54 protein-coding genes, 1 tRNA gene, 1 pseudogene and 2 riboswitches (1 of these 58 cut by a window edge) are annotated in these 54,196 nt (G+C 68.7%); of the genes and pseudogenes, 15 read left to right on the top strand and 41 right to left on the bottom strand.

Annotation, left to right across the window (positions count from 1 at the left end; genetic code table 11):
- The 5 genes from gltB to ACFOM8_RS11665 all read right to left on the bottom strand — a co-directional run.
- On the bottom strand, positions 1-76 hold the start of the coding sequence (gltB, locus tag ACFOM8_RS11685; protein ID WP_377761519.1) for a glutamate synthase large subunit. The gene continues 4,460 nt to the left of window position 1, outside the view; the window shows 76 of its 4,536 coding nt (coding positions 1-76); it begins with the start codon at positions 74-76; its stop codon lies off the left edge, out of view.
- A 2-nt stretch (positions 77-78) separates the two neighbouring features.
- On the bottom strand, positions 79-777 hold the full coding sequence (locus tag ACFOM8_RS11680) for a hypothetical protein (RefSeq protein WP_377761518.1): 699 nt from the start codon (positions 775-777) through the stop codon (positions 79-81).
- 10 nt (positions 778-787) lie between these two features.
- Positions 788-2,284 carry an NAD(P)-dependent oxidoreductase gene (locus ACFOM8_RS11675; protein WP_377761517.1) on the bottom strand — a complete coding sequence of 499 codons (1,497 nt, stop codon included), beginning with the start codon at positions 2,282-2,284 and terminating at the stop codon, positions 788-790.
- Positions 2,285-2,437: 153 nt separating this feature from the next.
- Positions 2,438-3,241 (bottom strand): undecaprenyl-diphosphate phosphatase, encoded by an 804-nt coding sequence (locus tag ACFOM8_RS11670; protein ID WP_377761516.1) that lies wholly within the window; start codon positions 3,239-3,241, stop codon positions 2,438-2,440.
- Positions 3,241-4,227, bottom strand: coding sequence for a complex I NDUFA9 subunit family protein (locus tag ACFOM8_RS11665; protein WP_377761515.1), 987 nt, complete (start codon positions 4,225-4,227; stop codon positions 3,241-3,243). Before ACFOM8_RS11665 ends, ACFOM8_RS11670 begins: the two co-directional genes overlap by 1 nt.
- A 185-nt stretch (positions 4,228-4,412) precedes the next feature.
- Between ACFOM8_RS11665 and ACFOM8_RS11660 the strand changes: the two genes are divergently transcribed.
- Both ACFOM8_RS11660 and ACFOM8_RS11655 read left to right on the top strand, forming a co-directional pair.
- Positions 4,413-4,497 (top strand) — tRNA-Leu (locus tag ACFOM8_RS11660).
- Position 4,498: 1 nt separating this feature from the next.
- On the top strand, positions 4,499-5,014 hold the full coding sequence (locus ACFOM8_RS11655) for a hypothetical protein (protein ID WP_377761514.1): 516 nt from the start codon (positions 4,499-4,501) through the stop codon (positions 5,012-5,014).
- Between the two features lie 23 nt (positions 5,015-5,037).
- On the opposite strand, the gene ACFOM8_RS11650 is transcribed toward ACFOM8_RS11655, so the two are convergent.
- From ACFOM8_RS11650 to ACFOM8_RS11595, 12 genes are all read right to left on the bottom strand, one after another.
- Positions 5,038-5,946 (bottom strand): HAD-IIA family hydrolase, encoded by a 909-nt coding sequence (locus ACFOM8_RS11650; RefSeq protein WP_377761513.1) that lies wholly within the window; start codon positions 5,944-5,946, stop codon positions 5,038-5,040.
- Entirely contained in the window at positions 5,933-7,450 is a 1,518-nt protein-coding gene (locus ACFOM8_RS11645; protein WP_377761512.1) for a xylulokinase, read from the bottom strand. Before ACFOM8_RS11645 ends, ACFOM8_RS11650 begins: the two co-directional genes overlap by 14 nt.
- Positions 7,450-8,916 (bottom strand): iron-containing alcohol dehydrogenase, encoded by a 1,467-nt coding sequence (locus ACFOM8_RS11640; RefSeq protein ID WP_377761511.1) that lies wholly within the window; start codon positions 8,914-8,916, stop codon positions 7,450-7,452. The genes ACFOM8_RS11645 and ACFOM8_RS11640 overlap by 1 nt, the downstream gene beginning before the upstream one ends.
- A gap of 23 nt (positions 8,917-8,939) precedes the next feature.
- Complete coding sequence (locus ACFOM8_RS11635; RefSeq protein WP_377761510.1) at positions 8,940-9,917, bottom strand: ABC transporter permease; 978 nt, start codon at positions 9,915-9,917, stop codon at positions 8,940-8,942.
- 12 nt (positions 9,918-9,929) lie between these two features.
- Complete coding sequence (locus tag ACFOM8_RS11630; protein ID WP_377761509.1) at positions 9,930-11,459, bottom strand: sugar ABC transporter ATP-binding protein; 1,530 nt, start codon at positions 11,457-11,459, stop codon at positions 9,930-9,932.
- 56 nt (positions 11,460-11,515) lie between these two features.
- On the bottom strand, positions 11,516-12,496 hold the full coding sequence (locus ACFOM8_RS11625) for a substrate-binding domain-containing protein (protein ID WP_377761508.1): 981 nt from the start codon (positions 12,494-12,496) through the stop codon (positions 11,516-11,518).
- A 66-nt stretch (positions 12,497-12,562) separates the two neighbouring features.
- On the bottom strand, positions 12,563-13,231 hold the full coding sequence (locus ACFOM8_RS11620) for a 2-oxo acid dehydrogenase subunit E2 (protein ID WP_377761507.1): 669 nt from the start codon (positions 13,229-13,231) through the stop codon (positions 12,563-12,565).
- Between the two features lie 10 nt (positions 13,232-13,241).
- Positions 13,242-14,105 carry a class II fructose-bisphosphate aldolase gene (locus ACFOM8_RS11615; protein ID WP_377761506.1) on the bottom strand — a complete coding sequence of 288 codons (864 nt, stop codon included), beginning with the start codon at positions 14,103-14,105 and terminating at the stop codon, positions 13,242-13,244.
- Positions 14,106-14,131: 26 nt separating this feature from the next.
- Positions 14,132-15,787 carry a glycerol-3-phosphate dehydrogenase/oxidase gene (locus tag ACFOM8_RS11610; protein ID WP_377761505.1) on the bottom strand — a complete coding sequence of 552 codons (1,656 nt, stop codon included), beginning with the start codon at positions 15,785-15,787 and terminating at the stop codon, positions 14,132-14,134.
- Between the two features lie 65 nt (positions 15,788-15,852).
- A complete protein-coding gene (locus tag ACFOM8_RS11605) occupies positions 15,853-16,092 on the bottom strand; it encodes a biotin/lipoyl-containing protein (RefSeq protein ID WP_377761504.1) in 240 nt (79 codons plus the stop codon).
- Entirely contained in the window at positions 16,092-17,111 is a 1,020-nt protein-coding gene (locus tag ACFOM8_RS11600) for an alpha-ketoacid dehydrogenase subunit beta (protein WP_377761699.1), read from the bottom strand. Before ACFOM8_RS11600 ends, ACFOM8_RS11605 begins: the two co-directional genes overlap by 1 nt.
- A 5-nt stretch (positions 17,112-17,116) precedes the next feature.
- Positions 17,117-18,121: a thiamine pyrophosphate-dependent dehydrogenase E1 component subunit alpha gene (locus ACFOM8_RS11595; protein ID WP_377761503.1), complete on the bottom strand. Its 1,005-nt coding sequence runs from the start codon at positions 18,119-18,121 to the stop codon at positions 17,117-17,119.
- 261 nt (positions 18,122-18,382) lie between these two features.
- On the opposite strand from ACFOM8_RS11595, the gene ACFOM8_RS11590 reads away from it, so the two are divergent.
- From ACFOM8_RS11590 to lipA, 3 genes are all read left to right on the top strand, one after another.
- The gene (locus tag ACFOM8_RS11590) at positions 18,383-19,348 is read left to right on the top strand and encodes a sugar-binding transcriptional regulator (protein ID WP_377761502.1); all 966 of its coding nucleotides are present in this window, start codon (positions 18,383-18,385) and stop codon (positions 19,346-19,348) included.
- Between the two features lie 112 nt (positions 19,349-19,460).
- The gene (locus tag ACFOM8_RS11585) at positions 19,461-20,957 is read left to right on the top strand and encodes an FGGY family carbohydrate kinase (protein WP_377761501.1); all 1,497 of its coding nucleotides are present in this window, start codon (positions 19,461-19,463) and stop codon (positions 20,955-20,957) included.
- Positions 20,942-21,880 carry a lipoyl synthase gene (lipA, locus tag ACFOM8_RS11580; protein WP_377761500.1) on the top strand — a complete coding sequence of 313 codons (939 nt, stop codon included), beginning with the start codon at positions 20,942-20,944 and terminating at the stop codon, positions 21,878-21,880. Before ACFOM8_RS11585 ends, lipA begins: the two co-directional genes overlap by 16 nt.
- A gap of 63 nt (positions 21,881-21,943) precedes the next feature.
- Here lipA and ACFOM8_RS11575 read toward each other — a convergent pair whose 3' ends face one another.
- From ACFOM8_RS11575 to pepD, 6 genes are all read right to left on the bottom strand, one after another.
- Positions 21,944-22,951 carry an ABC transporter permease gene (locus tag ACFOM8_RS11575; protein ID WP_377761499.1) on the bottom strand — a complete coding sequence of 336 codons (1,008 nt, stop codon included), beginning with the start codon at positions 22,949-22,951 and terminating at the stop codon, positions 21,944-21,946.
- Entirely contained in the window at positions 22,948-24,471 is a 1,524-nt protein-coding gene (locus ACFOM8_RS11570) for a sugar ABC transporter ATP-binding protein (protein WP_377761498.1), read from the bottom strand. Before ACFOM8_RS11570 ends, ACFOM8_RS11575 begins: the two co-directional genes overlap by 4 nt.
- The gene (locus tag ACFOM8_RS11565) at positions 24,468-25,418 is read right to left on the bottom strand and encodes an ABC transporter permease (RefSeq protein WP_377761497.1); all 951 of its coding nucleotides are present in this window, start codon (positions 25,416-25,418) and stop codon (positions 24,468-24,470) included. The genes ACFOM8_RS11570 and ACFOM8_RS11565 overlap by 4 nt, the downstream gene beginning before the upstream one ends.
- A 158-nt stretch (positions 25,419-25,576) precedes the next feature.
- Positions 25,577-26,725, bottom strand: coding sequence for a sugar ABC transporter substrate-binding protein (locus ACFOM8_RS11560; protein ID WP_377761496.1), 1,149 nt, complete (start codon positions 26,723-26,725; stop codon positions 25,577-25,579).
- A gap of 64 nt (positions 26,726-26,789) precedes the next feature.
- Positions 26,790-28,028, bottom strand: a complete 1,239-nt coding sequence (locus tag ACFOM8_RS11555) for an epoxide hydrolase family protein (protein ID WP_377761495.1) — start codon at positions 28,026-28,028, stop codon at positions 26,790-26,792.
- A 55-nt stretch (positions 28,029-28,083) separates the two neighbouring features.
- Positions 28,084-29,592: a beta-Ala-His dipeptidase gene (pepD, locus tag ACFOM8_RS11550; protein ID WP_377761494.1), complete on the bottom strand. Its 1,509-nt coding sequence runs from the start codon at positions 29,590-29,592 to the stop codon at positions 28,084-28,086.
- A gap of 1,037 nt (positions 29,593-30,629) precedes the next feature.
- A riboswitch (cobalamin riboswitch) is annotated at positions 30,630-30,832 on the top strand.
- Between the two features lie 36 nt (positions 30,833-30,868).
- Between pepD and ACFOM8_RS11545 the strand changes: the two genes are divergently transcribed.
- The 3 genes from ACFOM8_RS11545 (at position 30,869) to ACFOM8_RS11535 (ending at position 32,314) form a co-directional block, all read left to right on the top strand.
- Positions 30,869-31,039, top strand: coding sequence for a CbtB domain-containing protein (locus tag ACFOM8_RS11545; RefSeq protein WP_377761493.1), 171 nt, complete (start codon positions 30,869-30,871; stop codon positions 31,037-31,039).
- A gap of 4 nt (positions 31,040-31,043) precedes the next feature.
- Positions 31,044-31,745, top strand: coding sequence for a CbtA family protein (locus ACFOM8_RS11540; RefSeq protein ID WP_377761492.1), 702 nt, complete (start codon positions 31,044-31,046; stop codon positions 31,743-31,745).
- Between the two features lie 74 nt (positions 31,746-31,819).
- Complete coding sequence (locus ACFOM8_RS11535; protein ID WP_377761491.1) at positions 31,820-32,314, top strand: hypothetical protein; 495 nt, start codon at positions 31,820-31,822, stop codon at positions 32,312-32,314.
- On the opposite strand, the gene ACFOM8_RS11530 is transcribed toward ACFOM8_RS11535, so the two are convergent.
- Genes ACFOM8_RS11530 through cbiE form a run of 6 tightly spaced genes read right to left on the bottom strand, consistent with a single transcriptional unit; the run spans position 32,311 to position 37,056 of the window.
- The gene (locus ACFOM8_RS11530; RefSeq protein WP_377761490.1) at positions 32,311-32,646 is read right to left on the bottom strand and encodes a DUF1636 family protein; all 336 of its coding nucleotides are present in this window, start codon (positions 32,644-32,646) and stop codon (positions 32,311-32,313) included. The genes ACFOM8_RS11535 and ACFOM8_RS11530 overlap by 4 nt on opposite strands.
- Positions 32,643-33,386 carry a precorrin-6A synthase (deacetylating) gene (gene cobF, locus ACFOM8_RS11525; protein ID WP_377761489.1) on the bottom strand — a complete coding sequence of 248 codons (744 nt, stop codon included), beginning with the start codon at positions 33,384-33,386 and terminating at the stop codon, positions 32,643-32,645. Before cobF ends, ACFOM8_RS11530 begins: the two co-directional genes overlap by 4 nt.
- The gene (locus tag ACFOM8_RS11520) at positions 33,383-34,708 is read right to left on the bottom strand and encodes a cobyrinate a,c-diamide synthase (RefSeq protein WP_377761488.1); all 1,326 of its coding nucleotides are present in this window, start codon (positions 34,706-34,708) and stop codon (positions 33,383-33,385) included. The genes cobF and ACFOM8_RS11520 overlap by 4 nt, the downstream gene beginning before the upstream one ends.
- Positions 34,701-35,495 carry a precorrin-4 C(11)-methyltransferase gene (gene cobM, locus ACFOM8_RS11515; RefSeq protein WP_377761487.1) on the bottom strand — a complete coding sequence of 265 codons (795 nt, stop codon included), beginning with the start codon at positions 35,493-35,495 and terminating at the stop codon, positions 34,701-34,703. The genes ACFOM8_RS11520 and cobM overlap by 8 nt, the downstream gene beginning before the upstream one ends.
- Positions 35,492-35,860, bottom strand: a complete 369-nt coding sequence (locus ACFOM8_RS11510; RefSeq protein ID WP_377761697.1) for a cobalamin biosynthesis protein — start codon at positions 35,858-35,860, stop codon at positions 35,492-35,494. Before ACFOM8_RS11510 ends, cobM begins: the two co-directional genes overlap by 4 nt.
- Entirely contained in the window at positions 35,857-37,056 is a 1,200-nt protein-coding gene (gene cbiE, locus ACFOM8_RS11505) for a precorrin-6y C5,15-methyltransferase (decarboxylating) subunit CbiE (RefSeq protein WP_377761486.1), read from the bottom strand. Before cbiE ends, ACFOM8_RS11510 begins: the two co-directional genes overlap by 4 nt.
- Between cbiE and ACFOM8_RS11500 the strand changes: the two genes are divergently transcribed.
- Positions 37,055-37,810 (top strand): cobalt-precorrin-6A reductase, encoded by a 756-nt coding sequence (locus tag ACFOM8_RS11500; RefSeq protein WP_377761485.1) that lies wholly within the window; start codon positions 37,055-37,057, stop codon positions 37,808-37,810. The two genes, cbiE and ACFOM8_RS11500, sit on opposite strands and share 2 nt — an antisense overlap.
- Here the strand turns inward: ACFOM8_RS11500 and cobJ are convergent.
- The 7 genes from cobJ to ACFOM8_RS11465 are packed head-to-tail and all read right to left on the bottom strand — an operon-like array spanning position 37,783 to position 45,779.
- The gene (gene cobJ, locus ACFOM8_RS11495; protein WP_377761484.1) at positions 37,783-38,535 is read right to left on the bottom strand and encodes a precorrin-3B C(17)-methyltransferase; all 753 of its coding nucleotides are present in this window, start codon (positions 38,533-38,535) and stop codon (positions 37,783-37,785) included. The genes ACFOM8_RS11500 and cobJ overlap by 28 nt on opposite strands.
- On the bottom strand, positions 38,532-39,260 hold the full coding sequence (locus ACFOM8_RS11490; RefSeq protein ID WP_377761483.1) for a precorrin-2 C(20)-methyltransferase: 729 nt from the start codon (positions 39,258-39,260) through the stop codon (positions 38,532-38,534). The genes cobJ and ACFOM8_RS11490 overlap by 4 nt, the downstream gene beginning before the upstream one ends.
- On the bottom strand, positions 39,257-39,886 hold the full coding sequence (locus ACFOM8_RS11485; RefSeq protein WP_377761482.1) for a precorrin-8X methylmutase: 630 nt from the start codon (positions 39,884-39,886) through the stop codon (positions 39,257-39,259). The genes ACFOM8_RS11490 and ACFOM8_RS11485 overlap by 4 nt, the downstream gene beginning before the upstream one ends.
- Positions 39,887-39,889: 3 nt before the next feature.
- Positions 39,890-41,047, bottom strand: coding sequence for a precorrin-3B synthase (gene cobG, locus ACFOM8_RS11480; RefSeq protein WP_377761481.1), 1,158 nt, complete (start codon positions 41,045-41,047; stop codon positions 39,890-39,892).
- Positions 41,044-44,325 (bottom strand): cobaltochelatase subunit CobN, encoded by a 3,282-nt coding sequence (gene cobN, locus ACFOM8_RS11475; protein WP_377761480.1) that lies wholly within the window; start codon positions 44,323-44,325, stop codon positions 41,044-41,046. The genes cobG and cobN overlap by 4 nt, the downstream gene beginning before the upstream one ends.
- A 12-nt stretch (positions 44,326-44,337) precedes the next feature.
- Positions 44,338-45,393 carry a cobalamin biosynthesis protein CobW gene (cobW, locus tag ACFOM8_RS11470; protein WP_377761479.1) on the bottom strand — a complete coding sequence of 352 codons (1,056 nt, stop codon included), beginning with the start codon at positions 45,391-45,393 and terminating at the stop codon, positions 44,338-44,340.
- A 2-nt stretch (positions 45,394-45,395) separates the two neighbouring features.
- Positions 45,396-45,779: a DUF1636 family protein gene (locus ACFOM8_RS11465; RefSeq protein ID WP_377761478.1), complete on the bottom strand. Its 384-nt coding sequence runs from the start codon at positions 45,777-45,779 to the stop codon at positions 45,396-45,398.
- Positions 45,780-45,871: 92 nt separating this feature from the next.
- Positions 45,872-46,092: riboswitch (cobalamin riboswitch) on the bottom strand.
- Between the two features lie 506 nt (positions 46,093-46,598).
- Here ACFOM8_RS11465 and cobO point away from each other — a divergent pair.
- The gene (gene cobO, locus ACFOM8_RS11460) at positions 46,599-47,228 is read left to right on the top strand and encodes a cob(I)yrinic acid a,c-diamide adenosyltransferase (RefSeq protein ID WP_377761477.1); all 630 of its coding nucleotides are present in this window, start codon (positions 46,599-46,601) and stop codon (positions 47,226-47,228) included.
- 60 nt (positions 47,229-47,288) lie between these two features.
- A complete protein-coding gene (locus ACFOM8_RS23115; RefSeq protein WP_449301493.1) occupies positions 47,289-47,507 on the top strand; it encodes a nucleotide-binding protein in 219 nt (72 codons plus the stop codon).
- A 121-nt stretch (positions 47,508-47,628) separates the two neighbouring features.
- Here the strand turns inward: ACFOM8_RS23115 and ACFOM8_RS23110 are convergent, their stop codons facing one another.
- On the bottom strand, positions 47,629-47,793 hold the full coding sequence (locus ACFOM8_RS23110) for a hypothetical protein (RefSeq protein WP_449301492.1): 165 nt from the start codon (positions 47,791-47,793) through the stop codon (positions 47,629-47,631).
- A gap of 118 nt (positions 47,794-47,911) precedes the next feature.
- On the opposite strand from ACFOM8_RS23110, the pseudogene ACFOM8_RS23105 reads away from it, so the two are divergent.
- Positions 47,912-48,037, top strand: a pseudogene (locus ACFOM8_RS23105) (hypothetical protein); the annotation flags it as partial.
- 159 nt (positions 48,038-48,196) lie between these two features.
- On the opposite strand, the gene cobD reads toward ACFOM8_RS23105, so the two are convergent.
- From cobD to ACFOM8_RS11435, 4 genes are read right to left on the bottom strand one after another with little or no spacing between them, the layout of a single operon-like run.
- Positions 48,197-49,171, bottom strand: coding sequence for a threonine-phosphate decarboxylase CobD (gene cobD / locus ACFOM8_RS11450; RefSeq protein ID WP_377761476.1), 975 nt, complete (start codon positions 49,169-49,171; stop codon positions 48,197-48,199).
- Between the two features lie 8 nt (positions 49,172-49,179).
- Complete coding sequence (gene cbiB / locus ACFOM8_RS11445) at positions 49,180-50,115, bottom strand: adenosylcobinamide-phosphate synthase CbiB (RefSeq protein WP_377761695.1); 936 nt, start codon at positions 50,113-50,115, stop codon at positions 49,180-49,182.
- Entirely contained in the window at positions 50,112-50,900 is a 789-nt protein-coding gene (locus ACFOM8_RS11440; protein ID WP_377761475.1) for a propanediol utilization protein, read from the bottom strand. Before ACFOM8_RS11440 ends, cbiB begins: the two co-directional genes overlap by 4 nt.
- Positions 50,900-51,481, bottom strand: a complete 582-nt coding sequence (locus tag ACFOM8_RS11435; protein ID WP_377761474.1) for a histidine phosphatase family protein — start codon at positions 51,479-51,481, stop codon at positions 50,900-50,902. The genes ACFOM8_RS11440 and ACFOM8_RS11435 overlap by 1 nt, the downstream gene beginning before the upstream one ends.
- Positions 51,482-51,524: 43 nt before the next feature.
- Here ACFOM8_RS11435 and cobU point away from each other — a divergent pair, with 43 nt between their 5' ends.
- The 3 genes from cobU to ACFOM8_RS11420 are packed head-to-tail and all read left to right on the top strand — an operon-like array spanning position 51,525 to position 53,784.
- A complete protein-coding gene (cobU, locus tag ACFOM8_RS11430; protein ID WP_377761473.1) occupies positions 51,525-52,034 on the top strand; it encodes a bifunctional adenosylcobinamide kinase/adenosylcobinamide-phosphate guanylyltransferase in 510 nt (169 codons plus the stop codon).
- Positions 52,034-53,044: a nicotinate-nucleotide--dimethylbenzimidazole phosphoribosyltransferase gene (cobT, locus tag ACFOM8_RS11425; protein WP_377761472.1), complete on the top strand. Its 1,011-nt coding sequence runs from the start codon at positions 52,034-52,036 to the stop codon at positions 53,042-53,044. The genes cobU and cobT overlap by 1 nt, the downstream gene beginning before the upstream one ends.
- Positions 53,041-53,784 (top strand): adenosylcobinamide-GDP ribazoletransferase, encoded by a 744-nt coding sequence (locus ACFOM8_RS11420; protein ID WP_377761471.1) that lies wholly within the window; start codon positions 53,041-53,043, stop codon positions 53,782-53,784. Before cobT ends, ACFOM8_RS11420 begins: the two co-directional genes overlap by 4 nt.
- The last annotated feature ends 412 nt before the right edge of the window (positions 53,785-54,196 follow it).

The following is a 54,196-nucleotide window of genomic DNA, read 5'->3' as shown; positions in this document are numbered from 1 at the left end:
CTTCCTCGCGGTACAGGCTGTGCTTGCCCATCCAGTCGCGAAGGGCCTGTTGTTCCTGTTGCCAATCCTTGCTCATCGCTAGGCCCTTTCGTGCAGAAGCTGCGTCAGCAACTGATCGCAGTCGAATTGCGGTTCGGTGTCCCCGAAGCCTGCCTCGCCCGGAAAGGCGAAGGTGACGGGGCTGTCGTTGGTTTCCTGGCGCTGGCCGGTCCAGTCGGACTGCTGCTCGATCCCGCCATAGAAGCGGTTGGTCTTGCGGCTGATGAACTGCTGGCCGCTGCGTTCGATCAGCAGCTCGCCGTCGGCGCCGTAGGTCTTCAGCTGAAAGCGCGTGACCTCCAGGGGCTCGCCGTCGATCTCGACCGTCTCGCCGGTCAGGATGTCCTGGCCGACATGGCGCAGGCGCTCGCCGGTGTTGGATTCGGTCCAGAAATCGAAGCTGTCCTCGCCCGTTTCCAGCAGGGTGCGGAAGCTCGCGTGGTCCTTGGACCGTTCCACCAGGAAATCGGCCAGACCCGTGTTCGGATCGCTGCTTTCCAGCCAACGGGTTTCCGCGTCGATGCGCGACAGATGGCGCAGGCCTTCCTTGCCGAAGATCGCGCTGCGCTGATCGCCCGCCGGATCGGCCTTGCAGACGTAATACTGGCTGACCGAGCAGCCGCGGTTCTGCACCGTCGATTGCAGCTGGCAGCCCTGCGGCGGGGTAAAGGTCGCGGCATGGCCCGGCGCCGCCAGCATCAGGACCATGCCGGATGTCGCGATGATCCGTCCCATCATCGGCCCGCCCCTATTCCGCGGCCACGCGCGCCTCGCCGGTCAGGTAACCGGCGATGGACTCGGCGGCCTCGCGCCCGTCGCGGATCGCCCAGACGACCAGCGACGCGCCGCGCACGATGTCGCCCACGGCGAAAACGCCGGGCAGGCTGGTCTGGTGGGTCTGGAAATTGGCCTTGATGGTGCCCCAGCGGGTGACCTCCAGCCCGTCCACGCCCCACAGCCTCGGCAGATCCTCGGGTTCGAAGCCCAGGGCCTTGATCACCAGGTCGGCGGGTTCGTCGTAATCGGCCCCCTCGATCAGTTCGGGCGACTGGCGCCCGGTCACGTCCGGGGCGCCAAGGCGCATCCGCTGGATGCCGACCGAGGCGATCTGCGTCACGGTCCGCACCGGCCCGTCCACGTCGGCTTCCTGGCTGGCGGCGAAATCGCCGGTGACATGGCCGATGAACTTGCCCGGCGCGGACATCCAGACGAATTCCACGCCTTCCTCCTCGGCGTTCTGGACCTCGCGCTGCGAGCCCGGCATGTTGGCGCGGTCGCGGCGATAAAGGCACTTGACCGACAGCGCGCCCTGGCGGATCGCCGTGCGCACGCAGTCCATGGCGGTGTCGCCGCCGCCGATGACAACCACGCGCTTGCCGCGGGCGTCCAGCTCGCCATCGGCGAAATCGGGCACCTCGTCGCCGAAATCGACCTTGTTCGAGGCGGTCAGATAGTCGATGGCCCGCACCACCCCGCCCGCATCGGCATTGTCGATGTCCAGGTCGCGGGTCTTGTAGACGCCGGTCGCGATCAGCACCGCGTCATGCTTGCCCCGGATCGCATCGAAGCTGATGTCCTGGCCCACGTTGCAGTTCAGCACGAATTCGACGCCGCTGTCGGCCAGCCAGCGGTTGCGGCGCAGAACCACGTCCTTTTCCAGCTTGAAGCCGGGAATGCCATAGGTCATCAGCCCGCCCGCCCGGTCGTAACGGTCGTAAACGGTGACCTGGAAGCCGCGCGCGCGCAGCATGTGGGCCGCGGACAGCCCGCCGGGGCCCGCGCCGATGATGCCGATCGATTCGGCGCGTTCCTGCCGGGGCTTGACAGAGGTGATCCAGCCTTCCTCCCAGGCAACGTCGTTGATGTATTTCTCGATCGCGCCGATGGTGACGGTGCCGTGGCCCGACTGCTCGATCACGCAGTTGCCTTCGCATAGACGGTCCTGCGGGCAGATGCGGCCGCAAATCTCGGGCAGGGTGCTGGTGGCCTGGCTGACCTGCCAAGCCTCGTAAAGGCGCCCCTCGGCGGTCAGGCGCAGCCAGTCGGGAATGTTGTTGTGCAGCGGGCAATGGCTTTGGCAATACGGCACGCCGCACTGGCTGCACCGGCTGGCCTGTTCGGCGGCCTTGGCCTTGGCGTATTCGCGGTAGATCTCGTGAAAGTCCTCGCTGCGTTCAGCGGCCGAGCGTTTCTCGGGCATCTCGCGCGGGGTCGAGACGAACTTGAGCATCTTCTGCGTGGCCATGGCTGCGCAACCTTCCAATGACAGGAGCTTCCGTTCGAGCCAATAAACCAAGGGGGAAAAGATGAAAAGTCAGTCATGCTGACCTAAAGCCGATATTTTCCGGCCTTGGGCCAGATTTCCGCCTTGGACATGTCGTTATTAGGTCACGCTTGCTTACCTACCGGCCAGAAGCGCCGCCAGCACAAGGCTTCCCACAATGATCCGCCACCAGCCGAACAGCGCATAGCCGTGCTTCGAGACATAGCCCAGCAGCCAGCGCACCACGATCAGGGCGCTGACAAAGGCCGTGGCAAAGCCGATGGCGATGGTGCCGATGGCGCCTGCGTCCAGGATGTCACGGTTCTTGAACAGGTCGAAAACGAATGCCCCCAGCATCGTGGGCATGGCCAGAAAGAACGAGAATTCGGCAGCCGACCGCTTGTCTGCCCCTAAAAGCAGCCCGCCCACGATGGTGGCGCCCGACCGCGACACGCCCGGCACCATCGCAAGGCACTGGATCAGTCCGATCTTGAAGGCCATGGACAGCGGGAAATCCTCGGCCCGCGTGTAGACCGGAGACCGGGCCAGCCGGTCCACCCACAGCAGCACCGCCCCGCCAAGGATCAGCATCACCGCGATCAGCATGGGGGTTTCGAACAGCACCGTCTTGATGAAGCCATGGGCCAGCACGCCCACCACCACCGCGGGCGCGAAGGCCAGCAGCACCCCCCAGACAAAGCGCCGCGCGGCCCTGTCATGGGGTGCGGCCGCCAGGATCTGGACGATCCGCGCCGCATAGACCCCCAGCACCGCCAGCACCGCGCCCAGCTGAATCAGCACCTCGAAGCTGCGGCCCGGCGAGTCGAAGCCCAGGAAATGCCCCGCCAGCAGGACATGCCCGGTCGAGGACACGGGAATGAACTCGGTCAGTCCTTCGAGAACCCCGAGGACGGCCGCGACAAGGGTATTCGGCTCCATCAATCGGCGCGCAGGTTCTTGGCCGACTGCTTGATCGCGTCATATTGCCCCGAAGGGCGGAAGCGCCACAGATACCGGTCGATCACCGCGTCCGCCGCGATCGGCTGGATGCCCAGATCGGCGAAACCCCGGGCGCCGGGCGATACCACGTTGTCGCGGCGCAGAAGCGCCAGCTGGTCGCGGGTCAGGATCGAGTTGGTGAACAGCCCGCCGGTGATGAACTGCAAAAGCCCCAGCACCCGCGCGCCGAGGCCCGCGAGCCAGAAGGGCATGTTGACGACGGCGCGGCGGCGCATGGTGGCCTTCAGCACCTGGCCGATGATGTCCCTCACCGTCAGCACGTCCGGCCCGCCCAGCTCATAGATGCCGGGGGCGGCCTCGCCCGTGGCGCCCTTGACGGCGGCCATGGCCACGTCGTCGACAAAGACCGGCTGCATCCGCACCTTGCAGCCCACCACCGGCAGCACGGGCCCAAGCCGCGTCAGGGCGGCAAAGCGGTTGTAGAACTTGTCGTCCGGCCCGAACATGACGGACGGGCGCAGGATCACCGCATCGGGGCGGTGGCGCAGCACCGCAGCCTCGCCACGCGCCTTGCTGGCGACATAAGGGCTGTCGGAGTCGGGATCGACGCCGATCCCCGAAACATGGACCAGCCGCGCCACGCCCATTTCCGCGGACAGGCGGGCGATGTTCTCGGCCCCGTCCTCGAAAACGGCCTTGAAGGTGCTCTTGCCCTTGGGGGTAAGGATGTTGACGCAGTTGACCACCGCATCGGCGTCCGCCATCGCCGCGCGCACCGACAGGTCGTCGCGGATGTTGCACAGGACCGGCTGGACCTGGCCCACCGATCCGTAGGTGCGGGTGAACAGCGCCTCGTCCGGGCGGCGCACGGCCACGCGGACGCGCCAGCCCTGCTTGGCCATCAGCCGAGCCACCTGCCGGCCCAGAAAGCCCGATCCGCCGAAAATCGTGACCAGTTTCGCCATGGGCGTCTCGCCTCCTTCATGCCGATGCCTTTCGCTCCTTATCCAAGCGCGGGCGGCGCGACAAGGCGGACGGGCAGGGATTGCAGGGCCGGATGGATGCCCCGGAGATTTTTCGCGAGATTTTTCGCCGGACCCCCATTGACGCCCCCCGCGACTGCCTTTAGAGACCCGCCTCACACCAGTTGGCCCAGATGGCGGAATTGGTAGACGCGCACGGTTCAGGTCCGTGTGCCGCAAGGCGTGGAGGTTCGAGTCCTCTTCTGGGCACCAAATGGAAAACCCCAAGAATCGCAAGATTCTTGGGGTTTTCCATTGGGTGGACTCGATTGGGTGGACTCGGGGGACGGTTGTCCCGGCGCGCTTTCCGCCACCGCGTTCGGCCTTCTGGCAGCGCAGGCTGTCAGGCGAACAGCCGGGCTTCGGCGCGATCGCCTTGCAAGCCGTATCGCCGGCACGGCGGCGCAGTTCGAAATCCCCGGTCAGTTTACAGCGCCGTATGGCTGCCGGGTTGCCTGTGCTGGAACTTGATCAGCGCAGGCAAAAGAGAGCGCATCTGGCCCAAGGCGCCGGAACGGATACGTGGAACCGTCGTCATTCTGGACACACTTGCAACGCACCGGAATGCCGAGGGAGCCGAAATTCCACCGAGCAGGCGTTCTCCGAACTCGAAGCGCATTTCCGCCAGATTGGCGCGCGAACCTTTGCCGAACTGTTCGACACGCCCCGAGAGATCGGCGGGATGGCCGCCCCCAGGAAGGGCTGGAACCGCCTTCGGGCAGCCGGATAGGCCGAAGGCTGTTTCCGAAAGCCTTAGATCGAGGGGAGGATCAGGTCGGGGAGGATGCCGCTTTGCGCGATCAGCGGTGCGGGGTCGCGACCTGCCAGAATGCCGTGCCGGGTCACCAGGATCGTGTCGCAGCCCGCCTCCATCCCGCCCAGGATGTCGGTGTGCAGCGTGTCCCCCACCATCGCGATGCGGCCGCCCAGACAAGCAAGGCCGGCGTCGAAGGCTTCGCGGAAGGGCTTGCCGAAGAAACGGGGCGCGATGCCGGTGCGGTCTTGCAGGTCATGCGCCCAGAAGCCCGGCTCGAGGCTCAGCCCGTTCTCGCGCGGGGCGGCCAGGTCGGGGTTGGCGATGATGACGGGCCGGGGCCGCGCGCGGAGGCTGGCGACCAGCCGGTCCTGCAACCCGGCGTTCCAGCGGATCGAGGACAGAAAGACGAACCCGCCGGGCGCGTCCCAGTCGGCGGCCGCCAGCAGATCGGCCAGGGGAACGGGCGCATCCTCGAACCCGTCGCCCGCTGCCGCAATGGCGGCCCACCCCCGTCCCGAAAGATGCGCAAAGGCGACATCGCGGCTGGAGACGACCTCGCCCACGCGCACGTCCAGCCCCATCCGCCGATACTTGGCCAGCGCCGGACCCACCCCATGGCTTGCCGCGTTGGTCAGGATGCAGAACCGCTTGCCCATCGCGCGCAGATCCCGCAGGCACTCCGCCGCGCCGGGGATCGCCGTCTCGCCGACGTTCAGGACGCCGAAGCTGTCGAAGAGAAACCCGTCATAGTCCCGCGCCACGTCCAGAAGCCGCGATGCCGTCCGCATCCGGCCCCGCCGGCCGACCGGGGGCAGCCGGTCCCGGATGGATTCGTAGCGGGCCCAGGCCTGGTCCAGCGACAGCGAGGCGTAGCGGTCGGCGGCAACGAGGTCAGGCGGGTTCATGCTGGAATTCCTTGAGACGGCCGAACTGCTGGCGCAGGGCGGGATAAAGGCTGCGATAGATATCGAACAGGTCGGAATAGCGGGCGCTTTCGCGCGGGTCGGGGTGATAGATGCGGCCCGTGGCGCTCATGGCCGTGGCGGCCTCGGCGGGGTCGGCATAAAGCCCCGCCCCCGCCGCGGCCAGCATCCCCGCGCCAAGGCAGGTCGCCTCGGCCTCGCGCGCGATCTCGATGGGGCGTTCCAGGACATCGGCGATGATCTGGCACCACAACGCGCTGCGCGTGCCCCCGCCCATCAGCAGGAACCGCGCGGTCCGCGCGCCGATCGCATCCTCGGCGCCGATGGTGGACAGGCGCTGTTCCAGCGCCAGCCCCTCGAGGGTGGCGCGGAACAGATGCGCCTTGCCGTGCCTGGGGCTGAGACCGAACAGCACGCCGCGCGCATTGCTGTCCCAATAGGGCGTCAGGACGCCGGTCAGATAGGGCAGCGCCAGAAGCCCCTCGGACCCGGCTGGCAGATCGGCGGCGGCGGTCTCGAGGATCCGCTCGGGGATCAGGTCCAGGCCGAAGGGGCGGGCGCCGATGTCCGAAAAGCGTTCGGTGAACCAGGTGATGTTGTAGGTGCCGCCGCCGAAAAAGGTTTCCAGCAGATAGGTGCCGGGGATGCCGCCGGTCATGGTGCGGAAACAGCGGTCGGTGCGGTAATCGGCGCTGAAGGTGCCCGACACGATCCCGGTCCCCAGGTTGAGATAAGCCTCGCCCGGGCGGGTGATGCCCGCGCCCAGGCCCGCCGCCTGCCCGTCGCCCAGGCCCGCCACGACCGGCAGGCCCGGCGCCAGGCCCAGCAGCGCCGCGATGCCGGACGTCAGCCGGCCCAGGATCGTGCCGGGCGCCTGGACCTCGGGGAAATGCGCGCGGTCCAGGCCCAGATCGCCGATCAGTCCGTCGTCCAGCGCGAAGCGGCGCATGTCCAGCACCCCGAGCGGATCCACGCTGCCCCAGGAGGTCGCCCATTCCCCGGTCAGGCGGTGAACCAGGTAGGAATGCACGTCGACGACCTTGGCCGTGGCCTCCAGCGTCCGGGGTTCGTGCCGCTGCAACCATTTCAGCTTGAACCAGCTGGTCGCGGTGTTGGGGGGCTTGCCCGTGGCGGCGTGGGTCGCGTCGCTGCCGAAGCGGTCGACCTCGGCCGTGGCGCGGGTGTCCAGCCACAGCATCGCCGGGCGCAGAGCGTTGCCTGCGCGGTCGAGGCAGGCAAAGGTCTCGCGCTGATGGGTGATCGCCAGGGCCGCCAGCCGCGAGGTGTCGATCTGCCCGCAGGCCTTGCCGATGGCGGCGACGGTGGCCGACCACCAATCCGCGGGATCCTGTTCGCCCCAGCCGGGATGGGGGGCGGAATGGGCGAACCCCGCCCGCCCCATGCTGACCGCGCGGCCCGCCATGTCCCAGACCACCGCCTTGGCGGCCGTGGTCGAGCAATCCACCGCCAGGACCAGATCGCCCATCAGGCCCCCCTTTCGGCGGCGGCGCAGGCCGCCTCGGCGCGGTCCAGCACGCGGGCGACATCCTCGGGCGTCCACCAGCCGGCCAGGGTCAGCAGGTCGGCGACCGTGAAGCGTTCGCGCATGAACTGGCAATTGCCGGTGACCCAGTGAATGCGCGCCGCCGAGGGCGCGGGGTCGAGATCGGCAAAGCGCATCGGCGCGCCCGCGCGGTGCAGATGGCGCGCGATGACACCGGCGCCGAAGCAAAGCCGGTCGTGCTCGGCCGTCAGCGCGTCCCAATCGGCGAAGGCGGCCTCGACCTGCGGTCGGGCGGCGTGCCACAGATCCAGCTTGGCGCGGTAGCGCGACCCGCATTCGCCGCCGATCCGGCCGGTCGGGTCCAGCCAGGCGAAAGCGTCCCGCAGCGCGGCTTCGGCACCAGCGGGATCCCGGAACAGCCGCGCCACGGGCAGCCCCTCCCGCGCGACACGGTCCCGAAACTCCTCCCAGGCGGCGGCGCGGATGACCGAGCCGACGCCGACCTGCGCGCCGTGAAGGCCGGTCGGGGCGTGAAGCTCTCCGTTCGCCATGTCCAGCATGTGGCTGACCAGATGCTCCATCCCCGACAGCGAGGCCGTGGTGCCTCCCACCCCCGTCACGATCCCGCGCATCGCCAGGGCCGTGGCCAGCCGGGCGCAGGCCTCGGGCTCGGCGCGGCCGACACCGGCGGACCAATCCTCGATCCCCTCGCCGCACAAGGCCAGCATGTCCAGAAGAACGGGCGCGAAGCGCCTGTCCATGCCCATCCGCGCGGCCAGGAACCAGTCCCCGGGGGCGGAATACATCGACATAAGCTCGCCAAAGCCCGAGGCGTTGAGGTAAGGGGGGGCGCCGGCGATGACCTGCGTGTCGGTCAGCACGGCATCGGGCCAGCGCGACGGCAGCGTCGTCTTGACGCCGTTCTGCAACACGACGGCGAAATTGTCGGTGAACCCGTCCACCGAGGCCGCCGTCTGGATCACGACATGCACGGGGACGCCCGCCCGCTCGGCCGCGATCTTGGCCACATCGGTGATCGTGCCGCCCCCGACCGAAACAACCGCGTCTGCGCCCGCGCAGGCCGCGGCCGCGGCTTCCAGGATCGCCTCGTCCGCGTGAAGGATCGGGTGGCCGTCATCCATCACCACGCGCACCGCCCGGTGACGGGCGCCGATCCTTTCCAGCACCAGCGCCTTGAGATCCGCGTCCCGCCGCCGGATCAGCACCGGATCGGTCAGGACGCAGACCCGCGTCGCCGAGGAAGGGGTGCGCCCTGCCGCGGCCAGGTGCCGCGCCAGCACATCGGTCAGAAGGTGCAGCGCGTTCTCCGAAACATGCACCTCGGCCATGTCCAGCGCGGCGAATTGGCCGTTGAGATCGTTCTCGGCCAGCACCCGGCGGATGCGGTCAAGATGCGACAGATCGTTCAGCGCAAGATCAAGGGCCATGGATCAACCTTTCCTTGTGGGTGTCAGGTCTTGGACTGGCGGTCCAGCATCACCGCCACGATGATCGCGACGCCGATCACCACCGGCTGGAGGTTCGGCGAGACGTTCAGCAGCGCCATGCCGTTCTGCAAGACGCCGATGATGAGAAGCCCGATAAACGTCCCCAGCATCCCGCCCGAGCCGCCCGACAGGCTTGCCCCGCCGATCACCACCACCGCGATGACCGACAACAGATCCGCGATCCCGGCGGTCGGATGGGCCGAATCCAGCCGCGCGCCCAGGATCAGTCCGGCCAGCGCCGCCAGCGTGCCGGCGATGACATAGACCAGCACCTTGATGCGCCGGGTGCGAATGCCCGAAAGGCGCGCGACCTCCTCGCTGCCGCCGATCGCGTAAAGCGCGCGCCCTGTCGGACGAAAGCGCAGCCAAAACGCGACCGCCAGGTAGACGGCGAAAAGAAGCATCATCTCCAGCGGGATGCCTAGGACGCGGATCCGGGCGAGGTTGGTGAACCATTCGGGAAAGCCGGTGATCGGCGCGCCATTGGTGATGAAAAGCGCGATCCCCGAGCAGGCGGACATGGTCGCCAGCGTCGCGACAAAGGGCTGGATGCGGCCATAGGTCGACAGAACGCCGTTGATCAGCCCCACAAGGGCGCCGACGCCCAGGCCCGCCAGTGCGGAAAGGCCGAAGGGGATGCCGTATTCGCGGTTCAGCCAGGCATTGACCATCAGGCTGACCGCCAGAACCGCGCCGACCGACAGGTCGATCCCGCCGATGATGATTACCAGCGCCGCACCCGCCGCCATGATCCCGATCTCGGAAACCTGGCTGAAGATGTTGATGAGGTTGCGCGAGGTCAGGAAATAGGGCGACAGCCACGAGAAGACCGCGCAGACCAGAAGCAGCCCCCAAAGCGGGCCGGGAACCGCGGCAACTGCCCGCTTCAGCAAGCCCGGCCCTTCTTGCGGCGCCCGGACGGTATCATTCAGGTTGGACATGGGTGCTCCTTCTCAGCCGGTCGGTTGCAGGATGTCGCGACGCGTCGGCTCGCCGACGGCCAGCGCCATCACGCGCGTGGGGGTGGCCTCGTTGCGGGTCAGGATGCCGGTCTGGCGGCCTTCGGACATGACCAGGACGCGGTGCGAGAGGCCAAGCACTTCCTCGAGTTCCGAGGACACGACGATCACCGCGATGCCGCTTGCGGCAAGGTCGCGGATGATCTGGTAAATGGCCATCTTGGCCCCAACATCGACGCCCCGCGTGGGCTCGTCGACGATGAAGACGCGGGGATCGCGCACCAGCCACTTGGCCAGCAGAACCTTTTGCTGGTTGCCCCCCGACATGGCGCCGACGGCCAGTTCCATCCGGCCGCGGATGTCGAAGCGGCTGCGCTGCGCGCGGCCCATCCTTTCGACATCATGGGGACGGACAAGCCCGCCGCGCGCCAGTCCCGCCTCCCATGGCAGGGTGATGTTGGCCGAGGCGGAGCGGTCGAGGTTCAGCCCCAGCCCCTTGCGGTCCTCGGGAACCATGACAATGCCCGCGTCGATCGCGGCGCGAGGCGTTCCAAGCGCCAAGGGGATCCCGTCCAGCCGCACCTCGCCCGTGTCCGCGCGGTCGGCGCCGGCCAAGGCCCGCACCACGTCCGTCCGCCGCGCCCCGACAAGGCCGGCAAGGCCCAGGATCTCGCCTTCGTGCAGATCGAAGCCGATGCCGCGGAAAGCGCCTGCCCGGCCAAGGTCCCGGACGCTCAGCGCGACCTTCGCGCGATGCGGCGCAGGGGCCTCGTGCTGAAACACGAAGGCGCGGCCGACCATGGCATTGATCAGCTCTTGCTTCGGAACCGGAACGGTCGGCCAGTCGGCCACCTTCTGGCCGTCGCGCAAGCAGACAATGCCGTCCGCGAGATGCCCGATCTCGTCCAGCCGGTGCGAAACGTAGATGATCCCCGTTCCGCGCGCGCGCAACCGGTCGATCTGCTCGAAGATCAGCGCCGCGTCGCTTTCGCCAAGCGAGGCGGTGGGTTCGTCAAAGATCACGTAACGGGGCCGGCGCAGCAAGGCCTTGGCGATCTCGATGCTCTGCTGGGTCGCCATCGAAAGGCCCCGGACCGGCCGGCGCGGGTCCAGACGGACACCCAGGGCCGCCAGAACCGCTGCGCTTTCCTCGATCATGGCGGCGCGATCAATGCGGCCCGCGCGAACCGGCTGGCGGCCGAGGAAAAGGTTCTCCGCGACCGAAAGACCGGGCAACAGACGAATTTCCTGATGGATCAGCGCCACGCCCCGATCCAGCGCGTCTGACGGGGAATGCGGCTGATAGGGCGCGCCGTCCAGCCATATCTGTCCCTCGGTCGGGGAAAGAACGCCCGCAATGATGTTGTTGAAGGTTGACTTGCCCGCGCCGTTCTCGCCGATCAGGCCAAGAACCGATCCCGGCCGCAACTCGAGGTTTATGTTGCGCAGCACCTTCACCGGGCCGAAGGATTTCGACAGGTTGCGGCAGACAAGGCCGCTGGTCGCGGGGGCGGCATCTAGCATCGTTGCGTTCTCCAGGTGGAGGCTCCGGCCGGGCGCGTGCCGGCCGGAGCAGCGGCTCACATGTTGTCGGCGGCCGGGCCGTAGAAGTCCGAAGGCTTGAACTCGCCCACGTTCTTGGCCGTGATCAGAACCGCATCCTGATACTGTTCGGCCGGGATGTCGCTGCCTGCGTCGGTCATGATGCGGATCGCGTCCGCGACGGCCATCTGTCCCATCCTGTAGGGGATTTGCGCCATCGTGGCTTGGGTCAACCCTTCCGAGATGGCCTTGAGCTGCGTCGGAAAGCCGTCGATCCCGACCGAGATCAGATCCTCGCGCCCCGCCTGGCGCGCCGCCTTGGCGGCGCCAAGCGACATCGCGTCGCTTTGGGCAAAGACTGCCTTGATCTCGGGCTGCGAGGTCAGGATGTTCTGCGTCGCGCGATACGCCTCGTTCTCGTCCCAGTTGGCAGCCTGGGTGGCCACCACCTCGATGCCGGGTGTCGCCTCGATGGCCTCGTTGCAGCCCTGGCTGCGCTGCTGTTCGGCCGTCGAACCCAGAACGCCCTGCAAGACGGCGATCTTGCCCTCGTTGCCGATCTGCTCGAAAAGCCAGGTGCACAGCTCGCGCGCCGCGCCCACGCTGTCGGTGGCGATAAAGGTCGCCAGCTTGCCGTCGCCCGACTCGGGGCGCTGGTCCACGGCCACGACCGGCACCTCGGCGTCGTTCGCCGCGCGCACGCCCGCCGCCGCTGCGGTGCTGTCCTGCGAGATGAAGATCAAGGCCCCGATCTGCTGAACCAGAAGGTTGTTGATCTGGTCGATCTGCTGGCGCGAGTTGTTCGAGGCGGACTGCACGTTCAGTTCGTAGCCTGCCTCCTCGGCGGCGGCGCGCATCCCGTCCACGGCCGCGATGTAGAACAACGAACGCTGATCGGCGACCGAAACGCCGATCACCGGCTTGTCCTGCGCCGCCGCCGCCATCGGCAGAAGCGCAAGGGCGCAGGCCGCGCCCGTCAGGCGGGATGCCATGCGGCGGGAAAGGGGGGAATTCGTCATGACCAGTGCCTCCTCTGCTTGGTCGTGTCGGCTGCCGCGCCCCCTCGCGGGGCGCGGATTGGGCGCTCAGGCAGCGGTCTCCAACCGCTGCCGGAGGTCGGCAAGGAACGCCGCCGCGCGCGCGCCGTCCACGGCGCGGTGATCGCTGGTCAGCGTGAATTCGGCCATGGGGCGCCATTGCGGGTCGCCGCCGTTCCAGACCTGGCGCCGCACCGTCCCGCCCACGGCCAGGATCGCCACCTGGGGCGGGTTGACGATGGCGGTAAAGCGGGTGACGCCGAACATTCCCAGATTCGAGACGGTGAAGGTGCCCCCCATCACCTGCGCGATGCCGATGCGCCCGGCGCGGACGCGCTCGACCAGGGTCTTGCGGCTCTGGGCGATCTCCTCCAGCGACAGCCCGTCGGCGCCGTGGATCACCGGCACCGTCAGACCCTTTTCGGCGGCGACGGCCAGCCCCAGGTTCACCCTGTCGTATTCCGCCACGCCGCCATCCAGCCAATGCGCGTTCAATGCGGAATGGCCGCGCAGGGTGGCCGCGCAATCGGCCAGGATCACGTCGGTCAGCGTCACGCCCGCGCCGCGCCGCGCCATGGCGGCGGTCATGTCCACCTCGACGGTGACGGGGAACATGGGGGCGGTCCATGCCGCGTTCATGGCCCGCACCATCAGCTTTTCGGTCTTGCCAAGTTCGCGCAGGCGGGGCTGGGGATCGGCGGTCAGGCTGTCATCCATCGCCGTGGCCTCAGGCCGCCAGGGCCGGCGCGGCCTTGCCCGCGCAGCCGTATTGGCGCATCTTCCCGACCGCCGCGTCGATCATGCGGGCGCGGCCTTCGGCCATCGCCTCCTCCAGCTGGCGGTCGCCCTGGGCTAAGACCGATTCCAGCCCCTTGCGGAAGGCGTGGCGCAGGTCGGTGTCGGCGTTGAACTTGTGCACGCCCGCCGCCTTGGCCTCCTGCACCTCGCGGTCGGTCAGGCCCGAGGCGCCGTGCAGAACCAGCGGAATGCCGGTGGCCGCCTTGATCTCGCGGATGCGCTGGATGTTGATGGGCTTTTCGGGCAGGTTCGGGATCACGCCATGCACGATCCCGACCGAGACCGCGAGGTAATCCACCCCCGTTTCGGCGACAAAGCGGCGCGCCTCCTCGACATCGGTGTAATAGTCTTCCCAATCGACGTTCTGGCCGGCGTCGGGGATCTTGCCCAGTTCGGCCTCGACCGGGATGCCGAAGGCGTGGGCGATCTCGACCACCTTGCGGGTGGTGGCGATGTTCTCCTCGAAGGGCAGGTGCGCGCCGTCATACATGACCGAGGTGAAACCCAGGCGGATCGCCTCGATCACCTCGTCCCAAGACCCGTGGTCCAGATGGATCACGTAGCGCGCGTTCGACCGCTCGGCGACGCGGCGCGTCATCTCGAAGGCGCGGGCGACGCCCATGTGCGGAATGATCGCGCGCCCGACTTGCAGGAAGACGGGACTGTCGGCGCGTTCGGCGGCCCATACCAGAGCCTCGGTCGTTTCCTCGTTGTGCATGTTGTAGGCGCCGACGGCATAGCCGCCCTTGCGCGCGTTCTCGATCAGGTCACGGGGGTCGGCTTGGGGCGTCATTGTCGGTCCTCTTGTCGGAAAGGGTTTCATTGCGCGGCCACGCGGCTGGCGGTGTCCAGGCCCGGCACGGCGAAGCGGCGGATGTAGCGGTGGTAGTCGGCGACCTCGCGCGCCGTCCGGGCCGCGTCCCAGCCCTGGTCGGCGGCCAGGATCGCGGCGGCCGCATGGATCACCAGGCGGCCGCAGCTGCCGTTCAGGCCGACCATCACCCGCCGGATCAGCGCATCGGTCAGCGTCCGGCAGAATTCGTGGCGGAAGGTGAAGATCAGTTCGGCCGGAACGGCTCCGCTGTCGGGATCGAAGGGTTCCAACAGGGCCGCGTCCGCGGAGCCGAGCGCCAGCACGTCGCCCGCCCGCGCGCCATAGATCGACACCAGCCGGTCCACCACCCCCGCATTGGCCTCCGAGGTCGCCAGCAGCTGGGCGCGATAGGCCGCAAGGTCGGTGACCCGCGCGCCGGGGAACAGCGCGCGCCGCGTGGTGCAGGGCGGCGCCTTGCGGCCCAACCGCCGGAACAGCGCGTCAACGGTTTCCTCGGCCAGGCTGCGATAGGTGGTCAGCTTGCCGCCGATGATCGACAGAAGTCCCCGGCAATCGGGTGCGTGGTCGTGGATCACGTGGCTGCGCGGCACCTTCCATTCCGATTTCTCGGGCACATACGGCAGCGGCCGCACGCCGCTGTAGGTATAAAGGATGTCCGAGGGCTTGAGTCCGGCGCCGGGGATCAGCGCGTTCACCTCGCCCAGCAGGTAATCGACCTCGGCCTCGTCGGCGCGGGCGGTGTCGGGATCGGCGTCGAATTTCTTGTCGGTCGTTCCGATCATGTAGCGCTTGCCCCAGGGGATCACCAGGACCAGCCGCCCGTCCACCCGGGATTCGTAATAAACCACGTCGTCGGGCGCGCCGGGGAACGGATCCAGGACCAGATGGCTGCCCTTGGCGCCGCCGATATGGCGCTTGCCCTGCGCCTGCCGCGCGCCCAGCACCGCATCGACCCAGGGCCCGGCCGCATTGACGGCCATCAACGCCGACAAGGCATGGCGTTCGCCGGTCAGCACGTCGGTATAGGTGACCCCGGTCAGCTGCGCGCCGTCTTGCAGGATCCCGTCCACCCGGCAGTGGGTGAGGATATGGCAGCCCTCGGCGGCCGCCTGCAAGGCGACCTCGGCGCAAAGGCGCTCGGACCAGACGACCTGGCCGTCCATGAAGATCGCGCTGCCCTCCAGGCCATCGGGCGACATCTGCGGGAAACGCGCCAGCGTCTCGTCGCGGGTCAGGATCCGGTGGGCGTCGGTCGTCTTGTCGAAGGACAGGATGTCATAGGCGACCATCCCGGCCCGCACCGCCAATTTCGATCGCTGGTTGTGGCTGTAGAGCGGGATCATCAGCGGCACCGGCTTGACCAGGTGCGGCGCGATGCGGAACAGGGTCTCGCGTTCGCGCAGCGATTCCCGGACCAAGGCCACGTCGCCCTGTTCCAGATAGCGCAGCCCGCCATGGATCAGCCGGCCCGACCAGCTGGAGGTGCCGCTGCCGATGTCCTCCTTCTCGACCAGGGCGACGCGCAGGCCGCGGGCGGCGGCGTCGCGGGCTATGCCGAGGCCGTTGATGCCGGCGCCGATGACCACCAGATCATAGGCGGCGCCGGGCGCGACGGTTGTCTCGGTGTGAGGACTTGCCATGATCGCTGTTCCGCTTGGCGTGAGAGCGGGGCGGCAGGACGCCGCCCGCGCCGGGGCGCGCTTGTTCAGTCGGTCTCGATGATCGCGATGACGGTGCGCACCTTGGTTTCCTGGCCTTCCCCGACAAGGATCTGGGCCAGGGTGCCGGCCGCGGGGGCTTCCAGTTCCTGCGTGGCCTTCTCGGCCTCGATCTCGGCCAGGGGCTCGTCCTCCTCGACGCGGTCGCCGACCTTCTTCAGCCAGCTGGTGATGGTGCCTTCGCTCATCCCCATGCCCCATTGCGGCAGCAACACTTCGACCTTCATTACCCGACCCTCCGGTTCCTGGTGTCCAACTGGTCCGCGCAGACCGCCTCGATGGCGGCGGTGATGCGCTCTTTCGTGGGATAGATCTCGGCCTCCAGCGCGGGGCTGAAGGGAACCTGCATGTTCAGCGCGCAGACCCGCTTGATGGGGGCACGCAGCGCGTGCATCGCCTCGTCCGCGACCACGGCGGCGATCTCGGCCGCCGCGCCGCAGGTGCGGTGCGCGGGTTCCGCGATGACCAGGCGCCCGGTCCTGAGAACGGACCGGACGATCGCCTTGGTGTCCAGCGGAACCAGCGTGCGCGGGTCGATCACCTCGCACGAGACGCCCCGCGCGGCCATGTCCTCGGCCGCCTGCATCGCCAGCGGGACCGAGCCCGAGACCGCGACCAGCGTCACGTCGCTGCCCTCGCGGCGCGTGCGGGCGACACCCAGGGGAATGGTGAACTCGCCGTCCTCGACCTCTTCCTTCTGGCCCCACAGCGGCACGGCCTCGAAGGACAGGACCGGGTCGTCGCTGTCGATGGCCGCGCGCATCAGCCCCTTGGCGTCGCGCGCCGAGGCGGGGGCGATGACCTTGAGGCCCGGCACGCCCATGAACATCGGATAAGGCCGGTCGGAATGGTGCGCGCCGGTGTTCAGCCCGTAGAACATGGCCGAGCGGAACAGCACCGGCAGCCGGCTTTGTCCGCCGAACATGTAGCGGTTCTTGGCCGCCTGGTTCACGAACTGGTCCATCGCCATGTAGAGGAACGAGGAATAGGACAGGTCCACGATGGGCCTGAGGCCGGTCATTGCCGCGCCAATGGCGGCCCCCACGATCGCCTCCTCCGAAATCGGCGTGTTGCGGATGCGCGACCTGCCGAACTGCTGAACGAAGTCGCCCTGTTCGGCCCGCTGCTTGCTGCCGCCGGTGGTGCCGTAGACATTCGCCTCGACATCCTCGCCGATCAGGATCACCCGCGGATCGGCGGCCATCGCCTCTTGCTGGGCCGCGCCGATCGCGCCGATAAAGGTCATCAAGCTCAAAGCACGTCCTCCAGGTCGTAGGGATCGGAATAAAGGTCGGCAAAGGCCACCTCGCGGGCGGGGTCCGGGCTTTCCATGGCAAAGGTCACGCAATCCTCGACCTCTCGCAGGATCTCCGCCTCGATCGCGTCCATCTGTTCGGCGGTGGCCTTGCCCGCCTCGATCAGCGCCGCCCGGAACAGCAGGATCGGATCGCGCGAGGTCCAGAAGCCGCGCTCGTCCGCGTCGCGGTAATCGACGTTGATGCGCAGCCCTTCGGAATGCTCGCGGAAGCGGTAGGTCATCACCTCGACAAGGCTCGGGCCCTCGCCCGCCCGGGCCCGCGCCGCGGCGGCGGCCACGGCCTCATGCACCGCCAGCACGTCCTGGCCGTCCTCGACCCGGACGCCCGGCATCCCGAACCCCGCGCCGCGGTCGCAGATCCGTCCGCCCGTGACGGTATGGGCGGGGGTGGACAGGGCGTAATGGTTGTTCTCGCACAGGAAAACGACCGGCAGCTTCCAGGCCGAGGCCATGTTCATCGATTCGTAGAGAACCCCCTGGTTGGCCGCGCCGTCGCCGAAGAACGTCAGCGCGACGCGGTTCTCGCCCAGCACCTGCGCCGACAAGCCCGCGCCCACGGCGATCGGGATGGACGACCCGGTGATGCCGGATTCGCCAAGGCTGCCGACCTTGTAATCCGCAAGATGCAGCGAACCGCCCTTGCCCTGGCAGACACCCGTCGCCTTGCCCACCAGCTCGGCCATCAGCGGCCCCAGCGGCGAGCCCATCCCGATCGGATGCCCGTGGCTGCGATGGTTGCCGGTCATGTGGTCGCCCTGCCGCAGCGCCATGCAGGCCCCCACGACCTGAGCCTCCTGACCGATGCTGGTGTGGACGGTGCCGGGAATGTAGCCGCGCTTGACCATCTTCGAGGCGCGCTCGTCGAAATGGCGGATCCGCAGCATCCGACGCTGCATCTCCAGAAGGGTATCGCCCGGCAGGCTCAGTCCATGTTCCATCAGATCATCCGTTTGGCTCTAATGTTCTTATGTTGATCATATGTATCAGAATCTGTTTCAAGTGGCAAGCTTGCAGATCCGCCGCGCCGTCTCAGGCTGCGAATGCCAACGATTGCCGAAGGATTTTTGGTTCTGAAGGGCGCCGGCCATGGCAGCGCCGCAGCGCCGCGACAAGAAAGCTGTGGCGGCACCGTCACGGAACTGGACGATTCGGCCAGGTTCCGGCACATTTGTTCACCAGTTCAAAACCGGAGCTTCTGGATGAAAGACCTTGATCGCAAGGCAACCGACCTGGCCCGCGCCGCCTGGCTCTATTATGTCGAGGAACAGACCCAGAGCCAGATCGCCGACAAGCTGGGCGTCAGCCGCAGCACCGTGATCCGCCTTTTGCAGCGGGCGCGCCAGAGCGGGCTTGTCACGATCTCGCTGGGTGTTTCCTCCGAAACCTTCGAACTCGAGCGCGACCTCGAAGCGGCCTATGGCCTGCGCAAGGTCCGCGTCGTGCCGGTTGCGGACGATCCCACCATGCAGCGGCGCTGGCTGGGCCAGGTCGCGGCCGAGGCCCTGCAAGAGATGGCGCGCAAGGATTCCATCGTCGCCGTCAGCTGGGGCTCGACCCTGCGGGCGATGGCCGATTCCCTCAGCGGCGAAGTCTCCGTGCCCGGAATGAAGATCGTCGCCCTGATCGGCGGGCTGCACAACGCGGACCAGGGCACCAACCCCTACGAGGTCGCGGAACTGGTCGGGCAGTTCTTCGGCGCCCCGGCGCGCGCGCTTTATGCGCCCGTCTATGTCCGAAACGCCGAGACAGCCGCCGGCCTGATGAGCGATCCGGGGCTGAACGAGGCCGTGGACATGGCGCGCCGCGCCTCGCTGGTAGTGTTCAGCGTCGGCTCGCTTTCAGAAGAGGCGACGATGCTCAAGCTGGGCTATGTCAACCCGACCGAGAAGGCCTTTCTGGAGGATCAGGGCGCGGTTGCCGACATCGCCTGCCGCTGGACGGACGCCCACGGCAACCCGGTGCCCCTGCCCTCGACGATCAATCCGATCGGGCTGTCGCTTAACGATCTGCGCAACATCCCCGAACGGCTGCTGATCGCGGGGGGCAGATCCAAGCAAGAGGCGATCCTGGCAAGCCTGCGCGGCGGCTATGCCACGCATCTGATCACCGACGAGCAGGTGGCGATGGCGCTGCTGCACCAGAAGCATCGGCACGGCAGCCAATGAACCACTTGCAACAATTATGAACATATGTTTCATTTTCGGGGGGAGCGAGTAGGACGTGCGAATCCCGGCCTGCGCGCGGCGCATGCCGGGCCGGCGCGCGCAAGGAGGAGTTATGATTCTGGGGATCGACCTTGGCACGTCGATGGTCAAGGCCGCATTGTTCGGACCGGACGGGGACTGCATCGCCGTCGCGGCACGGCGCAGCAGCCCGACAGCCTGCGGGCAAGGCCGGATGGAGCAGGATTTCGAAGAGATCGTCACGGCCGTCGGCGAGGTCGTGGCCGAGGCCTGCGCGGGACGGCCGGCCCCGAAAGCCATCGGCATCACCGGGCAGAGCGACGGGCTGTGGCTTCTGGACCGGGACGGGCGCGGTTGCGGGCCGGCGGTGTCCTGGCTGGACGACCGCGGCAACCCCTATCTTCAGGACTGGATCGACCGCGGCGTCTTCGAGGCCGTCTTCCGCCGCAACGGCAACGCCATCTTTCCGGGCAGCCACGCGCCCCTGATGGCCGCGATAAGCGCCGCCGCCCCCGACCGGCTGGCCCGGGCGCATACCGCAAGCTATCTCAAGGACGGCATTCTGCAACGCCTGACGGGCGCGCGGGTGACGGACGCCTCGGATGCCTCCCTGCCCTTCCTGGATGTGGTTGCGCGCGATTACGACCCCGAAATCCTGCGGATGCTGGGGCTGGAGCATTGCGAACATCTGCTGGCGCCGGTGATGCGCGCGCCGGGCCAGGCCTTTGCGCTGAATTTGGAAGGGGCCGCGCTGATCGGCCTGCCCGCGGGCATTCCGGTCCATGCCGGACCCTTCGACCTGGTCGCCTGCCCCATCGGCGCGGGCGTGCAGCGGCCCGGCGACGGGCTGATCATCATCGGCACCACCCTTGCCTGCGAGGTGCTGGTGGACCGCGTCGACACGTCGGGGCCCGCCGTGGGGATGACCCTCTGCATGCCGCAGAACGACCGCTGGATCCGTTCGATGCCCGCGACGGTGGGAACGGCCACGCTGGACTGGGTTCTGTCGCTGGTCGGCGCGTCACACAAGGATGTCGACGCGCTGCTGGCAGAAAGCAGCCCCGGATCGCGCGGGGTGACCGCCCTGCCCTTTTTCTCGGCCACGGGCGAGCGCGCGCCCTTTGTGGACGTGCGCGCGCGCGGCCAGCTGGCGGGGCTGTCCACCGCGACGACGCGGGCGGACCTGGTCCGTTCGGTCTGCGAATCGGTTGCCTATGCCGCCCGGCAATGCATCGAGGCGGCGGGCCTGACCGGCACGCTGTCGGTTTGCGGCGGCGGGTCCAATTCCATCACCTGGTCGCGGATGGTGGCCGACGCGTTGCAGCGCCCGCTTTGCATCGCCCGCAGGCCCGAGGTCGGCGCCCGGGGGGCCGCGATGGTGGCGATGGACGTGGTCGGCATCGCGTATGACCGCGACCTTTGGACCCGACCCGAGGGTGTGATCGAGCCCCGCCGCGAGCGCGCCGCCCTGCACGAGGCGGGCTTTGCCCATTACCAGGAGATCGTCGAGTCCGCGCGCCATCTGTGGCACAGCCCGAACCGCGATCTCTGCCACATGCCGCGAGAAAAGCTGCCATGCCCCGTGACCTGACCATCCCGGACCAGCGCCATCCCGAAAAGGCGCGCCGCACGCCCTCGGCCCCTCCGCCGCCGCGCCCCGACTGGATCCGCGTCGCGCTGCGCAGCAGCGACCGGCTGGCCCAGACCCGGGACATCGTGGCAAGCCACGGCCTGACAACCGTCTGCCAGGAGGCCGGATGTCCGAATCTGGGCGAATGCTGGAGCCAGGGCCACGCCACCATGATGATCATGGGCCAGATCTGCACGCGCGGCTGCACCTTCTGCAACGTGGCAACGGGACGGCCCGATGCGCTGGATCCGTTCGAACCGGGCCGCGTGGCGGATGCGGTGGCCAGGCTGGGCCTGGATCACGTCGTCGTCACCAGCGTGGACCGCGACGACCTGGAGGATGGCGGGGCCGGGCATTTCGCCCAGACCATCCGCGCCATCCGCCATCGCGCCCCCGGCACCACGATCGAGGTGCTGGTGCCCGATTTTCTGAAATGCGGCCCCGAGGCGCTGGAAACGGTGATCGCCGCGCGCCCCGATGTCTTCAACCACAACCTCGAGACCGTGCCCGGCCTTTACGCCGAGGTGCGGCCAGGGGCGCGCTATTTCCATTCGCTGCGGCTCTTGCAGCGCGCCAAGGAATTGGAACCCCGCATCTTCACCAAGTCCGGCCTGATGGTCGGGCTAGGAGAGACGCGGCCCCAGATCCTGCAAGTGATGGACGACATGCGCGCGGCGGATGTCGATTTCCTGACCATCGGGCAATATCTCCAGCCGACCCCGCGCCACCACGCGATCAGTCGCTACGTCACGCCCGAGGAATTCGCCGGCTACGGGCGGGCGGCGCTCGGCAAGGGGTTTCTGGTCGTCTCGGCCAGCCCTTTGACCCGGTCCAGCCATCACGCGAGCGCGGATTTCCGGCGGCTGAGGGCCGCGCGCGGCTGAACCATCGCCCAAGCGAAGACCCGCCGCATCGCCTGCGGCGGGCCTTTTTCCATGGCCGCGATGTCACTTGATGACGATGCCGCGGCTGCGGGTGGTGGTCAGGGCGACGACCAGGATGATGAACAGGCCATAAACCAGGCTTTGCGACTGCGCGCCCACGCCCAGCGCCTGGATCGCCACCGGCACGAAGGCCACGGTCAGCGCGCCGAAGACCACGTTCAGCGGGTTCGTCTGACCGCCCGAGATCGAGGTTCCGCCGACCAGCGCGGCGGCGATCCCGGGCAGCAGGAGCGCGCTGCCGATGCCGCTGGCCGAGGCCGAGCCCGCCTGCGCCAGGATCGCCAGTCCCGCCACGCCGCCCAGAAAGCCCGAAACGGCAAAGGTTGCGATCCGCAGCCCGCGCACCGGCACGCCGGACAGGATGGCGGCGGTCTCGTTCTTGCCCATCGCGGTCATCGACTGCCCGGCGCGGGTGAATTGCAGCGCCGCCCAGCAGACCAGCGCCAGCGCCACCGCCAGCCAGAAGGTCAGCGGCACAAAGCCGACATTCGTGGTATAGAGCGCCGAGACCAGTTCCCGGTTCTCGCCCAGATAGATCGTCTGGGAACCGCTGGTGACCAGCGCCGCCGTCTGCAACACGCCCAGCGTGCCCAGCGTCAGCGCAAAGGAGGGAACCTGCGCATAGGCCGCGATGGCCCCGTTGACCGCGCCGATCGCCGTGACCAGCGCCAGGATCGCCAGGATGCCCCAAACGCCGAGGCCGGGCAGGATCATCGCCAGCAGGATCGTGCTCAGCAGGCTGGCCGCCGCGTTCGACAGGTCGATCGAACCGACATTCAGCACGATCGACTGCCCCAGCGCCAGCAGCAGGATCGGTGCCGCCGTCGCCGCCACGATCGAGATCCCGAAGGGGCTGAGATAGTTCGGGTTCAGCAACCAGACCGCCCCCAGCATCGCCGCAAAGACCAGGGACGGGGCGACGACGTGCCAGGAAGCCAGCCGCGACAGGCGCCCGCCAATCGCCAGGCCCGAGATGGTGCGGTTCATGAAAAGCTCGCTGTGATCGGTCATACCATTTCCGCCACGATCTGATGGATGGAGGGAACGCCACCACCGGCAAGGTCGTGGCGCGCGGAGTGCCTGCCGTCGCGCAGGACAAGGATGTCGTCGGCCAGTTCCAGCGCCTCCTCGATGGTGTCGGGGATCAGCACGACGGCGGCGCCCGCGGCGCAGGCGGCGCGGATCTGGCGGTTCACGATCGCCCCCGCGCCGACATCCAGGCCGCGCAGCGGGTGGTCCAGCAGCAGCACCTTCAACGCCGGGGCGTTCAGCCATTTGGCCAGCACGACCTTTTGCTGATTGCCGCCCGAGAACTGGATCAGCGGCGCGTGGATGTCGTTGGGGCGCACCTCCAGCCGATCGAACCAGCCCTGCGCGACCCGCGCCATGCGTCGGGGACGCAGAAAGGGACCGGCCGCGCCCTCGCCCGGATGGGTCAGCGCGATGTTGCGGGTCGCGGCAAGGCCCGCGATCATGCCCTCGGTCTTGCGCTCGGCCGGGACATAGGCCAGCCCCGCCGCCACCGCTTTGCGGATCGACCAGCGGCGCACGGCCTGGCCGCCCACCAGGATCTGGCCCTCGTCCACCGTCTCGGCGCCGTAAAGGCAGCGCATCAGCGCCTCGCAGCCCGACCCGTTCGATCCGACCAGCGCCAGAACCTGCCCCGGCCGGACCGAGAACGAGATGCCGCCGAACGCGCCTGCGCGGCCAAGTCCGCGCGCCTCGAGCGCCGGGGGTCCGGCCGGGGGGCTGCGGCGTCCGGCGACCGGCTGGTGATCGCCGTCGGCCATGGCGCGGAACAGGTCGTCCTTGGTGACCTCCGCGATCGGCTTGTCGCTGGCCAGCCGGCCGCTGCGCATGACGATCACGCGGTCGCAGATGCGCATGATCTCGTCCAGGCGGTGCGAAACGAAGATCACGCTGGCGAAATCGCGCAGCTTGCGGATCTCGCGCTCGAGGATCTCGGTCTCGGCGGCCTCGAGAACGGCGGTCGGCTCGTCCAGGATGACCAGCGGCGTCGCCCCCTGGCCCGGATCGATGCAGACCGCGCGGGCGATCTCGACCATCTGGCGGTCGATAAAGGACAGATCGCCCACCCGGGTCGTCGGGCTGAGACGCACGCCGATCTTGGCCAGCGCGCGGGCCGCCTCGCGGTTGATGCGGCCCCAATCCTGAAGCCCGGCGCGTTCCAAGCCGCTGCGGGCGGAACTGTGCTGGTCGATGTTCTCGGCGATGGTCAGATTGGTGAACAGCGACTGTTCCTGATGCACCACCCCGACCCCGGCCCGCAGCGCGTCGCGCGGGCCGCGGAACTGGACGGGGCGGCCGTTCAGCCGCATCTCGCCGCGGTCGGGCTGCTCGATCCCGGCCAGGATCTTCAGCAGGGTGGATTTGCCGGCGCCGTTTTCCCCGATCAGGCCCACGACCTCGCCGCGGCGGATTTCCAGCGACACGTCGTTCACGGCCTTGACCGGACCGAAGGACCGGCAGACATGCGACAGCTTCAGGACAGGGGGATGCATATCGGTCATTTCGCCACCTTCAGCCGCCCGCGCAGGGGCCAGGACACCGCGATGATGGCAACAACCAGGATCGCGCCGAAGATGCCCGATTGGTAATCGGGATCGATCCCGGCCAGAACCAGCCCGTTGTTCAGCAGGATCAGCAAGAACACCCCCAGGGCCGAGCGGATGACGCCGCCCTCGCCGCCGCTGAGGGCGGTGCCCGCGATCACCGCCGCCGGGATGACGGTGAACAGCTGTCCCGACCCAATGTCGGGCGAGCCCGACCCCAGCTGCATCGTCGCCAGTATGCCTGCCAGCGCGCTGAGCAGCCCCGCGACGGCAAAGGCCATGACCTTGATCGAGGCGACCGGCAGGCCCATCGCGGCCGCGATCGTTTCGTTGTTGCCGATGGCCAGGATGCCGCGCCCCAGACGCGTGTGGTTCATCACCAGAAGCCCCAGGCCCAGCGCCGCGGCCGCCAGCCAGAAGGCGTTCGGCACGCCGAACGTCAGCCGGGTCGGCCAGCGGGCCAGCGTCTCGTCGGTCAGGCTGGGCAGCATGCCGTTGCCGTAAAGAAGAACGCCGATCCCCAGGCCGATATACCAGGTTCCCAGCGTCACGACAAAGGACGGCACCTTCAGCCGCGCATGGACGATCCCCGCCAGAAGGCCCAGCCCCAGGCCGAGGGCCAGGGCCGCGACCCAGGCCCAGGGACCGAAATCCACCGCCACACGGCTGTTCGGCGACATCAGGATCCAAGCCATGCCCGAGGCCCCCATGACGCCCTGCACCGACAGATCGATCGAGCCCATCTGGATCACCATGGTCGTGCCGACAACCACGATCAGGGGAACCGCGGCCTGATAAAGCAGGTTCTGCAAGTTTTCGACGCTGCCGAAGCGCGGATTGGCCCAGGTGAAGATCATCGCCAGCGCGACGATGGACAGGATCATGCCCATCGGCGCATGACGCATGGCGGCGCGCCAGCGCGCAAGGGGGGCACGCCAGCGCGCAGGGCCGGCGGACCGGGGGGGACCATCGGGAACCCGATGTCGGGCAAGACTGGACATCGCTCTACCTCGGATGTGGAAATGGCTCCGGGCCGGGGGCGCGCCCCGGCCCGATCGGCGCATCAGCTTTCGGGAAGGGCCTCGACGCCCCCGCCGACCAGCGGCATGGGCGCGGCGTCCCAGGGACCGCTTTCGACAAGGCGGTCGACAAAGGCGGCCGGTGCCCCGGGTTCGTCGTATTGCAGATAGTCGCCGATGTTGTCGGGCGTCACGCAGCTCAGGTCGAACAGGCTTTCGCGCTTGTTCTCGGGCAGCGCGCTCGGGACGACCTCGCCCTTGGCCGCCAGATAGGCGGTGTAAAGGCCGACCGCCGAGGCCATGTAGCCGCGATGAAAGGTTTCGCCGACGATGGCGTTGTCGCCGCGGCCCGACTGGATGTCCTCCAGCGTCTTGGGATAAAGCCCGTCCGACGCGAACTTGACCCGATCCAGCAGGCCCGCGTTTTCGAAAGCCTGCATGGCGCCGATCTGCATGGCGTCGTCCGCGCTCCAGACGGCGTCGATCTGGTCGCCGTATTTCACGATCAGGTCCTGGGCGTTGCGCGCCGCGATCTGCGGATCCCAGTTCGAGGGACGCTCCTCGAGGATGGCGATGTTGGGAAAGTTCTCGGCGATCTCGGCGCGGAAGCCCGCGACGCGGGTCTGGCTGGTGGTGCTGTCCTGGACGCCCGGCAGCAGAACGACTTCGCCTTCGCCGTTCAAGGCGCCGGCGATGGCTTGCGCGCCGCAGCGTCCCGAGGACACGCCCGGATGCTTTTGGAAGGCCACGAAGTGATCGCCCACGTTCCACGGCTTGTAGTCGTCGGGCTTGTTCCACCAGATCGTCACATAGCCGCCCGCCCGGCCCACGGCGTCCACGATGGTGGGCGCGTCCGACGAGGACACGGTGTTCACGAACATGATCGGCTTTTTCCCGCTGGCCAGGATCGCCATGATGTTCGAGATCCCTTCCTGCGACGAATTGTTCGAATTCACGATCTCCAGCGGCAGGCCCAGATGATCGGCCAGCGCCTGCGCACCCTCGATGTTCGAGATCATGTAGGGGTTGGTGGTGTTGATGACCGACACCACCATCACCCATTCGTCGGGCGACAGCTCCTGCGCCGAGGCGGCCCCGAGGCCCAGCCCCGCCGCCAGAACGGCGGCCATGGCGGTCATGCCGGGGGCGCGGCGCACGCGGCTTTGCGGCAGGTCGGTTTTCTTGTCACGCATGTCATTCTCCTGTTGGTCGTCCTGTTGGTTCTCAAAGGGGGGGGGGGCCGTCGCGGGGGAAGGGTCAGTCGCGCAGCGTCGCGAAGAAGCTGCGGATGTCGTCGACATAGATCCCCGGCTCTTCCAGGGGCGCGAAATGCCCGCCCGAGCCGTGGACGCGGTATTGCTTGAGGTTGAAGTATTTCTGCGTCCAGGTCAGCGGCGGCTTGTAGATCTCGCCGGGATAGATCGAAACGGCGGTGGGAACGCCCACAACCGGAAAGCGGTCATGGCTGGGCCGCCAGGGGTTGCCCCGGCATTCCCAGTAATAGCGGCACGACGTGCCGCCGGTGCCGGTCAGGAAGTAAACCGCGGCCGTGGTGACCAGATCCTCCTTGGGCCAGACCTTCTCAAAGGCGGCGGTGCCCTCGCCGCGCTCGGCCAGGCCCCAGAAATACCGCTTTTCGGTGATCCAGGCCAATTGGCCCGCCGGGCTGTCCGCGACCAGGGCGGCCAGGGTCTGCGGCTTGGTCAGCTGCAATTCGCCATAGCCGCTCTCGCGTTCGACGAACAGCTTGCCGCGTTCGAACCAGCCAGCCTCGTCCGGGCTGTATTCGCTGGCCGCCGGCAGACCCAAAGCCGGGTCAAAGGCGACGCCCGCGGGCTGGTCGGGATGGCTGGGCAGGTAATGGCTCATCTGGGCGGGGAAATGCGTGTAAACCCCGATCACGTCGCGCTCGTATTTGTGGCCGTGCTGCTGGGCGATCAGCGCGCCCCAGTCCCCTCCGGCCGTCGCATAGCGCGGATAGCCGAGGATCCTGGTCATCAGCGCGTTTTCCAGATCCGCCGTGCGCCAGAAGTTCCAGCCCGTTTCGCGCAGGGGCGAGCTGAATCCGTATCCGGGCAGCGAGATCAGCACGACATCGAAACTGTCCTCGGCCCGGCCGCCATGGGCCTCGGGGTCGGTCAGCGGGCCGATGACCTTGCGCAGATCCCAGAAGGTCCAGGGCCAGCCGTGATGCAGCAGCAGCGGCATCGGGTTCGGACCCTTGCCGCGCACATGGATCACGTGCAGCGGCACGCCCATCAGCTCGATGCGGAACTGCGGCAACTGGTTCATGCGGCGTTCGACGTCGCGCCAGTCATAATCGTTGATCCAGTAATCGACCAACTCGCGGTGATAGGCGGTGTTGTAGCCGTAACGCCAGTCGTCGTTGGCGAAATCGTCGGGAAAGCGCGTGCGCTTCAGCCGCGCCATCATGTCGTCCAGCTGCTCGTCCGGGATGTGGATTTCGAAGCAGGTCATGCGGTCGTCGAGGGCCATGGGGCATCCTCCCTGTCAAACGGGGGTCAACTTGCAATGAAGAACCGGGCAAAGGTCAGTCGCGCAGGGAGCGCATCACGTCCTTGATGAGCGGCCAGACCCGCGCGACCGAGGCGTGATCCATGCTCTCCTTGGGCGAGTGCAGGTCATAAAGGTTCGTGCCGATGCCGATCGTGTCCAGCCCGGGGATGCGCTGCGTGAACATGCCCAGTTCCAGGCTGCAAACCGAGACCAGCACCTCGGGCTTGCGGCCCATCACGCGGGCGTAGCTTTCCTTGGCGATGTCCAGCATCCGCGACCCGGGGTTCCAGGGAAACTCGGGCGCATCAAGCCCGATCTGCTTGGCGCGAACCCCGTCCCCCGCCAGTTCGGCGATCAGCATCAGCCGGTCCAGGACCGCATGCTTGCGAGACGTGACGGCGCTGGTGATGGTCGAGGTGATCTCGACCCCCTTGTGGGTGGTGACCATCAGGCCGATGTTGTTCGAGGTTTCCCAGTTGCCGGCGACCTCGAGGTTCTGGGTCTGGATCCCGTCCGGCAGCAGCAGCATCACGCCCAGCAGCCGCTTGGCGGCGGCCGGCGAAAAGACCCGTGCGACCGGGGTGTCGGACCGCGCCAAGGTGATGCGCATGTCGGGATCGGCCAGCCGGAACTCGGCCTTCAGCTCCTCGGCCAGCGTTTCCACGGCGTGGCGCACGGCCTCGATCCTGCCGTGCTCGATGCGGATCAGTGCGGCGGCCTCGGCGGGAATGACGTTGTTCTGGACGCCGCCCGACAGGCGGGCGATCTCGACCCCGCCCTGCCCCGCCGCGCGGCGCAGCAGGCGGCCCAGGGCGACAATGGCGTTGGCGCGTTCGAAATGGATGTCGAATTCACAATGCCCGCCGCGCAGGCCGCCGATCCGCAGCGCCCAGGTCTCGAAGCCGGCGGCGGGTGCGGTCCAATCCGCATCCACGTCGATCCGGCAGGACACGTCGCCCGAGCAGCCGGCCAGCAATTGGTTCTCCTCGATCCAGTTAAAGTCGATCATCCGCTTGCCCGACAGCAACGACAGATCGACGCCGTCGCCGCCGACCTTGCCCATTTCCTCCATCGCGGTCATCACGCATTCCAGAGGCGGATGAGGGATGTCGTCGCTGTCCAGCAGGGCCAGCATGTAGGCGATGCCCAAACCGTTGTCGGCCCCCAGCGTCGTGCCCTCGGCGCGGATCCGGTCTCCGTCCAGCTTCAGCGTGACCCCCTTGGTGAAGTCGTGGCTGACGCCCTCGTCGGTCTTGCAGACCATGTCCAGGTGGCCGTGCAGGATCACGGCGGGCGCGTCTTCATACCCGGGGGTGCCGGGCTTCTTGACGATGATGTTCTGCAACTCGTCGCGATGGCACACCAGCTTTCGTGCCGCCGCGAAATCCGCCACGTAATCGGCCGCATCCTTTTCGTGCCGCGAGCAGCGATGCCGTGCGCTCAGCGCCTCGAAGAATGCCATGACGTCGCGCGGCTCGACCTCGGCCAGCACGCCGGACGACGCCGCATGGTCGACGCGTTCCTCCTGCAAATCAACGTCCACTTCCGCTCCTCCCTGTCATGCGCCAAGCGGCTTCCCCCAGCGAGGCAATGCCGGCAGGGCTCCTCCCCCTCCCGGCCTTGGCGGTGCCGCAGCGCCTTAATGAAGCATTTGTTCATGCTCAAGTCATTTATACCACAACCCGGATCGGGCTGGCAAAGCATTTGTTCAGCGGCACTGAGAAGAAGGTATTTAGCTAAGATCGCGGGGTTTTTGCCGAAAGATGGTTCAGAAGCGTTACGGTTTCGGCATCGCTGCGGCGCTTGCCCCAGCGAGAGTTCACGCAAGGGCTGCTGTAGATTAATCCTGTTCGCATCACGAAGTCCGGACCTGTCCGCGACCGCCCGATGCAATGGAAATCCCTCGATGATGCCCCGAAGCAGCGCGGATCGCTCCTGATCCGGCTTGACAGGGATATGGAGTGCTCGCCGAGAGGCCTAGCCGCCCGGGACGCCCGCCGGCGTTCTCCGATGCAGCAGTCCAGTTTTGCCTGATGGGGAAGGTTCTGTTTGGTCTGCCGCCTCGGTAAAGCACGGGCATGGTGTCCTGCATCCTGGACATGGCAGGACTCACCTGCTCGATGCCGGACTTTTCCATCCCGAGCCGGCGGCAAGGATCTTCGATGGCCGATGTATCCGACCGCCCTGCGCCGAGACCGCCCAACCCGCTGGTCGACAGCGCCGGGACCAGGCTCATAGGCGATGGAGAGTGGCTGGCGCGCAAGCACGGCAGCCGCCACAAAGGAGACCGAAGACGAGCCTCGGTCCCGGCGCCGGTCTGCCATTCGGGGGCAAGGAAGCAGCCGATCGGCAAACCTTACCGGGGTCTCGATTTAACGGCTCTGAAGGGGATCGGGCTCCTTCGGAAAGCCTCTCCGGGTCAGCACGGCATCCGCCAGCCGTTTTTGCGAAAGCAGCCCCTGCCGCGACAACCTGGTGGTCTGCCAGAACGTGGCCGATGCGCATCGCCGCGATATGAAGCAAACCGATCGACCGTCTGCTCCATCAGCGTTCCGCATTGACGGTGTGCTTTCCTTCAGGCATCAAGTCGGCATGATCGGTTCCACGCCCTTGCGGCTTGGAGGCAAGAGGGAACGCGGTGGGGTGCGGCAGCACCGAATCCGCGGCTGTCCCCGCAACTGTAAGCGGCGAGTCCGGCTGACGATGCCACTGGAGCGATCCGGGAAGGCCAGCCAGGGCGGCGAACCGCGAGCCAGGAGACCTGCCGGTCATGCGAGCAACCACAACGTCTTCGGGTGTGAAGACAAGGAGGTAGGACCATGACCACGCACAGCGCAGCCGCCAGGCGGGACAGGATCGGCTTTGCCCCGGCCCTTGCCGTCGCCCTTATCGGGCTGGCGATCGTCTTTGTGACCGGCCACGTGCAGGCCGAAACGCTGCACGACGCCGCCCATGACGTGCGGCACGCCACCGGCTTTCCGTGTCACTAGGGCGATGTTCACGCGCCTTCTGACCAGCGCCTTGTTCGCTGGCGCTGCCGCAGGGCTGATTGCCGCCCTGTTGCAGCTTTATTTCGTGCAGCCCGTGCTGCTTCACGCCGAACTTTATGAAAGCGGCCAGCTCGTGCATTTCGGGGCGGAAACGGCAGTTCCCGCAGTGCAGGATCTTGGCGGGGTCGATCCCGTGCGCGACGGGCTGAGCGTGATCTTCACCATGCTCGTCTATTGCGGCTACGCCCTTGTCATGCTGCCGCTGATGGCCCTGGCGCAGGATCGCGGCGCCCGCATCGACGCGCGGACAGGGCTGATCTGGGGTCTCGCGGGTTTCGTCGCCGTGCAGTTCGCGCCGGGCTTCACCCTGGCCCCCGAGGTGCCGGGCGTGGCCGCGGCGGATGTCCATGATCGGCAGATCTGGTGGTTCGCGACCGTTCTGGCCGCCGGAATCGCGCTGTGGCTGATCGCCTTCGGCACAAGCTGGGCCGCGTGGGGCGCGGCAGTCGTCCTGCTTCTTGCGCCGCATGTGATCGGCGCGCCCGAACCCGAAACCTTCACCGGGCCGGTCCCGACCGAGATCGGCGCCCTTTTCGCGGCACGGGCCTATGGCGTCGGCATGGCGGCCTGGGTGATGCTGGGGGCCTTCGCGGGCTGTTTCTGGGCGCGCGAAAGTCGGACCATGGCCCTAGGGCAGCCCGCCTGACCGCGGGACGACTGGCGACAGTCCAGCGGGCGCGGCCTTGCGGCCGTGCCCGCTTCTTCTGAGAGGAGTTGTGCATGGATCGCTCCATCCCCCTTCTTCTGATCGGGCTGGTCCTTGGCGGCGGCATCGGCTTTGCCGTCGCGGCGTCGAACGGCGTCACGCTGGACGGGCACGATCACGGCAACCCGGCCCATCATGGCGTCCACGCGTCATCCCCGGATGCCGGGCATGACCATGACACGCCGCTGTCTCTGCCCGCCGACGATGCCGCGCCGACATTGGCGCTGGATCTGTCGCGCGACCCGACGACCGGCTGGAACCTGCGCCTGGATACCGCGAATTTCGCCTTCGCGCCCGAACATGCAAGCCGCGACCACGTGCCCGGCGAAGGGCATGCCCATGTCTATGTCAACGGCGTCAAGCTGGGCCGCTTTTATGGCCCCTGGCTGCATCTGGATAACCTGCCGCCCGGCGAGGTCACGGTCGAGGTCACGCTGAACGCCAACGATCACCGGCCGCTGTCGGTGGCGGGCAAACCCGTGGCGCAAACCGTGGTGATCGCGAACTAGATCGCGGGAACCCGGCCGACGAGGCGATGGCGCAGCCTGCCGCAGGGCCGCGCGTCCTCGATCCAGCCTGCGGGTGCGGCCAGATAGGCCCGCAGGGTCGCGACGATGTCGGCCGCATCGTCGCAGGGATCGACGCCGGCAAAGAAACAGGTCGCGCGGCCCTGTGACTGCAAGGCCAGGGACACCGGGCGGGCGCAGCCGTTCATGCAGGCCTGTTCGTTGATCCGCACGGGCACGGGCAAATCCGCCGCGTCGATTGCCGCCAGAAGCGCCGCCCAATTCCCGCCGCCGCAGCTTCGGCAGATGTGGATGTGAACGGCATCGCGGGTCATGCCCGCACGACCTTTCGCAAAAGATAGGTGTCCATGATCCAGCCGTGACGTTCGCGCGCCAGGGCGCGCTCTGCGACAATGCGCGGGGCGGTCTCGGCCAGCGGGCCGCTGATCAGCAGTTCCTCGGGCATTCCCAGGAACGCGCCCCACCAGATACAGAGATCGCGCTTGGCCAGAATTCGGAAACTGCAATCGCCGTCCAGCATCACGGCCACGGTTTCCGCCCCCGCGGGCCAGCCGTGATCGCGCAGCCGGCGGCCGGTTGTCACCGTCACGGCCCCGTTCACCGTGTTGAAGGGGATCGCATGGGCCGCGGTCAGCGCCTGCAACGCGGTGATCCCCGGAACGACGCGGATGCGGGGACAAGGCTCCAGACGGGCCGCGATGCGCAGCGTCGAATCGTAGAGCCCCGGATCCCCCCAGACCAGCAGGGCAACCGGACCCCGGGGTCCGGCCCGGCCGATGATGTCCGCCCAGATGCGGCCGATCGCGTCGTGCCAAAGCCGGACGCGATCGGCATAGGGCAGGCGGTCGTCCCGGACAGGCATGTCGAACTCGGCCACCGGCGCGGTGCTGCCGCAGTCGCGCAGGATGCTGTGCCGCAATTCGGCCAGGTCGGCCTTGTCGGTCCCCTTGCGCGGGATCAGCACCAGGGCGGCCTGCCGCAAGGCCTTGCGCCCTTCAAGGGTGACATGGTCGGGATTGCCCGTCCCGATCCCGACAAGCCAAAGCTCTGTCATCGCGCCTCGCCGGCAATGAGGTGGAAGAAGGTGCCGGTGACATGGCCCCGCCGCGAGCCGGTCTCGGCCAGAACCGCGCCGTCGGCGTCGGCGACCGTGGCCAGCGGCGGGTCGGGCTGGTCGAGGATCGTGGAATAATGGAACTCGTGTCCTCGCAACGCGGCGCCTGCGGCATGTCCGGGCATGGCTGCATGCAGCACCGCCCGGCGATAGCCCAGATGGAGCCTGCGGGTTGCATACGAGGTGACAAGCCCCAGCAATCCCGCCATCTGGTGCCGCTGCCCGGCCTTGTCGATCAGCGCGGCGCCCAGGGCCATGTATCCCCCGCATTCGCCATGGACCGGCCTGGTGGCGGCGTGGCGCAGCAATCCGTCGCGGAAACGCGCGGCGGCGGCGATCCGGCCCCCGTGCAGTTCGGGATAGCCGCCGGGAAGCCAGACAAGATCGGCATGGGGATCCGGCGCCTCGTCGGCCAGCGGTGAGAAGGGCAGCACCTCGGCCCCCGCCGTTCGCCAGCCTTCCAGAAGATGCGGGTAGGTGAAGGAAAAGGCCGCGTCCTGCGCCAGCGCGATCCGCTGCGCGGGCGGCGGTGGCAGGATGGCTGCGGCCCCGGGCGCCCGGCCTCGCGCCGCGGCGCGGATCGCGCCCAAATCCACATGCGCGCGCAGAAAGCCCGCATAGCCTGCAATGGCGGCCTCGAGATCGGGATGTTCGGCCGCCTGAACCAGGCCAAGATGGCGTTCCGGCAGGACAAGATCGCCGCGCCGGGGAAGCGCGCCAAGCACGCTCAAGCCCGCCCCCTCCATGCCCAAACGAGCAAGCCGTTCATGCCGGGCCGAGGCGACCCGGTTCAGGATCACGCCGGCGAAAGGAAGGTCGGGATGGTAATGCGCAAAACCCAGGGCCGTCGCCGCCGCCGATTGCGCCTGCCCGCCCACGTCCAGAACAAGGATCACCGGCCAGCCCATCGCTTTTGCGGTTTCCGCACTGGATCCGAAGCCCATGCGGCCAAGGGTGGCCACGCCGTCGTAAAGCCCCATCGACCCTTCGGCCAGGCAGATGTCGGCCCCCTTCGCCTGCGCCGCGATGGCGAAAAACAGATCCTCGCCCATGCCCCAGCTGTCGAGGTTGAACGAGGCCCGCCCGGCGGCCGCAGCGTGAAAGGCCGGGTCGATGTAGTCTGGGCCCGACTTGAACGGCTGGACCGCCAGCCCATCCTCGGCCAAGGCCCGCAACAGGCCCAGCATCACCGTTGTCTTGCCCGTGCCCGATGACGGGGCCGAGACAAGCAGCCCCGGCGGAAAATCCGACCCCCTAGTCATCGCCTTCGCTCCATTCGGCCCAGGGGCTGCCCGCCGATTGCGGGCGATAGCGGCGATCGTAATCGGGGGCGTAAAGGCGGCTTTCGTCGAACTGCGCCGCACCAAGGGCGCGGCCGACAAGAATCAGGGCGGTGCGCTCCATCCCCTGGGGCAGGGCCGCCTGGATCGTTGCCAGGGTCGCGCGCACGATCCTCTGGTCGGGCCAGCTTGCCCGCCAGACAACGGCAGTCGGGCAATCGGCGCCGTAATGCGGCACCAGATCGGCGATCACCTGGGCCAGGTTCTGGATCGACAGATGCAGCGCCAGCGTGGCGCCGGTGGCCCCGAAGGCCGCCAGCGTCTCGCCCGGCGGCATGGAGGACGCGCGGCCCGGCGTTCGGGTCAGCACCACCGACTGCGCCACGCCCGGCAAGGTCAGTTCCACCCCGAGCGCCGCGGCCCCCGCCGCAAAGGACGGCACGCCGGGCGTGACCGTAAAGGGAATGCGCATCGCCTCGAGACGGCGCAACTGTTCGCCCATGGCCGACCAGATCGACAGATCGCCCGAATGCAGCCGCGCGACATCATGGCCGTCTGCATGGGCCGCGGCGATTTCAGCCATGATCGCGTCCAGATCCAGGGGTGCCGTGTTCACGATCCGCGCATCGGCGGGGCAATGCGCCAGGACGGCCTTCGGGACCAGCGATCCGGCGTAAAGACAGACGGGACAGGCCGCGATCAGGTCGCGCCCGCGCAGGGTCAGAAGATCGGGCGCGCCCGGTCCGGCGCCGATGAAATGCACCGTCATGCGTCCCTTCCCCTTGCCAGCGCGCAGGTCGCCATGCCGTTGCCCGAGATGCGGCGCGTGGCGACAAGCCGCGCCCCTGGTCCGGCCGCGGCAAGCGCCGCCGCCTCGGCCAGGCTTCCCGTCTGCCGGGCCGCCAGCGATGCCGGGGACCGGGTCGTCGTTTGTTGCGCCATGAGGCTGGCTGCGTCGATGGCCAGCACCGGCAGGCCCAGCCGTCGCGCGAAGTTCTGAAAGACCGGGGCCGATGCCTTGTCGCCCGCCGTGGCCAATACGTCCACGCCCGCTGCCCCGCCCGCCCGGTCCAGGGCGTCGGCCAGGCTTTCGGCCGTTGCGTCCGCACGGAACCCGAAGCCTGCGGCGATCACAGCGTCACCCGCCATTGCACCACCGGAAAGGCCGACCGCCAGCCGCGCCTGGAACCAAGCGGCGTTGCCTCGGACAGGGCGATGCGAAGCAGGTCGCCGCCCAGGCGATGCGCGCAATGGGTCAGCAAGGCCTCGGATTCAAGGGTGACAGCATGGGCGACCAGCCGCGTGCCGGGGGAAAGGCGCCCGGTCAGGTCGGTCAGAAGCGGCTCGGACAGCCCACCGCCCACAAAAACCGCTTGTGGCGTGGCAAGCCCGTCCAGCGCATCGGGGGCGATGCCCTGCACGACCCGGAGGCGATCCACCCCCAGCCGGTCGGCATTGGCGCGGATGCGCGCCGCGCGGTCCGCACGCGCCTCGATGCTGACCGCCTGCGTTCCGCGATGGGACAGCAGCCATTCGATCACGATGGAACCCGAGCCGCCGCCGATGTCCCACAGCATCTCGCCCGGACGGGGGGCCAGCGCGGACAGCGCCAGTGCCCGCACCGGACGCTTGGTCATCTGGCCGTCGCTGTCGAACAGCGCGTCATCAATGCCGCTGGCACAGGGAACGACCGGGCCGCCGCCCTCGACCGTCACGGCCACAGCGACCGGATGCGCGAAGGCCGCCGCGGGCAGGGCATCGGCCCGCGCCCCGGTGATCCGCTCTGCCGGGCCGCCAAGCGCCTCAAGCACGGTCAGCCGGCTGGCGCCGAAGCCTTCGCCCGCGAGATAGCCGGCCAGCGCCTCCACCGCCGCGCCGTCGCGCAGCAGCAGGATCGCCCGGACCCCCGGCGCAAGTTGGGGGCGAAGGCGCGACAACGGCGCGGCGTGAAGCCCAAGGCACAGCGTCGTCTCCAACGGCCAGCCCAGCCGGGCCGCCGCCAGCGAAAAGGTCGACGGCCCAGGCAGGGCGCGCCATTCGTTCCGGCCAAGCGTGCGGGCGATGACCGAGCCCGCCCCGAACCAGAACGGATCGCCCGAGGCCAGCGCGACCACGCGCCGCCCGCGGAGCGCCGTCAGGACCGGCAGCCCGTCGGCGAAGGGCACCGGCCATTCGATCCGTTCCGCGCCCGTCTGGGGCAGCAGCGCCAGGTGCCGCGACGAACCCATGACGACCTCGGCCGCAGCCAGCGCCTGCCTGCTTGCGGGCGGCAGGCCGTCCGGGCCATCTTCGCCCAAACCTAGGATGGTCAGCCACGGAGCCTCAGCCATGCGCCCGCGCCTTCTGATCCTTGCCGGCACGACCGAGGCCACGGCCCTGGCCCGCGCGGCGGCCGAGGGCGGCATCGCGGCAACGATGTCCTATGCGGGCCGTGTGGCCCAGCCCTTGCGCCAGCCCTTGCCGCAGCGCGTGGGCGGGTTCGGCGGGGCGGCGGGGCTTGCCGATTACCTGCGGGCGCAGGAAATCACCCATGTCGTTGATGCCACCCATCCCTTTGCCGCGCAAATGAGCCGCAATGCCGTGGAGGCCTGCGCCACGGCGGGCGTGCCGCTGATCGCGCTGACGCGTCCGCCATGGGTGGCGCAGCCCGGCGACCGCTGGATCCGCGTGCCGGACATCGCAGGGGCCGCTGCCACGCTTGACCGGGCGCGCAGCCGCGTGATGCTGGCCGTGGGGCGGATGCACCTTGCCGCGTTCGCGCCGAACCCGCAGCACTTCTATCTGTTGCGTCTGGTCGATCCGCCTGCGGCCCCCCTGCCCTTCCCGGATGCAGAGGTGATCGTGGATCGCGGCCCTTTCGACACGGCCACGGACCTTGCGCTGATGCGGCGCCACGGCATCCAGATCGTCGTGTCCAAGAACGCGGGCGGCACAGGCGCCCATGCCAAGATCGCGGCAGCCCGTTCGTTGGGCTTGCCGGTCGTGATGATCGACCGCCCTGCCCCACCCGCGCGGTCCGAGGTGCATGACGTGGCGGCGGTTTTGGACTGGCTGGATCATTCCGGCACCGACCGGGGCGTGTAGACGAAAGGCATTCCGGCTCGGGGGATGATCCGCGTGGCCGCCGATCCAATCAGGACCACCGTGCGCATGTCCGCCATCCCGGGCATGGCCTCGGCCAGGGTGACGATGCGCAGCGACTCGTCGGGGGTCGAAACGGCGCGGGCGAAAATCATCACCCGCCCCGGTTCGCATCGCTCGCGCAACAGGGCAAGCGCGCGGCCAAAGCCGTCGGGCCGCGCCTTCGAGCGGGGGTTGTAAAGCGCGATGGCGAAATCCGCCCGGACCGCCAGCGACAGGCGGTTTTCGATCACCGCCCAGGGCTTGAGGTTGTCGGACAGGTTGATCGCGCAGAAATCGTGGCCCAGGGGCGCGCCCGCCCGCGCGGCAGCGGCCAGCATCGCGGTCACGCCGGGCAGGACGCGGATGTCCAGGCCGCGCCAGTCTGGCGGACCGGCCTCGACCGCCTCGAACACCGCCGAGGCCATGGCAAAGACGCCAGGATCGCCGGAACTGACGACCACCACGCGCTTGCCGGATGCCGCCAACGTCAGGGCGTGGCGGGCGCGGTCCAGCTCCTCGCGGTTGTCCGTCTCGTGCCGGATCTGTCCGGGCTGCGGCGCCACCCGGCTCAGGTAGGGGGCGTATCCGACCAGATCGGTCGCCCCGGCCAGGGCGGCGGCGACCTCGGGCGTGACCAGATCCGGACTGCCGGGACCAAGGCCCGCGATGACGACCCACCCGCTCATGGACGCCGGCCCTGGCCGTGGACGATGACGATCGAGAAATAGGGCACGGCACCGTCGCCTGCCTGCGACAGGGGGATGACGCGTTCGCCTTCCATGCTGGCGCAGACGACCAGCCAGGCGTGGTCGAGCTTGCCTGCCGCCCGCAAGGCCGCCCGCACCTTGGGCAGGTTGCGCCCCAGCTTCATCACGACGATCGCATCGGCATCGCCCATGCGGCGCGCAAGTTCGGCGGCGGGCATCGTGCCGGGAAGAACCGTCATCACGTCGTCGCCCCAGGTGACGGGAATGTCCGTGGCGGTCCAGGCCGCCGACATGCCGGTGATCGCGGGGATCACCCGGACCGGAACATGGCCCTGGAGCCGGGCATGAAGATGCATGAAGGATCCGTAGAAGAACGGATCACCCTCGCACAGCACGACCACATCCTCGCCCGCCCGGGCCAGGTCGCGCAACTGCTGCGAAACCCCCGCGTAAAAGCCCGAGAGACATTCGGCATAGGCCGGATCCTCCAAGGGAATTTCGGTCGTCACGGGGTATTCCAACGCGATTTCCCGCGCATCGGCGCGCAGCATCCCCCCGACAATGGTCCGCGCCCGCCCTGCCCGTCCCGCCTTGCGGAAATAGGCGACGTGGCGCGCCCCGCGCACCAGGCGGTCGGCGCGCACGCTCATCAGGTCTGGATCGCCGGGACCAAGCCCCACGCCGAAGATGGTCCCCACGGTCATTCGGCGCGGCTCGCAATGGCGTTCACGGCGGCCACGGTGATCGCGCTGCCGCCAAGCCGCCCTTCGACGATCATGCAGGGGGCGGGCCGGGCCTGCCACAGCGCGGCCTTGGATTCCGCCGCCCCGACAAAGCCCACCGGGCAGCCGATGATCGCCGCCGGGCGCGGACAGGCCGGATCCTCCAGCATCTCCAGCAGGTGAAACAGCGCCGTGGGGGCGTTGCCGATGGCGACAAGGCTGCCGCCCAGATGGGGCCGCCACAATTCCAGCGCGGCGGCCGAGCGGGTGGTGCCAAGCCGCCCGGCAAGGTCGGGCACCTCGGGCGCGTGCAGCGTGCAGATCACCGGATTGCCGCAAGGCAAACGCCCGCGGGTGATCCCCTCGCTGACCATGCGCGCATCGCACAGGATCGGCGCGCCGTCCTGCAAGGCGTTTCGCGCCGCCGCGACAGCGCCGGGCGAAAAGCGCAGATGGGTTTCCAGCCCCACCATCCCGGCGGCGTGGATCATGCGGACGGCGACCGGCTCCTCGTCGGGGTCGAACCGGGCCAGTTCGGCCTCGGCCCGGATCGTCGCGAAGCTTTGGGCATAGATCGCCGCACCGTCGGTTTCATAGGTATAGGGCATGCTTCATCCGCCAAGCGTGGCCGCGACATGGCGGGGCGGGATGCCGCGCCGATGCGGCTCATCCCACGGCGCACCCGCCCTGACAAGATCAAGCGCGCCGTCGCGTCCGACCAGCGTCAGGTCGGCAGGCGCGGGATGGGCGCAGCCCTTGGCGCAGCCCGACACGTGCAGCGTGCCGCCCGCTGGCACCAAGGGCGCCAGAGAACGGGCAAGCGCGCGGGTTTCGATACTCGCCTGCGGACAACCCGGCGCGCCCGTGCAGGCATGGACCCGCAGAAGGGGATCTGCGGGGTCGGTCAGCAACCCGCCTGCCGAAGGCATGTCGCGCAGCCCCGGCAGGAAGACCATGCGCCAAGGGGTGATCCGCAGCAGCGGTGCCGAAGCGGCAAGATGCGACAGATCCTCCGACGCAAGCTGGCCAAAGGCGACGGCTGCCAAAATCCCTTCGGACCGCTGGCCGGGACGCGGCGCGGAGGCGGCAGGGTTCGGCCGCAGATCACCGGCAAGCTCCGGCGGCAAGGCAGCCTGGGCCAGGTGGCGCGCCATGCGGCCACGGCCATCCGTCCCGACGCCGCCCGAACCGAGAAACCACCGCGCCATCGCCAGCGCGCACTCCGCAGCCGTTTCGGCATCCGCTGCCGCCCGCCCGGTCGGGCAGCCATCCGCACGGACGATCAGCCTGTCCCCGGAGGCCTCGACGCGGATGTCGCCGCTGACATCCGACAGGTGGCGGAGGGGACCGGCATCCACGACAAAACCGAATTTCGCAGGGAGGGCCGCGAAGTCGGACAACCCGAGGCCGCGCGCCAGCGCCCGTGCGACCCGGGCCTGCACGTCGTTTGGACCAAGCCCCCCAAACGGATCGGCCACGACGTTCCGCCGCCGTTCGACGCCCCCATTCTCGTCAAGCAGACCAAGCGCCATCAGCGCATCAATCAGCGGCAGATGATCCCCCGCATCGACGCCGCGGAGCTGCAAATTGCCCCGGTTGGTCAGCTCGACAAAGCCGTTGCCGAAGCGCTTGGCAAGCCCTGCCAGCCCGTGCGCCTGCCCCGGGCTCAGCTCACCCATCGGCGGGCGCACGCGGACCACCAGCCCGTCGCCCGCGGCCATGGGCCGGTGCGCGCCGGGACACCATCCGCGGATCGCGGGCGCGCTCATCTGTCTGCCCCCAGATCGGCAAGGATGGAATTGCGGCGCGATTGCCAAAGGCCCGACGCGTGAAGTTCGGCAAAACGCGCGCGCAGGGCGGCAAGGGCGGCGGGGTTGGCGTTCTCCAGAAAGCGCGTCACTTCGGGGTCGCCCAGCGTCCTGTCCCAGAACTGGTCGAACAGGTGCGGCCCGACCACGCCTGCCAGATGCGCGAAGGCCGCCATGTTTTCCAGCGTCGCCGCGATCTCGGCCGCGCCGCGAAAGCCGTGGGGCCGCATTCCCGCGATCCAGGCCGGATTGGCGGCCCGGGCCTGCACGACGCGCGCGATTTCCTCGGTCAGGGGGCGGGCTCGGGGGCGCGAGGGATCGGTGTTGTCCAGGTGATACAGCGCGGCCCGTCCGCCTGCGACGGCCTGCGCGGCGGCAAAGCCCGCCTCGTGGCTGGCATAGTCCTCGGCCAGCAGCAGGTCGGTTTCCGGCAGATCCTGGGGGTGGACGAAAGCGTCGGCCCTTGCCACGCGGGCCTTCAACCCGTCAAGATCGCGAACCTGCCTGTCGCCGTCCAGCGCCCAGGCGGATGCCGCCAGCCAGGCTTCGCCCGCCGCCACCCGTCCGGCATCGGAATAATCCCCCAGGCTTGAGCCCATGCCCAAGCCGAAGCTGCCCGGCGCGGGACCATAGACGCGCGGCCCGTCACGACCGGCATAGGGATTCCAGTCCGGCGCCTCGTCGCGCGCGGCCAGAACGCGGACCGCCTGCTGGAACAGCGCCGAGAGCGTCGGGAACACGTCGCGGAACAGGCCGGAGACGCGCAGGGTCACGTCGATGCGGGGCCGGTCGAGTTCGGCGATGGGAATGACCTCGATGCCCCCGACACGCTCGGACCCCTCGTCCCACAACGGCCGCACGCCCAGCAGCGCCAGGGCCATCGCGAATTCCTCGCCCGCCGTGCGCATGGTGGCCGAACCCCAGAGATCGACAACCAGGCCCCGCGGCCAGTCGCCGTGATCCTGCAAGTGCCGGCGGATCAGCTCGCCGGCCAGCGTGACGCCCTGCCGGAACGCGGCCCGCGTGGGCACGGCGCGCGGGTCGGTGGCGAACAGGTTGCGTCCCGTGGGCAGCACGTCCGTCCGGCCCCGATAAGGTGACCCCGAGGGGCCGGGTTCGATGCGGCGGCCCGCCATGGCATCCACAAGCGCCTGCCGTTCGGCGGCGGCCGAAGCGGCGGCGTCAAAGGTCGCCCCTTCCGGCGGCGGACGGCCCCAGACGTGCAGCCCATCGCCGAACTGGCTTTCCTTGACATCGCAGACGAAGCGGTCGATCCGGGTGATCGCCTCGGACGGGCAGGACAAGGCCTCGATCCCCAGGTCACGCTCGACGCCAAGCGCCTGCGCCTCGTCACGGATGTCGGCGATCAGCCGGGTGCGCCTGCGCGGGTCAAGCCCGTCGGCGTTGGAAAACTCGTCCAGCAACGCTTCCAGCCGGGCAAGGCGCTGCGGCGTGCCCGCGGTCTTCAGCGGCGGCGGGACATGGCCGATGGTGACGGCGCCGATCCGCCGCTTGGCCTGCGCAGCCTCGCCGGGGTCGTTGACGATGAAAGGATAGATGACCGGCAGGTCGCCGATCAGCGCCTCGGGCCAACAAGCCGGGGACAGGGCCACCGATTTCCCGGGCAGCCATTCCAGCGTGCCATGGGCGCCGACATGGATCAGCGCGTCGGCCTGTTCCCGAAGCCACAGGTAGAAGGCGACATAGCCATGCCGCGGCACCCGTGACAGGTCGTGATATTCCGCGTCGCGCAAGGCGGGCGTGCCGCGTTCGGGCTGAAGCGCGACAAGGGCATTGTCGCGCCGGACGGCAGCAAAGGCAAAGCCTTTGGCCCCGGCGTCGGGATCGCCCTCGGGCCGCCCCCAAGCCGCCAGCAGATCGTCCTGCAACGGCTTGGGCAGGCGCGACAGGGCCGCGCGATAGGCGGCCATCGGCCAATGGATGCGGTCGCTGGCCAGCGCGTCTTGCAGCGGCGCGCCGGGGGCGATGCGGTGGCCCGCCGCGCGCAGGTCTTCCAGGATCGCCTCGGCCGAGGCAAGGGCGTCAAGGCCGACGGCATGGGCCATGTTCCAGTCCCTTCCCGGATAGGTGGACAGCACAAGCGCCAACCGCTTCGCCTCGGGCCGGGTAACGGCCAGCCGGTGCCAGGCCGCCACGCGGTCGGCCACGGCGTCGATACGCTCGGGTTCGGCGGCATGGGCGAAACGGGCGAATTGCAGATGCGGGTCGCGCCTGCCGGGCTGCTTGAAGGAAACGACGCCTGCGAAGATCCGCCCGTCCACCTCGGGCAGGACCACATGCATCGCCAGGTCGGCGGGCGACAGCCCGCGAGCGGATGCATCCCAGACCTTGCGCGTCGCGGTGGACAATGCGACCTGGAACACCGGCACGCCCGCCCCGTCCAGCGGCGAGGCCCCAGTTTCTCCACGCGCCGAAAAAGCGGTTGCGTTGACGATGGCCGAAGGCGCCAGCCGCGCCACCTGCTGTTCCAGCCAGTCCCGCACATCCGGCGATTTCAGCGACGGCGCAAACAGCCCGACGACCCGGAAACCCCGCGCGCGAAGGGCCGCAAAAAGCGTCTCGATGGGCGCAAGATCGGCCGCAACCAGATAGGAACGGTAGAACACCACGGCAGCCAGCGGCGGTCCGTCCCGATCCGGCGCGGGGCAGGCCGCCCCGTCCTCGGGCGTCCAGAGACCCGTCTGCGGCAGCGGCTTCGATCCCGGCACGGGATCGGCATGAATTCCCGCCGCCAGGGCCAGTTGCGCCAGCGCCGCCTGCGCCGCGACCGCGCCACCCATGTCGCATAGCCGGCCCAGCCGCCGCAGGGTCGAGGCCGGGACCGTCGAAACCGCATCCAGCCGGGGATCGGGCCGTCCATCGGCGGGCAGCACCGCCAGGGCGATGCCCCGCGCGCGCGCCAGCGTCTCGATCTGTTGCAGGCCATAGGGCCAATAGGGCAACCCGCCGATCAGTCGGATCAGGATGCCCTTCGCGCCCGCCAGCGTTTGATCCAGATAGGTATCGACCGACAGCGGATGCTTCAGCGCCGCGATATTGGCCAGCCGCAACGAGGGCAAGCCTCCCTCGGCCCCGTTGCCCCGGTGCCAGCCCGCCGCGAAGGCGCCAAGGTCGCTGTCGGAAAAGGACAGCACGACCAGATCGGCGGGCGCCTGGCCCAGATCGGTCGGCGTCTCGGTTTCCTCCAGCCCGTGGCTTTCGCGGAAGATGACGTGCATCGGTCCCTTGCCCTATTCCGCCGTGGCGGCGTCCGGCAGCAGGATACCCCGGATCGCGGCCGCGTCGATATCGTCATGTTCGGCGATAACGACCAGCCGGCCCCGCCGCCCTTCCTCGGGCCGCCACGGACGGTCGTACTGGTGGCGGACCCGTGCGCCGACCGCCTGGACAAGAAGCCGCATCGGCTTGCCCGCGACGGCGGCATAGCCCTTGACGCGCAGGATGTTCTGCCGGTCGGCAAGTTCCGTGATCCGCGCGAGAAGCGTTGCAGGGTCCGAAATCTCGGGAAGGTCGATCACGACGCTGTCGAAGTCGTCGTGTTCGTGATCATCCGCGCCGTCATGATGGCTGGGCCGCGCGTCCATGTCATCCTCGGCCGCAGCCCCCAGGCCCAGGATCACGCGCGGATCGACCGCGCCCTCGGCCACCTCGACGACCGGCAGGGGGCGCGGCGCCTCGGCCGCGATGACCGCCTTTGCCTGTGCGATCCCTTCGGGACCGGCCAGATCGGGTTTGGTGAGCAGAACGATGTCGGCGCAGGCGATCTGGTCCTCGAACACCTCGGACAAGGGTGTTTCATGGTCGATGCTGTCATCGGCCAGCCGCTGCGCGTCCACCGCCGCGACATTGGGCGCAAAGCGCCCTGCCGCCACCGCCTCGGCATCGGCAAGGGCGATGACGCCGTCCACGGTGATCTTCGAGCGGATGTCGGGCCAGTCGAAGGCCTTCAGCAGCGGCTTCGGCAAGGCCAGCCCGCTGGTCTCGATCAGGATATGGTCGGGACGCGGGTCCAGCGCCATCAGCGCCTCGATCGTCGGGATGAACTCGTCGGCGACGGTGCAGCAGATGCAGCCATTGGCCAGTTCCACGATGTTTTCCGCCGGGCATTCGGGGATCGCGCAGCCTTTCAGGATTTCGCCGTCCACGCCGACGTCGCCGAATTCGTTCACGATCACCGCCAGCCGCCTGCCGCCGGGGTTCTTCATCAGATGCGTGATCAGCGTGGTCTTTCCCGACCCCAGGAAGCCCGTGATGACGGTGACGGGAAGCTTTTCAAGGCTGGACATGTTCAGGTGTCTCCTGCGGCAAGGGTGGGCAAAGGGGGGATGCGGGCGATGCAGTTCCTGCGGAAATGCTCGGGGCGTTCGCGCCACGGAACAACGCCGTCATCCGTAGCCTGATATTTCGCGACGCCTTCCAGAACGGTGTCGACATCGGCGCCGTCGTCCAGGCGGCCATAGACATAGGTCCAGCGCCCCCTGCCACGCAACGCGATGGTGCAGCCCTGCGAACAGTTCGACAGGCATTCGACCGCCCGGACGGTCACGCCGGGCAGGCGGCGTTCGGCCAGGCGGCGGAACAGGCGGGTTCCGGCGCGCTCGGCATCGCCCGGCGCGCCCTGCCGGCGGCAACAGGTGCAGACAAGAAGGTCGACGTTCTCCGCATGTTGCACGGCCACGCTCTCCACAGGGTTCGCGGCGGGGCAAGGCACGGATATGCAGCCGGGCGCGGCTGCCTGTCCGACACCCCGGGACACCCCGCCCGGTTCACATCGTCCTGCTGGCAGGTCTCCCGGCTTGCGGATGTCAGGGGGATACCCTGGCGGGCGCCCGGCCTTCCCATGCGCGGCTGCACACAGTGGCCATCGGGCGACCTCTCCGGTCACGGTCGCGGGGGCGGCTGCGCTTTGGGGTTGCAGGCGCGAACCCCGGTCGCATTCCCTTTTCACCTGTCCTGGGACAGGAACCAGCAGTCCTCATTGGTACTGGCCCGGCGGGATTGTCAAGGCGAATGGACGACATGGCACAGGTCGACACGGCGGCGATCCGGGTCCGGCCGGGCGGGACAACGTTTCTGACCGTTGCCGCTGCCAGCGGCTAGCCGTGGGCTGCCACATCGGAAAATCGCACTCGAAACACAGGCTCTGCCGCCGGCGGCCCGGCAGCACGCCCTGACGATGGGGGGCGACGAACAGGCTGGTCATGGCGGTCTCGGCATGCGCCTTCGCGGCGGACCGCTGAAGGACCGAGGGCGCGGCGCGGCACCGGAATTGCCTTTCGCCTGATCGTGCTGGCAGTTCCTGCGCGCGTGGTCGGAACGCCCGGCATCGCTGCCGGCCTGTGGTGCGCAGGCCGGACGGCCAATGGCGGGCTGATCCTGCCGGGGTCCGGGCCGCCGCCGCGCGCCTTCTTCAGCGGTGCCCGGCGCTGACTTGCCTGCCGCCCTGCCCTGTGGTTTCGTGGCCTCCGGCCGACCTTCTCCGGAGTTCATGATGAGCAACACCGCCACGGACAGCAGCGAAACCACTGCCCGTCACAACGAGAAGATGAAGCGGATCAAGGCCGCGCGCGACAAGATGATGGCCGGCAAGACCGAGGAAAAGGGCCTGATCATCGTCCATACCGGCACGGGCAAGGGCAAGTCGTCCTCGGGCTTCGGCATGATCATGCGCTGCATCGCCTGGGGCATGCCCTGCGCGGTCGTGCAGTTCATCAAGGGCACATGGGAAACGGGCGAAAAGCGGCTTTTGCAGGCCCATTTCGCCGGGGAATGCCGCTTCTTCGTGTCGGGCGAGGGGTTTACCTGGGAAACCCAGGACCGCGACCGCGACGTGGCGGCCGCCCGGAACGGCTGGGAAATCGCCAAGCAGCAGATCCTCGATCCCCGGATCCGCTTCGTTCTTCTGGACGAGATCAACATCGCGTTGCGCTATGACTATCTGGATATCGACGAGGTGGTCGATTTCCTGCTGACGCAAAAGCCGCCGATGACCCATGTCTGCCTGACGGGCCGCAACGCCAGGCCCGAGCTGATCGAGGCCGCCGATCTTGTGACCGAGATGTCGCTTCTGAAACACCCGTTCAGGGACGGCGTGAAGGCCCAGAAAGGGGTCGAGTTCTGATGGTTGCCGTAGACCTTGGGTCAGCCGCTTCGGCAAGCTGACCCCCTGGGCCACGCGTCGATGATCCAGGGCACCGGCAGCAATGTCGGCAAGTCGCTGCTGGTCGCGGGCCTTTGCCGGGCCGCGGACAGGCGGGGCCTGTCGGTCGCGCCGTTCAAGCCGCAGAACATGTCCAACAACGCCGCCGCCACCGCTGCCTGGGGCGAGATCGGCCGCGCCCATCGTCAAGGCCGATGCGGCCACCGTCGCGGGTTTCCCGATCAACCGCTTCCGCGATGACCCGAGCCTGTTCGACCATGGCGACAGGCTGATCGAGGCGCAAACCGGCTGGCGCGGGTTCGGCGTCTGTCCCCGGGTTGCCGATGCCTGGAAGCTTCCCGCCGAGGACGCGATGGACCTGTCATCGCCGCGCCGCGACGGCGGCCTGCACATTGTCAGCCTTGCCTTCGGCCGGATCGCGGATTTCGACGATCCGGATCCGCTGGCGCAGGAACCCGGCGTGCGGCTGATCATGCCGGGCCCCGACCGGGCGATTCCGGGCGATGCGGGTCTGGTGATCCTGCACGGCACCAAATCGACACGGGGGGGATCCGGCCTTTTTGCGCGCGCAGTGTTGACATACCGACCTTGCCGCGCATCTGCGGCGCGGCGGTCATGTGCTGGGCATCTGCGGCGGCTGCCAGATGCCAGGACGCGAGGTGGCGGACCCAGGGGGACTTGAGGGACCGGCAGGCGCCGATTCCGGACCTGGCCTGCTGGACGTGACAACCGTGATGACGGCAAGGAAACGGCTGACCGGTGTGACGGCCGTCCACGCGGCCAGCGGGACGGCATTTGCCGGCCATGAAATCCATATCGGCAAACCGACGGGCCTGACCGCGCCCGTCCCTTCTGCCATGCGGGCGGCGCTGAATGCGCTGGCCGCACATCTGGAGGCGCATCTGGAGGCGCATCTTGACGTGGATGGCCTATTGGCCCTGGCGCGCCAGGGCGGCTTCCAGCCGCTGCCATGCCGCCTCGGTTCCCGGCAGGCCAAGCCGCAGCCAGCCGGTGCTGTATGGAAATCGGCGGGTCCAGATCGCCGCGCGTGCCAGCCAGTTCTGCACGGTTGCGGCATCGCCGGTTTCATAGGTCCGAAACAGCGGCGTGCCGCCCACCAGACGCCATCCGGAACCTGCGGCCAGCCCGTCAAGCCGCACCGCGTCGCGGGCCAGTCGCCGGCAGGTTTCGCGGTGCCATTTCCGGTCCGACAGCGCGGCCATGCCTGTGACGATGGCCGGGCCCCCGACCGCCCAGGGACCGGCGAGCGACCGCAGATGCGCCACCGTTTCCGCCCCGCCAAGCGCAAAGCCCAGCCGCAAACCGGCAAGCCCGAAGAACTTTCCGAAGGATCGCAGGACCAGGACACGCTCGCCCAGATCCGCAAGGCGCGGAGCCAGGGACAGCCGGGGACAGGGATCGGCGAAGCTTTCGTCCACCACCAGAAGCCCGACCCGTCCGGCCAACCGCTCCAGGACATCCGGCGTCCAATGCCGTCCGTCGGGGTTGTTCGGATTGACCACCACGGCAAGATCGGCCCCGGCCATCGCCTCGGGGTCCGGCGCGTCCTCCACCGCCCATCCTTGCGCGCGCAGCGCAGCCGCATGTTCGTTGTAGGTGGGTGTCAGCACCGCTGCCCGGCCAGCCGGGGCAAGCCGCGGCATCAGCTGGATCGCCGCCTGCGCCCCCGCCAGGGCCACAATGGAGGTTCGCGTCCCATAGGCGCGTGCCGCCACGGTTTCGAGCGCGCGGATATCCGAACCCGTCGGCAATGCGATCAGGGCATGTGACGGCAGCGGCGGCACCGGATAGGCGATCGCGTTGATCCCGGTGGAAAGGTCGATCCAGTCGCTGCCGCCAAAGGCCGCGCGCGCCCGGTCCAGGTCGCCGCCATGGTCGCGCATTCCGTTCCTCAGATCAGCGCCAGGACAACAAGTCCGGCGCCGCACAGGATCATGGCCCGGCGGTAAAGCGCAAGTCCTTGGTGAATTTCCCTTGCGGCGGGATCCGGTTTGCCTGCGTTCAGCCATGGCTCGTCGGCGATCCGGTGTCCATAGGCGCGCGGTCCCGACAAGCGGACGCCCAGCGCGCCGGCCATTGCCGCCTCGGGCCAGCCCGCGTTCGGCGACCGGTGATGCCGGGCGTCCCGCAGCATGGCGCGGAACGCCGCAGCGGGGCGACGGCAGGCAAGCGCAAGCGCAAGCCCCGTCAGCCGCGCGGGGATCAGGTTCGCCAGATCATCGAGCCGCGCGGCGGCCTTGCCGAAGTCCTCATACCGGGCGTCGCGATGGCCGATCATGGAATCGAGCGTGTTGACCGCCTTGTAGCCAACCAGTCCCGGCAGCCCGGCGACAGCCCCCCAGAACAGCGGTGCGACCACGCCGTCAGAGGCGTTCTCGGCCAGGCTTTCCAGCGCCGCGCGGGCCACACCGGCCTTATCCAGCCTTGCGGGGTCGCGTCCGACGATCATGGCGACTGCCGCCCGTGCGCCAGGCAGGTCGCCCCGCGCCAAGGGAAGAGCGACGGCTGCGACATGATCGTGCAGCGACCGCGCCGCGATCCAGGGCCAGGCCAAGATCGCGCCGGCCATGATCCCCGTCGTTCCTGACGGCAGGACCGCCTGAACGGCGGCGGCAGGCAGAACAACGGCCGCAAGGATGACGGTCACGCAAGCCGCCCCAGCGATGCGCCGCCGCCATGCCCCGCCCCGGTTCCACCGCGCCTCGGTCCCGACGATCAGCCTGCCGATCCAGACGACAGGATGGCCGATGCGGCGGTAAAGGCCGGCGGGCCAGCCCAGAGCCGCGTCAACCGCCAGCGCAACCGCCATCATCGCGGCAAAGGTCATGGCCTGCCCCCGGTCCGGAAGCGCAGGCAACCGGCATATCCTGCGGCCGCAAGAACCGTTTCGGCGCCGTCCGGAACCGCGCCGGGCGCGAAGATCAGGGCGCGGGCAGAGCCGGTATGGGCCCGCGCAAAGCCCAAGGCTCCCAGGCGGCGGGCGAGATCGGCAGTCGGCTCGTCGGCCGGGCCGCGCAGGGCTGTTGCGCGTTCGGCGGAAAGGCTGGCCAGCCGAGCCGCCTCGTGAAGGTCAGGGCCTTCCATCCAGGCGTCGATCAGATCATCAATCCGTGGAAAGCGCCGATCCGCAGGGTTTGTGCGGACGGGCGGTCCCCAGAAGCCGCCGACGATCTCGGCCCTGGGGGGCGGCGGCATCTCTTGAAGCACCCGCGCTTCCCTTGGCGCCCAAAGAACGGCATCGGGCAGCCGCAGCATCAGCGGATCCGTTGCGCCCTCGACGGCAAGGCAGGCGGCGGCGATCCGCTCCTCGGGCGCGCCGGCGGCCCTGGCCAGCGCCACCAGCGCCGCCGTGGACATGCCCGCGCCGCCGCCGGGCGGCAGGTCGGGCGACAGCCGGATGCGCCCCCGCGCGGGCAGGCCCAGGGCGGCAAGGAACCTGGCGCAGCGATCGCCGTCGATCAGCCCGGTCCGTTCCAGCAGCAATCTGTCCGCCGGTCCGACATCGGCCCATGCGCCATGCGCCGGGCAGGCCATCGTGACAAGCGCGATCCGCCCCTCGGACCCCCAAAGGCCCTGCAACCATTCCCCGAAATGCCCGGCAACGAAGACCATCAGATCACGGCATTCACGCATATGACGGAAAACCCGCCCGGCAGACAGCGCAGACGCGTGACCGACAAGGGCGCCACCTCGAAGGCCAGGGCCGCGCCCAGGTCATCCAGCGCCAGGGCCAGCGCGGCTCGCACGGTGCCGGCATGGGCGATGACGGCGACCGGGCCTTTGGCGACCGCGCGCCGGGCCAGATCGTGCAGCGCGGGCGACACGCGGTCCACCATGTCCGCGAAGCTTTCGCCGCCCGGCGGGGCAAGGGTGGCAAGCTTGGCGCGGGTCATCTGGCCCAGGTCGGGCAGATCGGCGGGGGACAGGCCTTCGTGCGCCCCGAAGTCCTGCTCCCACAGCAGGGCGTCCTGATGCAGCGCGCGCCCGGGGAACAATGCCTCGGCCGTCTGCCGGCATCTCAAGGCGGGGCTTGTCGCCACTTGCGTGCAGAACCTCAGCGCGGCTGCAATCCCGCCGACCGACGCCAGCCCGCCTTTGCGGACGGCCACGTCGCGCCGCCCGCAAAGGCGGCCGTCCGTTTGGGCGGGCGCATGGCGGACCAGCACAAGCTCGGGGGTCGTGATCGGCGTCATTTCGGCTTTCCAAACAGCGGCAAACCTGCTCTTTCACGTCTCGATGACGAAGTCGATTCTGATCACCGGCGGCGCCCGTTCGGGCAAGAGCACCTTTGCCGAAGGCGTGACGCTGTCGCTGGCCCGGCCCGCCCTCTACATCGCCACTGCCGAAGCCCGCGACGCCGAAATGACCGACCGGATCGCCCGCCACCAAGCCCGGCGCGGCGCCGACTGGACCACGCTGGCCGAGCCGCTTGCCCTGTCCCAGGTGCTGAAGGAAACGGATGGCGGCCCCCCGCGGCTGGTCGATTGCCTGACGCTGTGGCTGTCGAACCTGATGCTGGCCGGGCACGACTTGGAAGCCGCCGTGGCGGGATTGACGGACCTGCTGCCCCGCCTGGCCTCGCCCGTGGTCATGGTCACGAACGAGGTCGGCTGGGGCATTGTCCCCGACAATGCCTTGGCCCGCGCCTTCCGCGATGCGGCGGGGATTGCCAACCAGAGAGTTGCCGAAGCTTGCGACGAGCTTTGGCTTTGCGTCGCGGGACAGCCGCTGAGGATCAAGCCGTAATGACCGCCCTGCCGCCCCTCCGCTCGTTGGACGAGATCCTTCGCCTCGACCTGCCCCGCTTCGACGAGGCGGCCGCCAGGGCCGCGCGCGCGCGGCAGGCGCAGTTGACGAAGCCCCCCGGTTCCCTTGGCCGGCTGGAGGAACTTGCCATCTTCCTGGCAGGCTGGCGCGGCACCGACCGGCCGCGGATCGACCATGCCCAGGCCATCGTCTTTGCGGGCAATCACGGAGTCTGCGCGCAGGGGGTGAACCCGTTTCCCCAGGCGGTGACGGGCCAGATGGTTGCGAACTTCCAGGCGGGCGGCGCGGCGATCAACCAGCTTTGCCGCACGGCCGGCGCCGATCTGACGGTGATCGCCCTGGATGTGGACCGGCCGACCGCCGATTTCACCGAAGGCCCGGCGATGACCGAGGCCGAATGCCTCGACGCCCTGGCACGGGGCGGGGCCGCCGTCGATCCGCAAGCCGACCTTTTGCTGCTGGGCGAGATGGGGATCGGCAATTCCACCATCGCGGCGGCGCTTGGGCATGGCGCCTTTGGCGGCGCGGCGCGGGACTGGGTGGGACCGGGCACCGGCGCAGATGCCGCGCGGATTGCGCTGAAGGCCGATGTCGTGGCCCGCGGCGTCGCCCGGCACGGCCATCGGCCGCCGCTGAGCCTGCTGGCGGCGCTTGGCGGGCGGGAACAGGCAGCGATCTGCGGCGCCGTGCTGGCCGCGCGCCTGGCGCGCATCCCGGTGCTGCTGGACGGCTTCATCTGCTCGGCCGCCGTCGCGCCATTGGCCGCGGCCGATCCCGCGCTGCTGGATCACTGCCTTGTCGGCCATCTCAGCGGCGAACCGGGGCATCGCGCCCTGTCGGCGGCCCTAGGCAAGAGGCCGATCCTGGATCTGGGCATGTCGCTGGGCGAAGGCACCGGCGCGGCGCTGGCGCTTGGCGTCCTGCGGGGGGCGCTTGCCTGCCACAATGGCATGGCAACCTTTGCCGAGGCCGGAGTGTCCGGCGCATGAGCCTGCGGCGCAGGATCGACGAAGCCCGGCTGGCGCTGATGATCCTGACCGTTCTGCCGGCGGCCCCCCTGGCCGAGCCTGTGCCGCCGATCCATGCCGCCCGTTGGGCCCTGCCGTTTGTGGGACTGCCCGTGGGGCTGATCGGCTGGTCGGTGTTGAGGCTGGGCGGGCCCATCGGCCTGCCGCCTCTGGTCGCGGCGATGCTGGCCATCGCCGCCCTCGCCGCCGTGACCGGCGGGCTGCACCATGACGGCCTTTCCGATATGGCCGACGGGATGGGCGGGCGCGACCCGCAGCGGCGGCTGGAGATCATGCGCGACAGCCGGATCGGCAGCTTCGGTGCGCTGGCCCTGATGATCGTCATCCCGATGGGCGCCGGGGCGCTTGCGGATCTTGCGCACACCGTTTCCCTTGCGGCCTTCATCATGGTCAGCGTGGCAAGCCGCCTCGCCATGGTCGGGGTAATGGAGATGCTGCCAGCCGCCCGCGATCGCGGTCTTGGTCGCGGCGCCGCCCAAGGCTTGCGCGGTGCATGGTGGCCGGGGGCGCTGCTTTCGGCCATTCTGGCCGTCCTGCTGGGGTTTCAGGGTTTCGCAATCCTTGGCGTGATGGCCGTCGCGGCCAGCCTGATCGCCATCCTGGCATGGCGCCGGCTGGGCGGTCAGACGGGCGACGTGCTGGGCGCGGTCCAGGTGACGGCGGAAACCGCAGGCTGGGTGGCGCTGTCGGCAGCCATCTGACAAGGCACGGTCACTGCGCGTTGTCGGCAAGGATCTTGTCGAACCGTTCGCGGGCGCGCTTCGGCATATCGCCGGGCAGCACCACCTCTGGGCTGTTTCCGACCTTGACCAGAATCGCCATCCGCCGGCCCGAGGGGCGGCAGGACCAGGCGCATCCGGTCTGCGAAAGCGACAAGAGTAAACAAGACGAGCCATGAACCACCCTGACGGACCGAATGCAGCTGACACCCTCGCACCATACTGAGGAACAGGAGCGGCACGCTGAGGGCAAGCACCATCGGGCGCGAACGCCCCGCGAACATCGCGCGGTCCGCCGCGGCTTCGCTTTGCCCTTTATTGGAGCGGGAAACCCCCAGCGTCTCTGCCACCGCCTTCACTGGAAATCGCCCTTCAATGGCGACCGCGCGAGCAA

The organism is Paracoccus angustae (assembly GCF_042648745.1).
GTDB classification, from domain to species: domain Bacteria; phylum Pseudomonadota; class Alphaproteobacteria; order Rhodobacterales; family Rhodobacteraceae; genus Paracoccus; species Paracoccus angustae.
The sequence above is the reverse complement of the archived record's forward strand: the minus strand, read 5'-3'. Positions and strand labels throughout refer to the sequence as shown.

What these genes read in the sequence shown, in the direction of transcription:
- cobU (WP_377761473.1), top strand. Translation starts at nt 51,525, where the DNA reads ATGACGAAGTCGATTCTGATCACCGGCGGCGCCCGTTCGGGCAAGAGC.
- ACFOM8_RS11610 (WP_377761505.1), bottom strand. Translation starts at nt 15,787, where the DNA reads ATGGCAAGTCCTCACACCGAGACAACCGTCGCGCCCGGCGCCGCCTAT.
- cobF (WP_377761489.1), bottom strand. Translation starts at nt 33,386, where the DNA reads ATGACAGAGCTTTGGCTTGTCGGGATCGGGACGGGCAATCCCGACCAT.
- ACFOM8_RS23115 (WP_449301493.1), top strand. Translation starts at nt 47,289, where the DNA reads ATGATCCAGGGCACCGGCAGCAATGTCGGCAAGTCGCTGCTGGTCGCG.
- ACFOM8_RS11520 (WP_377761488.1), bottom strand. Translation starts at nt 34,708, where the DNA reads ATGACTAGGGGGTCGGATTTTCCGCCGGGGCTGCTTGTCTCGGCCCCG.
- ACFOM8_RS11650 (WP_377761513.1), bottom strand. Translation starts at nt 5,946, where the DNA reads ATGAACCCGCCTGACCTCGTTGCCGCCGACCGCTACGCCTCGCTGTCG.
- ACFOM8_RS11575 (WP_377761499.1), bottom strand. Translation starts at nt 22,951, where the DNA reads ATGACCGATCACAGCGAGCTTTTCATGAACCGCACCATCTCGGGCCTG.
- cbiB (WP_377761695.1), bottom strand. Translation starts at nt 50,115, where the DNA reads ATGACCTTTGCCGCGATGATGGCGGTTGCGCTGGCGGTTGACGCGGCT.
- ACFOM8_RS11440 (WP_377761475.1), bottom strand. Translation starts at nt 50,900, where the DNA reads ATGGTCTTCGTTGCCGGGCATTTCGGGGAATGGTTGCAGGGCCTTTGG.
- ACFOM8_RS11590 (WP_377761502.1), top strand. Translation starts at nt 18,383, where the DNA reads ATGAAAGACCTTGATCGCAAGGCAACCGACCTGGCCCGCGCCGCCTGG.
- cobJ (WP_377761484.1), bottom strand. Translation starts at nt 38,535, where the DNA reads ATGAGCGGGTGGGTCGTCATCGCGGGCCTTGGTCCCGGCAGTCCGGAT.
- ACFOM8_RS11435 (WP_377761474.1), bottom strand. Translation starts at nt 51,481, where the DNA reads ATGACGCCGATCACGACCCCCGAGCTTGTGCTGGTCCGCCATGCGCCC.
- ACFOM8_RS11530 (WP_377761490.1), bottom strand. Translation starts at nt 32,646, where the DNA reads ATGACCCGCGATGCCGTTCACATCCACATCTGCCGAAGCTGCGGCGGC.
- ACFOM8_RS11540 (WP_377761492.1), top strand. Translation starts at nt 31,044, where the DNA reads ATGTTCACGCGCCTTCTGACCAGCGCCTTGTTCGCTGGCGCTGCCGCA.
- cobT (WP_377761472.1), top strand. Translation starts at nt 52,034, where the DNA reads ATGACCGCCCTGCCGCCCCTCCGCTCGTTGGACGAGATCCTTCGCCTC.
- cobN (WP_377761480.1), bottom strand. Translation starts at nt 44,325, where the DNA reads ATGCACGTCATCTTCCGCGAAAGCCACGGGCTGGAGGAAACCGAGACG.
- ACFOM8_RS11555 (WP_377761495.1), bottom strand. Translation starts at nt 28,028, where the DNA reads ATGGCCCTCGACGACCGCATGACCTGCTTCGAAATCCACATCCCGGAC.
- ACFOM8_RS11665 (WP_377761515.1), bottom strand. Translation starts at nt 4,227, where the DNA reads ATGGCGAAACTGGTCACGATTTTCGGCGGATCGGGCTTTCTGGGCCGG.
- ACFOM8_RS11585 (WP_377761501.1), top strand. Translation starts at nt 19,461, where the DNA reads ATGATTCTGGGGATCGACCTTGGCACGTCGATGGTCAAGGCCGCATTG.
- ACFOM8_RS11565 (WP_377761497.1), bottom strand. Translation starts at nt 25,418, where the DNA reads ATGCGTCATGCGCCGATGGGCATGATCCTGTCCATCGTCGCGCTGGCG.
- ACFOM8_RS11620 (WP_377761507.1), bottom strand. Translation starts at nt 13,231, where the DNA reads ATGGATGACAGCCTGACCGCCGATCCCCAGCCCCGCCTGCGCGAACTT.
- ACFOM8_RS11655 (WP_377761514.1), top strand. Translation starts at nt 4,499, where the DNA reads ATGGAAAACCCCAAGAATCGCAAGATTCTTGGGGTTTTCCATTGGGTG.
- ACFOM8_RS11560 (WP_377761496.1), bottom strand. Translation starts at nt 26,725, where the DNA reads ATGCGTGACAAGAAAACCGACCTGCCGCAAAGCCGCGTGCGCCGCGCC.
- ACFOM8_RS11545 (WP_377761493.1), top strand. Translation starts at nt 30,869, where the DNA reads ATGACCACGCACAGCGCAGCCGCCAGGCGGGACAGGATCGGCTTTGCC.
- ACFOM8_RS11615 (WP_377761506.1), bottom strand. Translation starts at nt 14,105, where the DNA reads ATGACGCCCCAAGCCGACCCCCGTGACCTGATCGAGAACGCGCGCAAG.
- ACFOM8_RS11485 (WP_377761482.1), bottom strand. Translation starts at nt 39,886, where the DNA reads ATGCCCTATACCTATGAAACCGACGGTGCGGCGATCTATGCCCAAAGC.
- cobO (WP_377761477.1), top strand. Translation starts at nt 46,599, where the DNA reads ATGAGCAACACCGCCACGGACAGCAGCGAAACCACTGCCCGTCACAAC.
- ACFOM8_RS11600 (WP_377761699.1), bottom strand. Translation starts at nt 17,111, where the DNA reads ATGACCTTTATCGGCGCGATCGGCGCGGCCCAGCAAGAGGCGATGGCC.
- cbiE (WP_377761486.1), bottom strand. Translation starts at nt 37,056, where the DNA reads ATGGCTGAGGCTCCGTGGCTGACCATCCTAGGTTTGGGCGAAGATGGC.
- ACFOM8_RS11675 (WP_377761517.1), bottom strand. Translation starts at nt 2,284, where the DNA reads ATGGCCACGCAGAAGATGCTCAAGTTCGTCTCGACCCCGCGCGAGATG.
- lipA (WP_377761500.1), top strand. Translation starts at nt 20,942, where the DNA reads ATGCCCCGTGACCTGACCATCCCGGACCAGCGCCATCCCGAAAAGGCG.
- cobG (WP_377761481.1), bottom strand. Translation starts at nt 41,047, where the DNA reads ATGAGCGCGCCCGCGATCCGCGGATGGTGTCCCGGCGCGCACCGGCCC.
- ACFOM8_RS11670 (WP_377761516.1), bottom strand. Translation starts at nt 3,241, where the DNA reads ATGGAGCCGAATACCCTTGTCGCGGCCGTCCTCGGGGTTCTCGAAGGA.
- cobM (WP_377761487.1), bottom strand. Translation starts at nt 35,495, where the DNA reads ATGACGGTGCATTTCATCGGCGCCGGACCGGGCGCGCCCGATCTTCTG.
- cobD (WP_377761476.1), bottom strand. Translation starts at nt 49,171, where the DNA reads ATGCGCGACCATGGCGGCGACCTGGACCGGGCGCGCGCGGCCTTTGGC.
- ACFOM8_RS11500 (WP_377761485.1), top strand. Translation starts at nt 37,055, where the DNA reads ATGCGCCCGCGCCTTCTGATCCTTGCCGGCACGACCGAGGCCACGGCC.
- ACFOM8_RS11535 (WP_377761491.1), top strand. Translation starts at nt 31,820, where the DNA reads ATGGATCGCTCCATCCCCCTTCTTCTGATCGGGCTGGTCCTTGGCGGC.
- cobW (WP_377761479.1), bottom strand. Translation starts at nt 45,393, where the DNA reads ATGTCCAGCCTTGAAAAGCTTCCCGTCACCGTCATCACGGGCTTCCTG.
- ACFOM8_RS11630 (WP_377761509.1), bottom strand. Translation starts at nt 11,459, where the DNA reads ATGCTAGATGCCGCCCCCGCGACCAGCGGCCTTGTCTGCCGCAACCTG.
- ACFOM8_RS11595 (WP_377761503.1), bottom strand. Translation starts at nt 18,121, where the DNA reads ATGGAACATGGACTGAGCCTGCCGGGCGATACCCTTCTGGAGATGCAG.
- ACFOM8_RS11490 (WP_377761483.1), bottom strand. Translation starts at nt 39,260, where the DNA reads ATGACCGTGGGGACCATCTTCGGCGTGGGGCTTGGTCCCGGCGATCCA.
- ACFOM8_RS11625 (WP_377761508.1), bottom strand. Translation starts at nt 12,496, where the DNA reads ATGACGAATTCCCCCCTTTCCCGCCGCATGGCATCCCGCCTGACGGGC.
- ACFOM8_RS11605 (WP_377761504.1), bottom strand. Translation starts at nt 16,092, where the DNA reads ATGAAGGTCGAAGTGTTGCTGCCGCAATGGGGCATGGGGATGAGCGAA.
- ACFOM8_RS11645 (WP_377761512.1), bottom strand. Translation starts at nt 7,450, where the DNA reads ATGGGCGATCTGGTCCTGGCGGTGGATTGCTCGACCACGGCCGCCAAG.
- ACFOM8_RS11420 (WP_377761471.1), top strand. Translation starts at nt 53,041, where the DNA reads ATGAGCCTGCGGCGCAGGATCGACGAAGCCCGGCTGGCGCTGATGATC.
- ACFOM8_RS11635 (WP_377761510.1), bottom strand. Translation starts at nt 9,917, where the DNA reads ATGTCCAACCTGAATGATACCGTCCGGGCGCCGCAAGAAGGGCCGGGC.
- ACFOM8_RS11640 (WP_377761511.1), bottom strand. Translation starts at nt 8,916, where the DNA reads ATGGCCCTTGATCTTGCGCTGAACGATCTGTCGCATCTTGACCGCATC.
- ACFOM8_RS11680 (WP_377761518.1), bottom strand. Translation starts at nt 777, where the DNA reads ATGATGGGACGGATCATCGCGACATCCGGCATGGTCCTGATGCTGGCG.
- ACFOM8_RS11570 (WP_377761498.1), bottom strand. Translation starts at nt 24,471, where the DNA reads ATGACCGATATGCATCCCCCTGTCCTGAAGCTGTCGCATGTCTGCCGG.